At 56.7% G+C, this 57,041-nt stretch carries 55 protein-coding genes and 1 other RNA gene (1 of these 56 only partly in view); 24 read left to right on the forward strand and 32 right to left on the reverse strand.

Features of this window, described 5'->3' with window-relative positions; all coding sequences use genetic code 11:
• Positions 1 to 27 precede the first annotated feature (27 nt).
• A complete protein-coding gene (gene tolQ, locus IE151_RS13845; protein ID WP_189491302.1) occupies positions 28 to 738 on the reverse strand; it encodes a protein TolQ in 711 nt (236 codons plus the stop codon).
• A gap of 408 nt (positions 739 to 1,146) precedes the next feature.
• Here tolQ and IE151_RS13850 point away from each other — a divergent pair, with 408 nt between their 5' ends.
• Entirely contained in the window at positions 1,147 to 3,378 is a 2,232-nt protein-coding gene (locus tag IE151_RS13850; RefSeq protein ID WP_189491305.1) for a TonB-dependent receptor domain-containing protein, read from the forward strand.
• A gap of 106 nt (positions 3,379 to 3,484) precedes the next feature.
• Positions 3,485 to 4,240, forward strand: a complete 756-nt coding sequence (locus tag IE151_RS13855; protein ID WP_189491308.1) for a hypothetical protein — start codon at positions 3,485 to 3,487, stop codon at positions 4,238 to 4,240.
• A 282-nt stretch (positions 4,241 to 4,522) separates the two neighbouring features.
• Here the strand turns inward: IE151_RS13855 and ybgC are convergent, their stop codons facing one another.
• Positions 4,523 to 5,002 carry a tol-pal system-associated acyl-CoA thioesterase gene (ybgC, locus tag IE151_RS13860; RefSeq protein WP_189491311.1) on the reverse strand — a complete coding sequence of 160 codons (480 nt, stop codon included), beginning with the start codon at positions 5,000 to 5,002 and terminating at the stop codon, positions 4,523 to 4,525.
• Between ybgC and IE151_RS13865 the strand changes: the two genes are divergently transcribed.
• Entirely contained in the window at positions 4,989 to 6,329 is a 1,341-nt protein-coding gene (locus IE151_RS13865; RefSeq protein ID WP_244636756.1) for a glycoside hydrolase family 5 protein, read from the forward strand. The two genes, ybgC and IE151_RS13865, sit on opposite strands and share 14 nt — an antisense overlap.
• A 409-nt stretch (positions 6,330 to 6,738) precedes the next feature.
• Here the strand turns inward: IE151_RS13865 and ruvB are convergent, their stop codons facing one another.
• From ruvB to IE151_RS13890, 5 genes are all read right to left on the reverse strand, one after another.
• Positions 6,739 to 7,776 carry a Holliday junction branch migration DNA helicase RuvB gene (gene ruvB / locus IE151_RS13870; RefSeq protein ID WP_189491315.1) on the reverse strand — a complete coding sequence of 346 codons (1,038 nt, stop codon included), beginning with the start codon at positions 7,774 to 7,776 and terminating at the stop codon, positions 6,739 to 6,741.
• Positions 7,777 to 7,822: 46 nt separating this feature from the next.
• Positions 7,823 to 8,443 (reverse strand): Holliday junction branch migration protein RuvA, encoded by a 621-nt coding sequence (gene ruvA, locus IE151_RS13875; protein ID WP_189491318.1) that lies wholly within the window; start codon positions 8,441 to 8,443, stop codon positions 7,823 to 7,825.
• Between the two features lie 72 nt (positions 8,444 to 8,515).
• Positions 8,516 to 9,028 (reverse strand): crossover junction endodeoxyribonuclease RuvC, encoded by a 513-nt coding sequence (gene ruvC, locus IE151_RS13880; RefSeq protein WP_189491321.1) that lies wholly within the window; start codon positions 9,026 to 9,028, stop codon positions 8,516 to 8,518.
• A gap of 50 nt (positions 9,029 to 9,078) precedes the next feature.
• The gene (gene rcdA / locus IE151_RS13885) at positions 9,079 to 9,600 is read right to left on the reverse strand and encodes a protease adaptor protein RcdA (RefSeq protein ID WP_189491323.1); all 522 of its coding nucleotides are present in this window, start codon (positions 9,598 to 9,600) and stop codon (positions 9,079 to 9,081) included.
• A 355-nt stretch (positions 9,601 to 9,955) separates the two neighbouring features.
• A complete protein-coding gene (locus IE151_RS13890) occupies positions 9,956 to 11,116 on the reverse strand; it encodes an OpgC family protein (protein WP_189491325.1) in 1,161 nt (386 codons plus the stop codon).
• 313 nt (positions 11,117 to 11,429) lie between these two features.
• On the opposite strand from IE151_RS13890, the gene IE151_RS13895 reads away from it, so the two are divergent.
• The 7 genes from IE151_RS13895 to IE151_RS13925 all read left to right on the forward strand — a co-directional run bounded on the left by IE151_RS13895 (position 11,430) and on the right by IE151_RS13925 (position 17,772).
• Positions 11,430 to 12,104, forward strand: a complete 675-nt coding sequence (locus tag IE151_RS13895; RefSeq protein ID WP_189491327.1) for a thiamine phosphate synthase — start codon at positions 11,430 to 11,432, stop codon at positions 12,102 to 12,104.
• A gap of 26 nt (positions 12,105 to 12,130) precedes the next feature.
• Entirely contained in the window at positions 12,131 to 13,171 is a 1,041-nt protein-coding gene (locus IE151_RS13900) for a tetratricopeptide repeat protein (protein ID WP_189491328.1), read from the forward strand.
• A gap of 150 nt (positions 13,172 to 13,321) precedes the next feature.
• Positions 13,322 to 13,888, forward strand: coding sequence for an elongation factor P (gene efp / locus IE151_RS13905; protein WP_189491330.1), 567 nt, complete (start codon positions 13,322 to 13,324; stop codon positions 13,886 to 13,888).
• Between the two features lie 134 nt (positions 13,889 to 14,022).
• Complete coding sequence (locus IE151_RS13910; protein WP_189491333.1) at positions 14,023 to 14,823, forward strand: inositol monophosphatase family protein; 801 nt, start codon at positions 14,023 to 14,025, stop codon at positions 14,821 to 14,823.
• A 113-nt stretch (positions 14,824 to 14,936) separates the two neighbouring features.
• Positions 14,937 to 15,659 (forward strand): PAQR family membrane homeostasis protein TrhA, encoded by a 723-nt coding sequence (gene trhA / locus IE151_RS13915; RefSeq protein ID WP_189491336.1) that lies wholly within the window; start codon positions 14,937 to 14,939, stop codon positions 15,657 to 15,659.
• A gap of 74 nt (positions 15,660 to 15,733) precedes the next feature.
• Positions 15,734 to 16,741, forward strand: a complete 1,008-nt coding sequence (locus IE151_RS13920) for a flagellar motor protein MotA (RefSeq protein ID WP_189491339.1) — start codon at positions 15,734 to 15,736, stop codon at positions 16,739 to 16,741.
• Positions 16,741 to 17,772, forward strand: coding sequence for a peptidoglycan -binding protein (locus tag IE151_RS13925; protein ID WP_189491342.1), 1,032 nt, complete (start codon positions 16,741 to 16,743; stop codon positions 17,770 to 17,772). Before IE151_RS13920 ends, IE151_RS13925 begins: the two co-directional genes overlap by 1 nt.
• Before the next feature lie 43 nt (positions 17,773 to 17,815).
• On the opposite strand, the gene IE151_RS13930 is transcribed toward IE151_RS13925, so the two are convergent.
• On the reverse strand, positions 17,816 to 18,262 hold the full coding sequence (locus IE151_RS13930) for a GNAT family N-acetyltransferase (protein WP_189491345.1): 447 nt from the start codon (positions 18,260 to 18,262) through the stop codon (positions 17,816 to 17,818).
• Positions 18,263 to 18,354: 92 nt separating this feature from the next.
• Positions 18,355 to 19,188 carry an AAA family ATPase gene (locus IE151_RS13935; protein WP_189491347.1) on the reverse strand — a complete coding sequence of 278 codons (834 nt, stop codon included), beginning with the start codon at positions 19,186 to 19,188 and terminating at the stop codon, positions 18,355 to 18,357.
• A gap of 42 nt (positions 19,189 to 19,230) precedes the next feature.
• Here IE151_RS13935 and IE151_RS13940 point away from each other — a divergent pair, with 42 nt between their 5' ends.
• From IE151_RS13940 to IE151_RS13960, 5 genes are all read left to right on the forward strand, one after another.
• Positions 19,231 to 19,482 (forward strand): hypothetical protein, encoded by a 252-nt coding sequence (locus tag IE151_RS13940; RefSeq protein ID WP_189491349.1) that lies wholly within the window; start codon positions 19,231 to 19,233, stop codon positions 19,480 to 19,482.
• A gap of 119 nt (positions 19,483 to 19,601) precedes the next feature.
• Positions 19,602 to 19,762: non-coding RNA, 6S RNA (gene ssrS / locus IE151_RS13945), on the forward strand.
• Positions 19,763 to 19,781: 19 nt separating this feature from the next.
• A complete protein-coding gene (locus tag IE151_RS13950; RefSeq protein WP_189491351.1) occupies positions 19,782 to 20,378 on the forward strand; it encodes a 5-formyltetrahydrofolate cyclo-ligase in 597 nt (198 codons plus the stop codon).
• Between the two features lie 12 nt (positions 20,379 to 20,390).
• Entirely contained in the window at positions 20,391 to 21,215 is an 825-nt protein-coding gene (locus tag IE151_RS13955) for a TIGR00282 family metallophosphoesterase (protein WP_189491353.1), read from the forward strand.
• 282 nt (positions 21,216 to 21,497) lie between these two features.
• On the forward strand, positions 21,498 to 22,259 hold the full coding sequence (locus tag IE151_RS13960) for a TerC family protein (RefSeq protein ID WP_189491356.1): 762 nt from the start codon (positions 21,498 to 21,500) through the stop codon (positions 22,257 to 22,259).
• Between the two features lie 33 nt (positions 22,260 to 22,292).
• Here the strand turns inward: IE151_RS13960 and IE151_RS13965 are convergent, their stop codons facing one another.
• Positions 22,293 to 23,153 (reverse strand): MBL fold metallo-hydrolase, encoded by an 861-nt coding sequence (locus IE151_RS13965; protein WP_189491359.1) that lies wholly within the window; start codon positions 23,151 to 23,153, stop codon positions 22,293 to 22,295.
• 175 nt (positions 23,154 to 23,328) lie between these two features.
• On the opposite strand from IE151_RS13965, the gene IE151_RS13970 reads away from it, so the two are divergent.
• Positions 23,329 to 24,078, forward strand: a complete 750-nt coding sequence (locus tag IE151_RS13970) for a YebC/PmpR family DNA-binding transcriptional regulator (protein WP_189491361.1) — start codon at positions 23,329 to 23,331, stop codon at positions 24,076 to 24,078.
• Between the two features lie 137 nt (positions 24,079 to 24,215).
• On the opposite strand, the gene rpmE is transcribed toward IE151_RS13970, so the two are convergent.
• Positions 24,216 to 24,437: a 50S ribosomal protein L31 gene (rpmE, locus tag IE151_RS13975; protein ID WP_189491364.1), complete on the reverse strand. Its 222-nt coding sequence runs from the start codon at positions 24,435 to 24,437 to the stop codon at positions 24,216 to 24,218.
• Between the two features lie 239 nt (positions 24,438 to 24,676).
• Here rpmE and IE151_RS13980 point away from each other — a divergent pair, with 239 nt between their 5' ends.
• The gene (locus IE151_RS13980) at positions 24,677 to 26,470 is read left to right on the forward strand and encodes an ABC transporter transmembrane domain-containing protein (RefSeq protein WP_189491366.1); all 1,794 of its coding nucleotides are present in this window, start codon (positions 24,677 to 24,679) and stop codon (positions 26,468 to 26,470) included.
• Between the two features lie 539 nt (positions 26,471 to 27,009).
• On the opposite strand, the gene IE151_RS13985 is transcribed toward IE151_RS13980, so the two are convergent.
• Complete coding sequence (locus tag IE151_RS13985; protein ID WP_189491369.1) at positions 27,010 to 28,506, reverse strand: CoA-acylating methylmalonate-semialdehyde dehydrogenase; 1,497 nt, start codon at positions 28,504 to 28,506, stop codon at positions 27,010 to 27,012.
• 141 nt (positions 28,507 to 28,647) lie between these two features.
• On the opposite strand from IE151_RS13985, the gene IE151_RS13990 reads away from it, so the two are divergent.
• Positions 28,648 to 29,556, forward strand: a complete 909-nt coding sequence (locus IE151_RS13990) for a LysR family transcriptional regulator (RefSeq protein WP_189491372.1) — start codon at positions 28,648 to 28,650, stop codon at positions 29,554 to 29,556.
• 6 nt (positions 29,557 to 29,562) lie between these two features.
• Here IE151_RS13990 and IE151_RS13995 read toward each other — a convergent pair whose 3' ends face one another.
• Positions 29,563 to 30,042, reverse strand: coding sequence for a MarR family winged helix-turn-helix transcriptional regulator (locus IE151_RS13995; protein ID WP_189491375.1), 480 nt, complete (start codon positions 30,040 to 30,042; stop codon positions 29,563 to 29,565).
• 194 nt (positions 30,043 to 30,236) lie between these two features.
• Between IE151_RS13995 and IE151_RS14000 the strand changes: the two genes are divergently transcribed.
• The gene (locus IE151_RS14000; RefSeq protein ID WP_189491378.1) at positions 30,237 to 30,581 is read left to right on the forward strand and encodes a RidA family protein; all 345 of its coding nucleotides are present in this window, start codon (positions 30,237 to 30,239) and stop codon (positions 30,579 to 30,581) included.
• A gap of 89 nt (positions 30,582 to 30,670) precedes the next feature.
• A complete protein-coding gene (locus IE151_RS14005) occupies positions 30,671 to 31,861 on the forward strand; it encodes a vWA domain-containing protein (protein WP_189491381.1) in 1,191 nt (396 codons plus the stop codon).
• A gap of 211 nt (positions 31,862 to 32,072) precedes the next feature.
• Here IE151_RS14005 and IE151_RS14010 read toward each other — a convergent pair whose 3' ends face one another.
• On the reverse strand, positions 32,073 to 33,188 hold the full coding sequence (locus IE151_RS14010) for a saccharopine dehydrogenase family protein (RefSeq protein WP_189491382.1): 1,116 nt from the start codon (positions 33,186 to 33,188) through the stop codon (positions 32,073 to 32,075).
• Positions 33,189 to 33,310: 122 nt separating this feature from the next.
• On the opposite strand from IE151_RS14010, the gene IE151_RS14015 reads away from it, so the two are divergent.
• A complete protein-coding gene (locus tag IE151_RS14015) occupies positions 33,311 to 33,742 on the forward strand; it encodes an Lrp/AsnC family transcriptional regulator (RefSeq protein WP_189491385.1) in 432 nt (143 codons plus the stop codon).
• A 258-nt stretch (positions 33,743 to 34,000) separates the two neighbouring features.
• Here IE151_RS14015 and IE151_RS14020 read toward each other — a convergent pair whose 3' ends face one another.
• The 7 genes from IE151_RS14020 to IE151_RS14050 are packed head-to-tail and all read right to left on the reverse strand — an operon-like array spanning position 34,001 to position 41,983.
• Positions 34,001 to 35,005, reverse strand: a complete 1,005-nt coding sequence (locus tag IE151_RS14020; protein ID WP_189491388.1) for an ABC transporter ATP-binding protein — start codon at positions 35,003 to 35,005, stop codon at positions 34,001 to 34,003.
• Positions 35,002 to 35,982, reverse strand: coding sequence for an ABC transporter ATP-binding protein (locus IE151_RS14025; RefSeq protein ID WP_189491391.1), 981 nt, complete (start codon positions 35,980 to 35,982; stop codon positions 35,002 to 35,004). The genes IE151_RS14020 and IE151_RS14025 overlap by 4 nt, the downstream gene beginning before the upstream one ends.
• The gene (locus IE151_RS14030; RefSeq protein WP_189491393.1) at positions 35,979 to 36,893 is read right to left on the reverse strand and encodes an ABC transporter permease; all 915 of its coding nucleotides are present in this window, start codon (positions 36,891 to 36,893) and stop codon (positions 35,979 to 35,981) included. The genes IE151_RS14025 and IE151_RS14030 overlap by 4 nt, the downstream gene beginning before the upstream one ends.
• Positions 36,894 to 36,897: 4 nt before the next feature.
• Positions 36,898 to 37,872 carry an ABC transporter permease gene (locus tag IE151_RS14035; protein ID WP_189491394.1) on the reverse strand — a complete coding sequence of 325 codons (975 nt, stop codon included), beginning with the start codon at positions 37,870 to 37,872 and terminating at the stop codon, positions 36,898 to 36,900.
• Between the two features lie 13 nt (positions 37,873 to 37,885).
• Entirely contained in the window at positions 37,886 to 39,496 is a 1,611-nt protein-coding gene (gene ggt, locus IE151_RS14040) for a gamma-glutamyltransferase (protein WP_189491396.1), read from the reverse strand.
• Complete coding sequence (locus IE151_RS14045) at positions 39,493 to 40,347, reverse strand: alpha/beta hydrolase (RefSeq protein WP_189491398.1); 855 nt, start codon at positions 40,345 to 40,347, stop codon at positions 39,493 to 39,495. Before IE151_RS14045 ends, ggt begins: the two co-directional genes overlap by 4 nt.
• A gap of 55 nt (positions 40,348 to 40,402) precedes the next feature.
• Positions 40,403 to 41,983: an ABC transporter substrate-binding protein gene (locus IE151_RS14050; RefSeq protein ID WP_189491400.1), complete on the reverse strand. Its 1,581-nt coding sequence runs from the start codon at positions 41,981 to 41,983 to the stop codon at positions 40,403 to 40,405.
• A gap of 187 nt (positions 41,984 to 42,170) precedes the next feature.
• On the opposite strand from IE151_RS14050, the gene IE151_RS14055 reads away from it, so the two are divergent.
• Positions 42,171 to 42,935, forward strand: coding sequence for an IclR family transcriptional regulator (locus tag IE151_RS14055; protein WP_189491402.1), 765 nt, complete (start codon positions 42,171 to 42,173; stop codon positions 42,933 to 42,935).
• Between the two features lie 43 nt (positions 42,936 to 42,978).
• Here IE151_RS14055 and IE151_RS14060 read toward each other — a convergent pair whose 3' ends face one another.
• Together IE151_RS14060 and IE151_RS14065 are read right to left on the reverse strand one after the other, a co-directional pair.
• Entirely contained in the window at positions 42,979 to 43,248 is a 270-nt protein-coding gene (locus IE151_RS14060; protein ID WP_189491404.1) for a hypothetical protein, read from the reverse strand.
• A gap of 121 nt (positions 43,249 to 43,369) precedes the next feature.
• The gene (locus IE151_RS14065; protein ID WP_189491406.1) at positions 43,370 to 44,290 is read right to left on the reverse strand and encodes a LysR substrate-binding domain-containing protein; all 921 of its coding nucleotides are present in this window, start codon (positions 44,288 to 44,290) and stop codon (positions 43,370 to 43,372) included.
• A gap of 185 nt (positions 44,291 to 44,475) precedes the next feature.
• Between IE151_RS14065 and IE151_RS14070 the strand changes: the two genes are divergently transcribed.
• Both IE151_RS14070 and IE151_RS14075 read left to right on the forward strand, forming a co-directional pair.
• Entirely contained in the window at positions 44,476 to 46,521 is a 2,046-nt protein-coding gene (locus IE151_RS14070) for an oxidoreductase (RefSeq protein ID WP_189491576.1), read from the forward strand.
• Positions 46,522 to 46,552: 31 nt separating this feature from the next.
• Positions 46,553 to 48,175 (forward strand): ABC transporter substrate-binding protein, encoded by a 1,623-nt coding sequence (locus IE151_RS14075; RefSeq protein WP_189491409.1) that lies wholly within the window; start codon positions 46,553 to 46,555, stop codon positions 48,173 to 48,175.
• A gap of 122 nt (positions 48,176 to 48,297) precedes the next feature.
• On the opposite strand, the gene IE151_RS14080 is transcribed toward IE151_RS14075, so the two are convergent.
• From IE151_RS14080 to IE151_RS14120, 9 genes are all read right to left on the reverse strand, one after another.
• A complete protein-coding gene (locus tag IE151_RS14080; protein WP_189491412.1) occupies positions 48,298 to 49,029 on the reverse strand; it encodes a ribonuclease activity regulator RraA in 732 nt (243 codons plus the stop codon).
• Between the two features lie 26 nt (positions 49,030 to 49,055).
• A complete protein-coding gene (gene araD, locus IE151_RS14085; RefSeq protein WP_189491415.1) occupies positions 49,056 to 50,789 on the reverse strand; it encodes an L-arabinonate dehydratase in 1,734 nt (577 codons plus the stop codon).
• Positions 50,779 to 51,705 carry an aldose 1-epimerase gene (locus tag IE151_RS14090; RefSeq protein ID WP_189491417.1) on the reverse strand — a complete coding sequence of 309 codons (927 nt, stop codon included), beginning with the start codon at positions 51,703 to 51,705 and terminating at the stop codon, positions 50,779 to 50,781. The genes araD and IE151_RS14090 overlap by 11 nt, the downstream gene beginning before the upstream one ends.
• 3 nt (positions 51,706 to 51,708) lie before the next feature.
• Positions 51,709 to 52,584, reverse strand: coding sequence for an SMP-30/gluconolactonase/LRE family protein (locus tag IE151_RS14095; protein WP_189491420.1), 876 nt, complete (start codon positions 52,582 to 52,584; stop codon positions 51,709 to 51,711).
• Positions 52,581 to 52,913, reverse strand: a complete 333-nt coding sequence (locus IE151_RS17740) for a hypothetical protein (protein ID WP_244636759.1) — start codon at positions 52,911 to 52,913, stop codon at positions 52,581 to 52,583. Before IE151_RS17740 ends, IE151_RS14095 begins: the two co-directional genes overlap by 4 nt.
• 54 nt (positions 52,914 to 52,967) lie before the next feature.
• Positions 52,968 to 53,810, reverse strand: coding sequence for an ABC transporter permease (locus tag IE151_RS14105; RefSeq protein ID WP_189491423.1), 843 nt, complete (start codon positions 53,808 to 53,810; stop codon positions 52,968 to 52,970).
• A 2-nt stretch (positions 53,811 to 53,812) separates the two neighbouring features.
• The gene (locus tag IE151_RS14110) at positions 53,813 to 54,736 is read right to left on the reverse strand and encodes an ABC transporter permease (RefSeq protein WP_189491426.1); all 924 of its coding nucleotides are present in this window, start codon (positions 54,734 to 54,736) and stop codon (positions 53,813 to 53,815) included.
• Between the two features lie 2 nt (positions 54,737 to 54,738).
• Positions 54,739 to 55,812, reverse strand: a complete 1,074-nt coding sequence (locus tag IE151_RS14115; RefSeq protein WP_189491429.1) for an ABC transporter ATP-binding protein — start codon at positions 55,810 to 55,812, stop codon at positions 54,739 to 54,741.
• 84 nt (positions 55,813 to 55,896) lie between these two features.
• Positions 55,897 to 57,041: the 3' portion of an extracellular solute-binding protein gene (locus IE151_RS14120; protein WP_189491432.1), read on the reverse strand. It continues 37 nt past the right edge of the window; only the last 1,145 of its 1,182 coding nucleotides appear in the window; its start codon lies beyond the right edge, outside the window; it ends in the stop codon at positions 55,897 to 55,899.

Here is a 57,041-nt window from a genome sequence, read left to right on the forward strand (position 1 = left end):
GACTGACATGCCCATTCTTAACGGTCCTTAGCTTCCGCGAGCGATCTTTTCATCGATCTGTCGCGACAATATGGCGGAAAACTCATCAGCGAAGCCTTCCATGCGTGAGCCGAGCTTGGCGACGTCCGCGGAAAGCTTGTTATAGGCGATGACGGCAGGGATAGCAGCGAGAAGGCCTATCGCTGTTGCAAGAAGCGCTTCCGCAATACCCGGAGCAACAACGGCAAGGCTGGTATTTTTCGAGCCGGCAATCGCCTGAAACGAGGTCATGATGCCGATGACGGTACCGAACAGGCCGATAAAGGGACCAGCCGAACCGATCGAAGCAAGCGAGCCAAGACGGCTTTCCAGCGTTTCCACCTCGCGGTTCAGCGCCAGATCCATCGCCTTGTCTATGCGCATCTGCAAGCCCATCGGCGCACGCGCACCCTTTTCGAAACTCTTCTTCCATTCCCGCATGGCAGCAACGAAGATCGCGCCCATGCCGGTCGTCTTGCGATCCGCAAGCGAGCGATAGAGCTCTTCCAGCGACTGGCCGGACCAGAACATTTGCTCAAAACGGTTCAGCGCCGCATGCGCACGCTTGTAGGCAATGGTCTTGTCGATGATAATCGCCCAGGTCCAGACGGAAGCAGCAAGAAGACCGATCATCACCATCTTCACGATGAAGCCGGCCTGCCAGAAAAGAGACCAGAGGGTGTGTGATGTTGCGGGCTCGGCCAGCGTAAGAGTTTCCATGTGTGCAACTGTCCCTTGGATGCCCTGCGGCTTTGTCAGCAAGGCCCGATGTCTTTTTATGGCTGAAAGATCGCAGGAATGCCGTTCTCACAGCCTGCCAGCGTGCTTTCGCCAGTAAACATGGTGAAAGGAAGGCATTCGTCTTGAACCGGCGATCTTCACCATATTCTGATATTGCGAAATATGGTTAAGAAAGCGTTAGAAACGATCCTCTTCTCTTCCTCTAATCTTGTGCGACGCACCTGACGCAATGGCACTGTGCAAGTCCGCAAAAATACTTGAATACTGCGCTCACCTATTGTGAAATGATTCTGTCGCTCTCCTCAGGAGTGGCGACGCATTTGATTGATTATTTTTCAGCCTCTGGATTGAAAGGACGGATGAGTTTTTCGGCTCAGCCGTTATAAAATGATTTCATATAAGGATTTTGTCTCTGTTCGCGCAGCGCCGGTAGCGCGCTGCGCTTCCTTCGCCAGCTGCCTTGCATTCTCGACCGTACTCCCAGTTGTTTCTATCGCTGCCGAGACCTCCGAGAATGAGTCGAAACTGCTTGAGCGCATTATCGTTACCAGCGGCCATTCCGGCGACGGCTGGAAAGGCGCACCGCTCTCCGTCTATGAAACGCCGGGCAACATCGGCATCATTGGTCGCGACAATTTTGTTCGGCTTAGTTCACGCGATACGCAGGATATATTTGACGATGTCGCAGGGGTTGTGGCCGAGAGCCGACCGGATAATCCCGGTCTCAATATCTCCATTCGGGGCCTGTCGGACCAGAATCGCATCACTATGGCGCTCGACGGCGCCCGGCAGAATTTTCTACAAAACGGGCACGGGCAGGCCGCAAGCGCCTATTTCGATCCGGCCCTGATGCGCCAGATCGTTCTCGACAAGACAACCGGTGCCAATGCGCTGTCTGCCGGCTCGCTTGGCGGCTATGTAAATTTCCGCACGCTTCTATCGGAAGACCTGATCAAAGACGGCAGGACCTCCGGCGGTGAAGTGAATTTCGCAACGGGTAGCAACGCTTATCGCTCCAACGGCTCCGGTGCATTCAGCTGGCGTCTGGCCGAAAACATTGCCGTCACCGCCGCAATTTCACACAAGAAGACCGGTAGATATGAGCCAGGAAAAAAATATCCATACCAGTTTGACGAGGGCTATTTTCTCACGAAGTTTATCGGCTCCGAGAACACCTCCGGTTTGCTGAAAACCGAAATCGATATTGATAATCACCAAAAGCTGACGCTCGGCTGGGTTGGCTATAATGCAAAATTCCAGACCGGAAGCACGCAATATATCAATCGCGCAAAGGTCGCGAACCACACGTTCACGGCCAATTACACGTATGATCCCGACAGCGATCTGATCGATTTCTCGGCCAATCTCTGGACAAACCGAATGATGAAACACGATCATCGCCCGAAAAGGCGAGATGCTGATTACGGTGCCTTTGACAATCATTACGGCCTGAACACGACGGGCGGCGACATTGCCAATCGCTCGAAGGTAACGACCGGTTTCGGCGATTTCACCTTCGACTACGGCACGACCGCGTTTTTGGACGATGCGCGCACCAAGCAGATATCTTCCCAAGAAGACGACAATCCGACCGGCTCGTGGTTTGGCGGAGCCACACCCTCGGGCAAACGCGGCTATTACAGCGCGTTTTCAAAGACCGAATTCAAACCTGCGGATTACCAGTGGCTGAGCCTGACCGGCGGCCTGCGCTATGATCATTACGATCTGAAGGGAAAAACTTACGTCCCCGACTTCGAGGACCCCGAAGTGCAGGCAATGGAGCAGACGGACGTGCATAAGGACGGCGGTAAGCTCCTACCATCCGTCACACTGGGCATAACGCCGCTCGAGGGTCTGCAATTCTTTGCCGGATACGATTATTCCTATCGCCCGCCGACGACTATGGAAACCCTATTCTGGGGTTCTCATGTCGGCGGCGGCATGCTCAATATGCCCAACACGGCACTCATCCCGGAAAGCGCCAGAACTGCACAAATCGGCTTCAATATACATGCCGACGATTTGTTTCTCGGCGGAGACAGCCTGCGTTTCAAGTATGCTTATTTCAATCGTCAGGTCGACGACCTAATCGCCCGGTCGTTCAGAACCACGCCCGATATGCCGGACATGGCGTATGTACAATACGTCAATATTGGCGGCACGTCTCGTATGTTCGGCCACGAGCTGGAGATGAACTACGACGCAGGCAGCTTCTATGCAGGACTGAGCGCAACGGCCCTGCGCTATAAACTCGCCAAAAGATTTGAGATGAGCAGCTACGGAATGACCGACCTTGCGCAACAGATTCCATTTGCAATGCCTCCCAAATACAAACTGACTATCGACGCTGGTATACGACTGTTTGACGAAAAACTAACGCTTGGCGGGAAACTGCGTCATTCAGGAAAGGCAGTTCACATCGGCCCGAAAAGCCAGACTTCCAAGCTCTGGACGAAGCCCTTTACCGTCGCGGACGTCTATGGCTCCATCGCATTTGACGAAGACCGCCGCGTGGATTTCGGCATCGATAATCTCATGGACCGCTACTACGTCGATTACATGAGCCACGTCGCCTCACCCGGTCGCACTTACAAAATAAACTTCTCGACCAAGTTTTAAAAATTTCGCGACGCTTTACTGCGTCGCGATACTTGCGGTCCGTATGGATCGAACACTTACCCAGCACAGTGCCAGGCATTTCGATTTCCTCACTGAAGGTATGACAATGACTGTTTCGATCAAGCTCAATGACGTTGACTTCACCAGTTATCTCGATAGCTACAAGGCTGCTGGAAACCATGCTGCCCACGGCAAATTCAAAGACGGCACGTTTTCAGGCAGCAAATATGCGAGCACCGAGAAATATACAAACGGGTGGTTTGGCAAGAAAGCTGTTCTCGATGGCGATACTTCGAAATTCGCCTTCGTTGCCGAAGCTTCAACTGGCGATCTGGACTACAGCTTTGGGAATCACACGCTTTCCGGCTCGCTGGGCAAACTCACGATTGGAAAAGGCGTGAAAGCCGACTTTACGCTCGCACGGAAAGCTATCGAACTCGATTTCCACGGCATCCAGTCCAGCGGCAATAGCGGCCCCGTGCACAAGGTGATCTACAGCCTCAAGAAACCTGCAACCAACGGCGGCGATCTCACCGCCGAGATCGACAAGCACAATACCATCCAGTCCGGTACTACGGCTTCTGAAACCTTCCGCGGCTTTGCCAAGCACGATATATTCAAGTTCGAAAGCCGCTCGACCGGTCACGACACGATCACGGGTTTTGAGGCCAACAATGTGTCTGCCAGTCATGACGCACTGAAATTCGCGACCAGCGTTTTCGCCAACGCGCAAGCGGCGCTTGCAGCCGCCGCACAGGTTGGTCTGGACACTGTCTTCACAATCGATGCAACCAACACCCTCACCTTGAAAGGTGTTGCATTATCCGGCCTCGACGCCGGCGATTTCGCATTCTTTGCCTGACCTTCGACCGGTGCGCTCATTGGGCGCACCCGTCACCAAACCAACGCTCCATGAATTCGTAGCGCTATTGAGCGCCGCGATGCTCCCGATCCGGTATGGATGAGTATGCACCCAAAATAGTACCAGTACCGAATATGGATTTGTTGCAGAAGCGTCTTCAGGTAATTTCGAATATAATTCTTGGTCCCGCATACCATCCGGCTCGCTTTGCAAAGTAAAGATCGGCAAAGGTGGCTTTCCTGTCTTAACCATCCAAGTCTAGATCTGCGCAGCGCTGCACATCTAAGAACTGTTCGTCTCGGATGGCAGAAACAGTGGAACCCACTCTTTCGGAAATCGCTTCGGGCGGCCGCTCTCGTCGACAATGGCCGCTTCAACCTTCGCCTCTATCAACAACGTCTTGTCGCGACGGATTTCTTGATGCATCGATACGCGGGCACCGGAAACTGTCACGACCTTGGTGAAAACGGTAAGGACATCGTCGATACGCGCCGGCTGCCGGTATTCGATTTCCATCCGTCGCACGATCCAGACCAACCTGTCGCCATGCGTCCCGTCGGCAAGCTCGGTATGATGCACGCCAGTCATGCGCAGAAAGTCGGAGCGCCCGCGCTCGAGGAACTCGAGATAGCGTCCATGATAGACGACACCGGAAAAGTCCGTGTCGGCATAATAGACGCGAACGGTCTGCTGATGCCCTTCCGTCGTTATCTCGCCATTCAGGCCAATCTGCGGGTTGGCAATTTTATTGGTTGCATCCATCAAGCTGACCTTTCATCCTCGCGTCTCATCAACCATGACGGGATATGCATCCTTGGTCTCGATCTTCAAGACGCAGCAACGCAATTTTTCCCGACTGCTTGCTGCCGGCGTATTGATAGCTGCCTTGCAGGCGCCCGCCGGCGCCGCCGATATTTCGCTCTCACGCGGCCTTAACATGGACCAGTGGGTGACCTGGCCGGCGGAAGACAAATGGGGCGATGAAAGCGCACTCTTTCCCTTCCCCGAGTGGCGCAAATTCGTATCGCAAGAACGTCTTGCATCCTTACGCAAGGACGGTTTCGATTTCGTTCGAATGCCCGTCGATCCTTCGCCGTTCTTGTCACCCCGCTCGGCACATTTTCACGATCGTCTATTTGACGAGGTATTCGCGAGCGTCCAGGCTCTTCTTGCCGCCGATCTAAAGGTGATCGTGGACTTGCATTTGATCTCGCGCGCTGACAACGCTGCCGTAGGTATGGAAGGTGTTCTCTCCAACGAGGACCGGTGGACAGATTACATCGCGGTGGTCAGCGGGATGGCGGAAAAGCTTTCCGCGCTGCCGGCCAGCAGCGTTGCACTTGAACTCATGAACGAACCCGGAACAGCCTGTGATGCCGAAGGAGCCAGTAACTGGCAGCTCCGCCAGAAAAGTCTGCATGCTGCCGCGCGCGAAGCTGCTCCCGCTCTTCCCATAGTCTTGACCGGCGGCTGCGCGGGAACCGTGGAAGGTCTCGTGGCGCTCGATCCGAAGGCCTACGACGACGACAACGTGCTCTGGACCTTTCACAACTACCAGCCCTTTCTTCTGACCCATCAGGGCGCGCAGTGGGCGGGCGATCTCATTCGCTATGTGAAGGGATTATCCTACCCACCTTCCGGCCCGGGAAAAAAGGTCCTTGAGGCGCGCCTCAGGGATATCGAGCAGAGGATCTCCAAGGAAGCGCCCGTCCTGCGCCGTGCTGGTATGCGCGCATGGGTACGAGAACAGATGGCGTTGATCGACACTCCGCAGAAACTAGAGAGGACCGTTGCCGCCCCTTTCGATATGGTAGCAAATTGGGCGAAGCAAAATAACGTAAAGCCGGGCGACATCCTACTCGGGGAATTCGGGATGATCCGCCAGGAGTACCAAGGCGATTTCATCATGCCGCCGCAGGATCGTGCGGCCTATGTGAAGGATATAATCGGCCACGCGGAGAAGGCTGGCTATGCCTGGGCTATCTGGTCTTATGGCGGCGCGTTCGGGATAGTGGAATCTTTCGACGGAAAAGATGCGGAGCCGGACGTTATGAACGTGGTGCGCACATTGCCCGAAAGGTTCAGATGAAGGAATCGTCTTCAGGTCCTGCGGATTTTCGGCCGCGAGAAGCATGATATTCGCATTTGGGAGGTGAACGCAGGTCACGAATCTGCCTCCTGCTTCCCCCGGATGATAAATCTGACCCCGAGCCTTATTTCCGAGCTGTTCCGGGTCTTATTCCAGCGGAATCATCCACATCGGCGTCTCTCCAGTTCGAGAGCAAGGCTGCTTCAGCCGTTGCGGGAATCGGTCTTCCTCGATGCCGCGCTGCCAGCATTCCACTCCCTGCAACGGGCGGCGCTTCCAGCCAATGCCGCCACGACAGGCTGCTGTTTCTACCCTTTCCGACGTTCCATAGTGCTTCTAAATTGCCTGCATAATTACGGATCGCTTACCAGCTATTCGCTTGCAATGCACCGCCAAGGCGCCGTCGGACTCAGCCGTCGTCCTGAAACAGATTGACCTGCTGAGCGGCGAGATCGCTCGGCGCCTCGAGTCCGAGATGGCGCCACGCATTCACCGTCATCACACGACCGCGCGGCGTACGCTGGATGAAACCCTGCTGGATCAGGTAGGGCTCTATAATGTCCTCGATCGCGTCGCGTGGTTCGGACAGACCCGCTGCAATCGTTTCTATGCCGACGGGGCCGCCACCGAAATTGCGCGCGATCATGGAAAGGTAGCGGCGATCGAGACGATCAAGCCCTAACGCGTCGACTTCCAGACGCAGCAAGGCCTCATCTGCGATTTTCTGCGTCACGCTTTCGACCCGCGCCACGGAAGCAAAATCGCGTACGCGGCGTAGCAGACGGCCGGCGATTCGAGGCGTTCCGCGCGCACGGCGGGCAATTTCTTGTGCTCCATCATCGGCAAGCGGCATGCCAAGAATCCGCGCGCCGCGCTTCACGATCAGTTCAAGTTCGGCAACCGTGTAAAACTCCAGACGGGTCGGAATACCGAAGCGATCTCGCAGTGGGTTAGTGAGAAGACCAAGACGTGTCGTTGCCGCCACCAGCGTGAACTTCGCCAGATCGATCTTTACCGAGCGCGCTGCGGGTCCCTCGCCAATGATCAGGTCGAGCTGAAAGTCCTCCATGGCTGGATAAAGAACTTCCTCGACTGCCGGGCTGAGGCGGTGGATTTCGTCGATGAACAGAACGTCGCGCTCTTCAAGATTCGTCAATAGCGCCGCCAGATCGCCGGCCTTGGCAATCACAGGACCGGAAGTCGATCGAAAATTGACGCCGAGCTCGCGCGCCATGATCTGCGCCAGCGTGGTTTTTCCCAAACCGGGAGGTCCGACGAAAAGCACGTGATCCAGTGCTTCGCCGCGCTGCTTGGCCGCTTCTATGAAAACCTTGAGATTGGCGCGCGCGGCTTCCTGCCCGACGAAATCGTCAAGCGTCTGCGGGCGCAGGGTCGCGTCGACATCCTCGCCGCGTTTTTCGGGAGAAATCAGCCTCGAATCGCTCATGCCCTGTCCATCGCATGAAGCTCTATCTCAGGCAATCCGAGGCTACTCATCGCGACAATTCCTTGAGGGACAGGCGGATCAGCATGGACTCGTCGGCATCCTCGCCCGCGCTTGTCAAAGCCGCAGATACGGCATTGGCGGCAATATCGCGCGAATAACCGAGATTGACGAGTGCAGAAACGGCATCCGTCACCGGCGTCGCCGCCACGCCGGCACCAATGTCCTGCTTGAGGGCGAAATTGGCGGCGTCCGCGCCACCGAAGGCGGGCGCCTTGCTTTTCAGCTCGGTCACGATCCGTTCGGCTACCTTCTTGCCCACGCCTGGTGCGCGGCTGACCATGGCAATGTCACGCAAGGCAATGGCGCTGGCAAGTTCGGCAGGTGAAAGCGTCGAAAGCACGGCCAGCGCCACACGCGCGCCAACCCCCTGCACATTGTTTTGCAACAGGCGAAACCATTCCCGCTCCAGCGTCGTGGCAAAGCCATAGAGCCGGATCATATCCTCGCGCACATATGTCTCAATATGCAAGGTTGCGGCTTCGCCCGGACCGGCAAGGGAAGCCAGCGTACGGGTCGAGCAATAAGCGACATAGCCAACGCCATGTACGTCGATGATACAATGATCTTCGTCGATCTCCTCGACCGTACCCTTAAGCTTGCCGATCATTTTTCATCAACCCCGCTGCCGCAACTCGAAGATGATCCATTGCCGACGCAAGAGAACAAGTCAAGAACGAAGTCACACTCGCGCCGCGATCTTCAGCCGGGCAACCGCACTCTGGCGGTGGTGGGCGTGACAAATGGCCAGCGCCAGCGCATCCGCCGCATCGGAGCCATCAAACGTCGCTTTAGGCATTAGCACCTTGACCATCATATGTATCTGCTGCTTCTCACCATGACCGACGCCGATGACGCTCTTCTTCACGGCATTCGGCGCGTACTCCGCCACTGGCAGTCCCGCCCGTGCTGGCGCCAGCATGGCGATACCCCGCGCCTGACCAAGCTTCAGCGTTGCTGCCGCATCTTTGTTGACGAAAGTGTTTTCGACTGCCGCCTCATGTGGCATGTGCGCGTGGATGATCTGCTCGAGTCCCTCATAGAGCTGATTGAGCCGCGAGGCGAGATCGAGCTTCTCATTGGATTTCACCGTGCCTGAAGCAAGAAAGCGCAATGAGTTGCCGTGGCTCTCCACAACGCCCCACCCGGTACGTCGAAGGCCAGGATCAATGCCGATGATGCGAATCGTTTCCATGCGCGCAACCTTAGCCGCACGCGAACGAAATGGGAACAGGGCAAGAAGTGTCAGCCGCGGCCGAAGGCAGTCCGCAAAAGGTGGATCTGGTTGGAGACAGGGTTGCTGGCAATGGCGTCATTGGCCGCGAGATCGCCGTAAAGCTGTTCATCCATGGCGCGTACGCGCTGTTGCAGGCGCAGCGAATGATCAATGAGGCCGCAGAAGCTGCCCGGGAGTTCGTCCCAACAGGGCGCGTTGTCCTGAGCGGAAGCCGTGTCTAACCGAACCTTGGCCTTTTCCGCCGCAACCTGATCCCGTGTCATCTCGCCCGAATTGGCTGCGCGCTGCAAAAGCAACCAGGAAGCAATCTGCATCAGGCGCGTCGTCAGGCGCATGGATTCGGCGGCGTAAAGCGCTGAGGCATTGCGCGATAGATGCTTGGCTTCGCAGCGGCCGTCGCCGTCAAGATACTCGGCAGCCCGCTCAACGAGAGCCATACCCTCGTCATAAAGCGGCGTAAACGAATTGGAGAACACGCGACGCTCCGCGAGCTTCACCATGTTTTCGGCCTTGTGACCATATTCGTTCATTGCATTCGCCTCGATATGAAAAGGATGCGCGATCATTAGCCGCCATCGCAGACGGCTTCTTAAGATGAGGCCACGGGCCGCGCAAGGCAAGCGGAACTTTAACGAAGGGTTAACTGTGAAGAATGGGGAAAGCGTGGCGAAGGTTCCGCGACGCGAAGAGATTTATCTGGCCCCCGCTTGTCAAAAAAAGAGCCGCTAGATGAGCGGCTCGAAGGCATTAAACAGGGAGGCGTCGAACAGAGTGGCGCAAACCAAACCGTTCAAATCCAGAGACTGGATGCCCACAGTTAACCCCCATAAAGGTTAACGGGCGGTTAATCGCCCCTGCTTTTTCGACCTGAATCCAGGCGAGGCATCAACGACGGGTCATTGGAACGCTTACCGGCTTAGCGACCGGTGCAGACGGAACGACCGCAACGGATACTTTCCCAAGCGTCTTGTACCATTCAAGATAGTAGGCAAAGGCAAAGTGCAGGACAAGGCCAGCCGAGATAATCAGCGCATCGAACGCGATGCCGCCGGTATACGTCGCCTTGGCGATCTGGCCAATCATGGCCATCAGAGTTCCGGCCACAAAGATCGGCAATGAGTGCTTGCCGAGGATCGACAGCGGATGGTCCTGAGCGAGGCGCAGCAGGTTGGAAATTTTCGGCATCGCCACAATGAGATAGGCCAGCGACAGCACATGCAGGAGGCGTGGAACCGAAAGATAAGTCTTGTCGAAGCCGGTCAGAACGGCAGGCATTCCCATCGACGTATCTATCCACCAGAGCGGCGCACGCACCCAGACCAGCGCCAGCAGTGCATATCCGGCAGCGACAACGTAGAGCGCGGGGTTGAAGGCGATCGTGCCGCCACGCTTTACATGCATCATGCCGGCCATACCGATCACGAACAGGAACTGCCACGAGAGCGGATTCAGAAACCACTGACCGGCAGTCGGATAATTGATCGGGGCGACATGGTAAATGCCCGACAGCAGCCACACCGTTCCCGAAACGGCAAGCATCAAGCCTATGCTGCGCTGGCCGAGGAACAGGAAGGCCGGCATCAGCAGCAGAACGACGGCGTACATGGAGAGAATATTGTTATATCCGAGCTGATGGCCGAGCGTAACGAGGCCTACCAGCGCTTCCGGCGTATGCACGATGATCGTCTCGATATTGATCATCTTGAGCAATTCGGGACGTGCAAAGATGACCGCCGCGAGGGCAAATAGAGCAACCGAGGCCATCGTCGTCATCATATGCGTCACATAGAGCACACCCGCACGCCGCGCCGCACGCAGTGAAGTCAACAAGCGTCGGCCGGGGGTGAACTTGGATCCATAAGCCAGGCCTGCCGCAATGCCCGAGATCAGCACAAAGGCTTCTGCGGCGTCGGAAAAACCGAAATTCTTGTGTGTCATGAACTCGAAGGCGTTGCCTGGCACGTGGTTGACAAAGATCGTCAACAGCGCGATCGCCCGGAATACGTCGATGCGGGTGTCCCGCTCTTTTGCAACTATCTGGTTCATGACAGCTAAATCACTTCACTGTTTCACGGTTCCTGTCGTTTCCCACGCGCGGTTGCAGCATCTTCCCGACAACGCGAGCCTTCTCGGCCTAAAATCGTGTAAAAACAAGGCCATCAAAGGGCTTTTCCCTCACGAATTATATCGTCTTCGACATGATCCCGGCAGTTCAACTATGACGCTATCTTTGCAATTTCGCGTGAAACGCCCCTATCGCCCTTTGGGTCGAAATGCTTTATGCGGGCAAGGAAGAATTTTGCGCAGCACCGGGACCGGTGGTTCGAGCGCATCCAAAATGTGATGGAGAGATTTCAAAATGGAATCCGAAAACAGCATCGACCGCTGCCGCGTCGTTCTGATTGCACCGACCGACCTCGCAGACGATGCCGGCGTCGCCGCAGTGAAAAACGCATTGTCCGGCGGCGATGTCGCCTGCGTTATCCTTCCGGCTGGCGAGCGAGGCGAGGAAGCGTTCCAGGATTATGCGGAGAAGCTGGTGCCGGTTGTGCAGGATGCGGGCGCGGCACTCATGCTGGAATCGGAAACGCGCATCGTCTCACGCGTGAAGGCAGACGGTGTGCATCTGGGCCCCAAGGTCGCCGATCTCGCCGATGTCACGGATCGGGTGGAAGGCCGGATGATGATCGGTGCCGGTGGACGTCTGACCCGTGACGAGGCGTTGGCGCTTGGCGAATTGCGTCCCGACTATGTTTTCCTCGGCCTCTTTGGCAAGGACACGACGCCAGAGCCATACGAGCGCAATCTGACGCTTGCGAGGTGGTGGGCCGAAATGGTTGAGGTTCCGCTGGTCGTGCAAGGCGGCAACGCCGTTGCTTCCGTTGTCGCGGTTGCCGAGGCGGGGGCCGATTTCGTCGCTTTGGCTAGTGCCGTTTTCGCGGAAGGGCTGGAGCCGAAAGTGCAGGTCGCCATGGCAAATGCGCTGCTTGACGAAAAAGCGCCGCGTTTCGAGGGTTTCTCTGGCAAGAAGTGATTCTCACGCTAGCAAGAAGCGGACCGATGACGCGTAACGTCTTCCTCTCAGCTATTATTGGAGGCCTTGCTCTGCAAGGCGCCCTGCCGGCCGTCGCGCAGGATGCCGCCTCGCCCTCCAGTATCAGAGCAGAGCGCGTCGATCCTGAGCGCTTCGGAGGCAAGCGCATAGACGAAGCCTTCGGCGCTTACCAGCGAGGCTTCTACAAGACCGCCTACGAACTCGCATTGCCCCGAGCCAAAAACGACGATCCGGCAGCGCAAACGCTGGTCGCAGAAATCCTCTCGCGCGGTCTCGGCGTCAAGCGTGACGCAGCGGCGGCTGCAGACTGGTATCGGAAGGCGGCAGAAAATGCCTACCCCGAAGCGCAATTCCAATACGCCCTAGTCCTTCTCGAAGGGCGCTATGCCAATCGCGACGAACAGCAGGCGATGGCGCTTATGGAGGCGGCGGCGGAGAGCGGCAATCGCCTCGCACAATTCAATTACGCGCAGATGCTGGTTTCAGCAGACGAGGACGGCAAGAACATGGAAAAGGCGCGCAGCTATTATAAGCGCGCCGCAGATGCAGGCCTTCCCGATGCTCAATATGCCATGTCGCAGCTCGACGCCAATGGCATAGGTATCGAAAAGCCAGATGAGACAGCCGCACGTGGCTGGCTCGAGAAGGCGGCGCGCGCCGGCTTCGATTCCGCACGGGTCGAGCTCGCCACAATGATGCTCTGGGGTAAAGGTGGAGCGCGCGACGAAAAGGGCGGATTTGAGATGATGCGCCGGGCCGCGCGTTCCGGCAATGTGGCCGCGCAGAACCGTCTCGCCAAGCTCTATATTCAGGCTATTGGAAATGAGGGCGACCCTATCGAGGCGGCAAGCTGGTACATGGTTGCCCGCTCTAACGGCCTGCTCGATCCGGAAATGGAAGAGTATCTGCAAGGGCTGACGGACGAGCAGCTTGCAACGGCACGCGGGCGGGTCGGACAGGCGGCAACCCAACCTGCCTCCGCCAGCGAAGCAGCCTCGGCTGCGAAAACGACACCGGTACCGGAAATCGCACCGCCGCCGCAGTAGAGACAAGCTACTCTTGCTTGTTGCGCGATTTTGTGGTCTTGGAGGCGCCAATGACAGCGCCGCGCAATCTTCCTCGCATCGGCCAGAAAGAGCAGAGGGTCTCTGAGACCTTTCAGGCCTGCGGCAACATTTGAACATAACGGAACAACAATGGCGAAAATCAACGGCAACGAAATCCGTCCCGGCAACGTCATCGAGCATGATGGCGGCCTGTGGGTGGCGGTGAAGACCAATGCGGTGAAGCCCGGCAAGGGCGGTGCCTATAACCAGGTGGAACTGAAGAACCTGATCAATGGCACCAAGCTCAACGAACGCTTCCGCGCCGCCGAAACGGTCGAGAAGGTTCGCCTCGAGCAGAAAGATTTCTCATATCTCTACGAAGAAGGCGATGCGCTGGTCTTCATGGATCAGGAATCCTACGAGCAGCTGCAGCTCCAGAAGGAATTCGTCGGCGATCGCGCGGCCTTCCTTCAGGATGGTATGATCGTTACCGTCGAGCTGCACGAAGAGCGCCCGATCGGTATCAAGCTGCCCGATACCGTCGTTCTTGAAATCGTTGAAGCCGATCCGGTCGTGAAGGGCCAGACGGCTGCTTCGTCCTACAAGCCGGCCAAGCTCGAAAACGGTCTGCGCGTCCTCGTGCCGCCGTTCATCTCCTCGGGTGAAAAAATCGTCGTTGATACAAACGAAATCGAATACGTTCGCCGCGCGGACTGATCTCAGCTTCCTGCCTGCGGGTTCCGATCCGCAGGCATTCTGCCTCATCTGCGTCGGACACAATTTGCGTTCGACTGTTCTTTTACAAAGCGCCACGTTTGGCGCGTTCATCGGATCGACAGGAGTAACCGCTCATGGCGCGTTCAGCCATTCTCAACGTCATGGTCGCAGCCGCTGCAAAGGCCGGCCGTTCCCTCGCCCGCGATTTCGGCGAGGTGCAGAATCTGCAGGTTTCGCTGAAAGGCCCTGGCGATTACGTTTCGCAGGCCGACAAGAAGGCCGAAGACATCATCTATTCCGAACTCTCTCGTGCCCGTCCCGGCTACGGCTTCCTGATGGAAGAACGCGGAGAAGTGAAAGGCGAGGACGAGCAGCACCGCTGGATCGTCGATCCGCTCGATGGCACGACCAACTTCCTGCACGGCATTCCGCTCTTCGCGATTTCCATCGCGCTGGAACGTCAGGGTAAGATTCAGGCCGGCCTGATCTACAATCCGATTACTGACGAACTTTACACGGCCGAACGCGGCGGCGGTGCCTTCCTCAACGATCGCCGCCTGCGCGTTGCCGCCCGCTCCCGCCTCGCCGATTCCGTGATCGGAACCGGCGTACCGCATCTGGGACGCGGGCACCACGGCTTCTATCTGGTCGAACTGCGCAATGTTATGGCCGAAGTCTCCGGCATCCGCCGCATGGGTTCGGCAGCACTCGACCTAGCCTATGTCGCAGCGGGTCGAATGGATGGATATTGGGAGGATTCGCTGAACGCCTGGGATGTCGCAGCCGGCATGTTGCTGATCCGGGAAGCTGGCGGTTTTTGCTCCACCAAGGAAGGCAAGCAGGACATCTTCGAAACCGGTTCGATCGTAGCGGGTAACGAAGCCATTCATGGTGCCCTTCTCAAGACGATCAAGAAGCCCGTCAAAACGGCCTGATTTTGCTTTTATTCAGGCGCGCGAAAAAAGCTGCGCCTGAATTCTTCGTGATGGCGCAATTTGCCGCAATCTTGAAACATATTCGCAACGCAATCACCTGCATGATGAAATGTATGCAAGAAAGCGATGTCCTGTCCGTCTCACATCCCTATTCCGGCCGCTACGACCTTACGCAGGGTGAGCGCATTGCCGATATCGTCGTGCATTGCATCGGCATTGCCTTGGCACTGGCAGGTGGCGGCGCGCTTCTGGCGTTGAGCTGGTTTTCGGCGAGGCCGATAGAATTTGCAGCGGCCATAGTCTATCTTCTATCGCTTCTGGCTGTGCTAGGCATTTCCTGCACCTATAACGCGCTTTTACCGTCACCGCTAAAATGGGTTTTCAGGCGCGCAGATCATGCGGCGATCTATCTGCTGATTGCCGGCACCTATACGCCGTTCATTACCCAGCTTGACGATCCTGTGGAACGCAGTGTGATGCTCTTGTTGATCTGGGGGATGGCGATAATCGGCGTCTCGATGAAGCTCCTCTTGCCTGGTCGCTTCGACCGTCTCGCCATCGTCTTCTATCTGCTGATGGGCTGGAGCGGCATTGCCATGAACAGCTCTTTTTCGGCGGTATTGCCAACCAGCACGCTCATGCTCATCGTGGCTGGCGGCATCGTCTACTCGGCCGGCGTGATAGTCTATCTGCGCCAGGACATGAAATATCAGAGCGCGCTCTGGCATGGCTTCGTCGTGTCCGCCGCTGTTCTGCATATGGGCGCCATCATCGACTGTCTCGTAATCAGCCGCTGGACGCCACAAGTCCTGCCATTGATACCCTCCCTCGTATAGCGCTTCCAATTTCGTCACATTTCCGTTTAGAGTTCACATTAACAAAAGACCGAATTCAAAACGGGATTTATTTCATGGCGGCACTGAGGACTCCGGGCGAGGACATGCTCGTTCCAGAACGCGCATACGATCCGCATCGTCTTTCCAGCCCGCAGGTCTTTCTGGCTTCCATGGTGATCTTTCTCGCCATTTCGGGCTTTGTAGCGCTGATACTGTGGCGCCAGATTGCAACGGCCTTTGCCAGCAATCCCGGTTTGAACGGCCTGATCTTCGGCGTACTTGCCGTCGGCATTCTGCTGGTTTTCATGCAGGTGACGCGGCTCTTCCGGGAGGTGCGCTGGGTCAACTCCTTCAAAAGCGGCACGGATACCGGAGACCCGGTTCTGCTCGCCCCAATGAAGGCGATGCTGTCACGCTCTTCCGCGACTGCGCTTTCGGCCATAACCACCCGCACAATTCTCGATTCCATCGCCAATCGCCTCGATGAAAGCCGCGATATCTCGCGCTATCTAACGGGCCTTCTTGTTTTTCTCGGGCTACTCGGCACTTTCTGGGGTTTGCTTGAGACCATCGGATCTATCGGCGACGTCATCCGATCACTCTCTCCTGGCGGCGGCGATATCAGCGCGGTGCTGGAAAGCCTGAAAACCGGCCTCGCTGCGCCTCTCGACGGCATGGGCACGGCCTTCTCCTCATCGCTGTTTGGCCTTGCCGGCTCACTTATCCTCGGCTTTCTCGATCTGCAAGCCGGTCGCGCCCAGACGCGTTTCTATACCGAGCTTGAAAACTGGCTTTCTTCGGTAACCGACATGACGCCGGACACGCGCCGCGAACTCCATCCGAATGCCAGCGAAGACATCCGCCTTCTGGCCGAAAAGTTGCGCTCCGGCGAGGAACATGCGTCGAATCCCCGTGTGGCCGGTGCCATGGCCAATCTGGCGGATGGTGTTGCCGGTCTCGTCAAGACCATGCGCCAGGAGCAGCAGATGATGCGAGACTGGGTGGAAGCGCAGGCCGAGGAGCAGAAGGCGCTACGCCAGACGCTTGAAAAACTGTCGCAATCGCTAGAGAAACGCAACTGATGCCGCTCTCCCGCAACCGCCGGGCTGACCGGCGTATCGATTACTGGCCGGGTTTCGTCGATGCACTATCGACGCTTCTTCTGGCGATCATGTTCCTGCTTACCGTCTTTGTGCTCGGACAGTTTCTGCTTTCGTCCGAACTCTCGGGCCGTGATAGCGCTCTTTCACGCCTCAATCAGCAGATTGCCGAATTAACGCAACTGCTCTCGCTGGAACGCTCCAACAATGCCGATCTCAACGATACACTGGCAAATCTTCAGGCATCTTTGAGTGCTGCGGAACAGGAGCAGTCGCGGCTGCAACAGCTTCTCTCACAGGGGGCAGGCGCCGCTGGGGCTGCCAGCGAACGCATCGGCGCGCTCGAAGGGGAACTCTCCGATGAGCGCCAGGCAAGTCAACGTGCGATGTCACAGGTCGAGTTGCTCAACCAGCAGCTTGCCGCATTGCGTCGTCAGATCGCGGCGCTCGAGCAGGCGCTTGACGCTTCCGAAGCCCGTGACCGGGAATCTCGCACCCGTATTGCCGATCTGGGAAGTCGCCTCAACGTGGCGCTTGCCCGTCGCGTCCAGGAACTCAACCGTTATCGGTCTGACTTTTTCGGACGTCTGCGCGACATTCTTTCCGACCGCGAAAACATCCGCATTGTCGGTGACCGTTTCGTTTTCCAGTCGGAAGTGCTGTTCGCCTCCGGCGCAGACGTGATCAACGACGCTGGTCAGACCGAGATGCAGAAACTTGCCGGAGCCGTCCTCGAATTGCAGCGCGAAATACCCAGCGAGATTAACTGGGTTCTTCGTGTGGATGGACACACCGACAATGTGCCGCTTTCCGGAACCGGCCGATTCCGCGACAATTGGGAGCTTTCGTCTGCCCGCGCCATTGCTGTTGTGAAATTCCTGATTGCCCAGGGCGTACCAGCCGAACGGCTGGTTGCCGCCGGTTTTGGCGAATATCAGCCGCTGGAGCCCGGCGACACGTCCGAAGTGCGCGAACGCAACCGCCGTATCGAGCTCAAGCTGACGGAGAGATAGCCGCAGCGTTTTAAGCTAGGGCATCGCGCGATTGGGTGGACGATCAGAGCAGATCATACTCGATGAAGCCTGTGCGCGTCGCAACCTTGTCATACAGGCTGCGGGCGACCGCATTGTCTTCCTTGGTCATCCAGTAGACGTTCTTGATGCCAAGCTTGCCCGCTTCGTCCTGCACCGCCTTGATAAGCTTGGAGCCGACGCCCTTGCCTCGGGTCGAAGCGTCAGCGAACAAATCCTGCAAATAGCAATTATTGACGAGAGACCAGCAGGAGCGGTGATAGATATAATGTACGAGCCCTACTGCCCTTCCGTCGATGAACGCGAGAAAGCCATTCGGTTCAAACTCTCCCTCCCCTATCAGGCGCTCCCAGGTGGTTGCGTAGACTTCCTCCGACACGCTCGCCTTGTAGAAGATCAGATAATTTGTCCATAGCCGTTTCCAGTCGGCGTGATCCTTTTCCTCGAGTGGACGGATGAGAATGTCTGACATTATTCGCTCCATTTTCTTTGGAGCAAACTGGAAAAGCGACCGGGGACACAATGCGCCATGCTGGCACAACATATTGGTCCTGTTTCTTCCCTCTAACGGCGAGCCATGAATGCAAGGCGCTCGAACAGGTGAATATCCTGCTCATTCTTCACCAGCGCACCATGCAGCTTCGGCAAGGTGTTCTTGGCGTCAGTGCGCAGATCGACGGGATCAATATCATCGCTGACAAGCAACCTGATCCAGTCCAGAGCCTCAGAGGTCGAAGGCTTCTTCTTTAGTCCCGGCATGTCGCGAATTTCAAAGAAACGCGTGAGGGCAGCCCGCACCAGATCCTGCCTGATGCCTGGAAAATGTACATCGACGATAGCCTGCAGCGTCTCGATGTCGGGGAACCGGATATAGTGGAAAAAGCAGCGCCGCAGAAAAGCGTCGGGCAGTTCCTTCTCATTGTTCGAGGTGATGATGACGATCGGGCGCTGCTTTGCCTTCACTGTCTCGCCAGTTTCGTAGACGAAAAATTCCATTCGATCGAGTTCCTGCAACAGATCGTTCGGAAACTCGATATCCGCCTTGTCGATCTCGTCGATCAGGAGAACGGCTTTTTCCTCCCGGGAGAAAGCGTCCCACAGTTTGCCGCGCCGAATATAGTTGCGGATATCATTGAAGCGTGAATCGCCAAGCTGACTGTCTCGCAACCGCGACACGGCGTCATACTCGTAAAGGCCCTGCTGAGCACGCGTCGTCGATTTGACATTCCATTCGATGAAATCGAGTTTCAGCGCCTTGGCGATCTGGCGAGCGAGTTCGGTTTTACCTGTGCCCGGCTCGCCTTTGACCAGCAGCGGTCGTTCAAGCGTGATCGCGGCATTGACCGCGATCATCAGATCCTTGTCGGCAATATAGTCCTGCGTACCTTCGAAGCGCATATTCCTGGTCCCGTTTGGCGCACACCGTAATCGGTGCACGCCATGACGCAAGGCCTATCGACGCTCTGGAGCCGTAGCTTTTTGAGCCATCTGCTTTTCGGGGCTGCGCAACGGCCAGCAATATGGAACTCGATCGCCACGACTTCGTCCTTCACAACCGCCAATTCGGTCGCCTTGTTGCCGATGCGCATCGAACGACTATGCCCGGTGCAGGCGACCATTATGACCGCGCCAGTCGTCAGAAGCTTCGCGCCGAGCCCGCTTGATGCAATCGGGTTGGCCGGGCAGGTTTGAAATGTTATCGCAGCAACGCCAGCCAGCCCCTCTCCAGCGCAACAAATCCATTATGGACAGGACGAAGATTTAATGTTTCCGGCTCTGGTGAAAGGCCCCTGCAAACGCTATATTGCGTTTACGGTCTGGGCCTCTCGGCAGGAAAACCAAATTACCTCGGGGCCTTATCCATCCGAAAGGGAGCTGTCCCTGCTCCGGCCCGTGGGCTGGGGCATTACGGCGCCCACCTACTTTGTAGGTCCCGGGAATGGATATCTTCCACCGGTTGCCTGGATCGCCTTCTTCTGCTTTTGTCAGGCATGACAAATGCAAACTCTCCCCGCCCCCGGAATCCCGAGAAGAAACGCCTGCGTGAAGATGCCTTGGCGCGCCGCGACGCGCTTTCGCTCAAGTACCGGGAGAATGCGGCAAATCTGGTCGCACGAACGCTTCTCTCGGAGACGGATTTCTCCGCCTACGCAACGGTAGGTGCCTATTGGCCCATGCGTTCAGAACTCGATATCCGCCCGGCAATGGAGCTGCTTCGTGCGAAAGGACTGACAATCGCCTTGCCTGCCATCCTGGACCGCGAAACCATCGTCTTTCGACGGATGGTCAATGCTGCAACGCTGATCGACATGGGCTTTGGCACATCCGGGCCGGACGCAAGCGCGCCGGAACTCGACCCTGATCTGGTGCTGATGCCGATGGCGGCATTCGACGCACGCGGCCACCGCATCGGCTACGGAGCAGGCTATTACGATCGCGCCACCGCGAAAATCCGCGAAAAATGTAGGAAACCTTATCTTCTCGGCATTGCATTCGATTGTCAGGAAGTAGACAAGGTTCCCGACGAGCCGCATGACATGCGCCTCGATGCGATCGTGACGGAAAGCGGCCTGCGCCGTTTTGGGTGAAAGGATTTCGGCATGCGGTTTCTGTTTCTTGGCGACATGGTCGGTCGGTCCGGACGCACCGCCGTGTTCCAAAAGCTGCCGGGCCTGATCTCCGATCTGAAGCTGGATTTCGTCGTCGTAAATGGTGAAAATGCTGCTGGCGGTTTTGGCATCACCGAAGCGATTTTTCACGATACGATCGCTGCGGGAGCCGACGTGGTGACGACCGGCAATCATGTATGGGACCAGAAGGACGCGCTGCGCTTTGCAAGCCAGGAAGAGCGTTTCCTGCGGCCGGCCAATTTTCCAAATGGAACACCCGGAAGGGGGGCCGGCCTATATATGGCCAAGAATGGCGCGCGGGTGCTCGTCGCCAATATTATGGGCACCGTCTTCATGCATCCGGAACTGGGTGACCCCTTTCAGGCCGGTGAGCGAGAACTTGCTGCCTGCCCGCTGGGAGAACAGGCCGATGCAGTGATCATTGATTTCCACGCTGAGGCGACCTCCGAGAAAGTCTGTTTCGGCCATTTCGTCGATGGCCGTGCCAGCGTGGTGGTTGGCACCCATACGCATCAGCCCACCGCCGATTACCAGATCCTCTCTGGCGGCACTGGCTATATGTCGGACGCAGGCATGTGCGGTGATTATGACTCCTCTCTCGGCATGGATAAGGAAGAACCGCTCAACCGCTTTCTTTCCAAGGTGCCGAAAGGGCGTATGGAAGCTGCAAGCGGCCCTGCAACGATCTGCGGCGTCGGCGTCGAGATTTCCGATCGTACGGGCCTGGCCGAAAAGATCGCACCCTTGCGCCTTGGCCCCCGCCTTGAAGAGACGATACCATCTTTTTGGCGTTGATCCGGATTAACCATCCGCTGAAAACCGTACGCGTGAAGAGGCACTGCCCTTGCGCGTAGCGTGACTCTTTTAAGAGAATATCTGCGCGCGACCGGGAGGGCCTTGCTGCGTCCTTCGTGCTCCCACGGAACATGCGGCGCATCAAGAAAGTTATCTTGTGACCTTCAGAGCCTTTTCGCACCCCATCCGGAACGCAAAAGCGCTGAGGACTTTCATTTTGTCGCGTTTCGGATACCTCTTCATATCTGGTCCGAAACGCCTTGCAGGGGATATCTCACACCGATGGGTGGTTTTTTCGCGGAATATTTCGGCTTCATCAACGATCCCACCGCCTGGGTGGCGCTGATCACGCTGATCGCAATGGAAGTCGTTCTTGGCATCGACAACCTGATTTTCATCTCGATCCTCACCAACAAGCTTCCAAAAGAAAACCAGAAGATGGCGCGACGCCTCGGCATCGGTGCCGCGCTCATCATGCGCCTCATCCTTCTGGCGACCATTTCGTTTATCGTGCAGGCGACCACACCCGTGTTCACGCTGTTCGGCAACAGCTTCTCCTGGCGCGATCTCATTTTGATCGCCGGCGGTCTCTTCCTCGTCTGGAAGGCAACGAAGGAAATCCATCACACGGTTGATCCGATTGACAAGGAAGACAAGAGTGCCATCGGCCAGACGGTCCAGTTGACGATGGGCGCCGCAGTGTTCCAGATTCTGTTGCTCGACCTCGTATTCTCGGTCGACTCGATCATCACGGCGGTCGGCATGACCGACGAGATCGCCATCATGTATATCGCGGTGATCTTTGCCGTAACCGTGATGCTTATCGCGGCAGAGCCGCTGGCAAATTTCATCGACAAGAACCCCACCATCGTCATGCTGGCCCTGGGCTTCCTCTTGATGATCGGCATGACGCTGATTGCCGACGGCATGGGCTATCATGTGCCGAAGGGCTATATTTATTCAGCCATGGGGTTCTCGGCGCTGGTCGAAGGTCTCAACATGCTGGCGCGTCGCAAAAAGCGCGTCGATGGCAACAAGCACTGAATATAAAGGGCGGCTCGCAAAGCCGCCCTTTCCTTACGTGCCCCTCAAAATCACGATACTGGGGCGCGATGGCAATGTCCTTAGGGACACTTCCATCGTGTCGCTGTCGCGCCACTCGGGCGCGAAGTCCGGCAGCAGCGCCAAAAAGCTTTCCATCGAACGTCCGTTGCGGTGCATCGGCAAGACGATCGACGATTGTAGCCTTTTGGTAAGCTCCGACATACGGTTCTGGCTCATCGTCAACCCGCCATCAACCGGCACCATAACGACGTCGAGCCGACCGATGGCGCCATAATGCTTGTCCGTCAGCGGATGGTGCAGATGTCCCAGGTGGCCGATACAAAGCCCCGCCGTCTCGAAGATGAAGATGGAGTTTCCATCCGCCTCCATCTCGCCATAGCGGCGAATATCGGTCGGCACGTTGCGCACGTAGACATCCTTCACGGTGACTGCGTGACGCGCCGGTCCCCCTTCCGGATTCCAGCCGCGCAATACGTGGTGAATCCCAGGGTCGGGTGTATCTGTATAGTGCGTACGATGCGCCTTGTTCATGGTCGCGATCGTCGGCATGGAATTTCCCAGCCAGCCATTATAGTCCGTCGCAATCACCACCCCTTCGGGACTTTCGATCTCATAGGTCGAGTGTCCGACATAGGTGAAGCGCACGAGCTGATCTCCGGTACTGACGAACTGGGGGCGCAGCGGCCCTGCCCGTTTCAGCTGGAAGTTCGCATATGTCGCGCCAGGTATCGCCTTGGCCATGGCAAGGCACTGACTGGGAACCGGGTCGTCGGCCATCGGCGGTTGTGGCATTTGCGCCTGTGTCGGCAGGGCAAAAACAGAGATTGAAAGGACTGCCACGAGCGCGGTGCTCAAACCTGTATTGCGCATCATATCATCTCCTGTGGAGCGTGACTGCAATGGGATCAGCGTATCGTTTCAAAGTTTAGCGACAAATCACAGTTCGGTGTACAGCTTGAAATATGCGGTGCGACTGGACTGACGCCACCATTTTCAGTATATAGCCGCCAACCGATTTCCGATATTCTATACGAGATGCTGAGGCGAAATGGCCGGTCATTCCCAATTTAAAAACATCATGCACCGCAAGGGCCGCCAAGATGCGGTTCGCTCGAAAATGTTTTCCAAGCTTGGTCGCGAAATCACCGTGGCCGCCAAGGCGGGCCTGCCTGACCCTGCAATGAACCCGCGCCTTCGTCTGGCCATCCAGAATGCCAAGGCGCAGTCGATGCCCAAGGATAATATAGAACGCGCCATCAAGAAAGCCGCCGGTGGCGAAGGCGAGAATTACGATGAGGTACGCTACGAAGGTTACGGCCCGGGCGGCATTGCCGTCATCGTCGAGGCCCTGACCGACAATCGCAATCGCACCGCCTCCAATGTACGCGCAGCCTTCACCAAGGCAGGCGGGGCACTGGGTGAAACCGGTTCGGTTTCCTTCATGTGGGACCGCGTCGGCGAGATCACCTATCCGACCAAGGTTGGCGATGCCGATACCGTGATGGAAGCCGCCATCGAAGCTGGTGCCGATGACGTGCAATCAGATGAAGATGGTCACACGATCATCTGTGCCTTCGAAGATCTGGGGGAGGTTTCCAAGGCGCTCGAAGCAGCTCTTGGCGAAGCTGAATCCGTGAAAACGATCTGGAAGCCGCAAAACAGCGTACCGGTCGATGAGGAGCGCGCAACTTCCTTGATGAAGCTGATCGGCGTTCTCGAAGACGACGACGATGTGCAGAATGTCTACGCCAACTTCGAAGTCGATGAAGAAACCATGGCCAAGCTCAGCGCCGCCTGATCTTTGGTCTGTCGAAATGAAAAACCGCCTGCCTCCATCGGACAGGCGGTTTTTCTATGCAGAAAATCTCAGATAACAAAAAACCCCCGGCCATGACCGGAGGTTTTCAAAAGATCGAACTTCCATCGGGCCGGCAATTAGATGCCAAGACCTTCGTAACGCTTGTTGAACTTGGACACGCGGCCGCCCTTCGAGAGAAGCGTCTGCGAGGAACCGGTCCACGCCGGATGCGTGTTCGGATCGATGTCGAGGTTCAGCGTGTCGCCTTCCTTGCCGTAGGTGGAACGCGTAGTGAACTCCGTACCATTGGTCATGACGACCTTGATGGTGTGGTAGTCTGGGTGAATATCTTTCTTCATCGCTACAATCCTGCAATCGGGCGACGCCTGGCAAAGCCACCTGCGGCGATGTCACCCACTATCGAAAACATGAAGCCGTCCCTATAGGACTGTATGGCTCCCATGACGGTTGGGAGCGGCTATATATCATGCAGCCTTCAAGCACAAGGGCCTGCGCAGGCTGACTGGCCTGCAAAGTGGTTTTCATTGCCGCTCTATAGGACTATGACAAGGGCGCAAAGCTAAAGAAGAATGGACGAATGAGAAAAACTGGCAATCCGGGACGGGCCAAACTTGGACCGCTGATGCGGCTGAAGCCCTACCTGCTACGCTACCGCGGACGCGCGGCTACCGCCTTCTTCTTCCTGACGCTGGCCGGTCTCACCACGCTGACTCTTCCACTTGCCGTACGCCGCGTGATCGACCATGGCTTTTCGGAAGCCAATTCGACCTTCATCTCAAACTATTTCTCCGTCCTTGTGGTCATTGCGGCGATCCTCGCCCTGGCTTCCGCTGGTCGGTACTATTTTGTCATGACGCTGGGTGAACGCGTGGTCGCGGACATTCGTCGCAACGTTTTCGCGCATATCACGACGCTGTCGCCTGCCTTCTTTGATCGCGAGCAATCCGGCGAAATCGTCTCGCGCCTGACCGCGGACACGACGCAAATCCGCTCTATGGTTGGAGCGACGCTGTCGGTGGCCCTGCGCAATGTCATCCTCGGGACGGGCGCCGTGACAATGATGGTCGTGACCAGCCCGAAACTTTCGGCGCTGGTACTCGCCGCCATCCCGGTGATCATTATCCCCCTCGTTGCCTTTGGACGGTCGGTACGCAAACGGTCGCGTGAGGCACAAGACACGCTCGCCGCCAGTGCCGCCTTCGCCAGTGAGCAGATCGGCGCAATTCGCACAGTACAGGCTTTCACTCATGAGGAAAAGGCGCGATCGCGTTTTGCCGCAGCGGTGGAGGGCGCGTTTGATGCCGCGCGCGGCACCGCGGCAGCGCGCGCACTGCTGACCTTCATCGCCATATTCACCGTCTTGAGTTCGGTGGTTGCCGTCCTCTGGTTTGGATCGCGGGACGTGCTTTCGGGTGTAATCTCGGCAGGCACGCTCGGCCAGTTCGTGCTCTACTCTGTTTTTGCCGCGGGAGCACTGGGCGCCTTGTCAGAAATCTGGGGTGAACTTGCGCAAACCGCCGGAGCACTCGAGCGCATCGGCGAGCTTCTGGACGAGGAGCCCGCAATCACCGTGCGTCAGCCGGAATTGGCCCTGCCGGAAAAACCGGATGGCGCCATTGCATTGGAGGACGTATCCTTCGCCTATCCGGGCCGACCTGATCTGCCTGCGCTCCAGCACATCGCCCTCGCGATCCAGCCCGGCGAACGCGTCGCAATCGTCGGCGCGTCGGGCGCTGGCAAGAGCACATTGTTTTCGCTGCTCCTGCGTTACTACGACCCGGCCAACGGCCGCATCCTGATCGACGGCACCGATATTGCGCAGGTTGATCCACAAGGGCTTCGCCAATCCATCGCGATTGTGCCGCAGGATGTCACGGTCTTTGCCGCAACCGCACGCGAGAATATCGCATTCGGGCGACCTGAAGCATCCCAAGAGGAAATCGAAGCCGCCGCAAAGGCAGCGCATGCGCATGAATTCATCGAGAAAATGGCATATGGCTACGACACGATGATCGGCGAGCGCGGCATAACTCTTTCAGGCGGTCAGCGCCAGCGTATCGCCATTGCCCGTGCGATCCTACGCAATGCACCTATCCTGCTGCTCGATGAGGCAACCTCCGCTCTCGACGCGGAAAGTGAAATGCTCGTGCAGGATGCCCTGGATCGGCTGATGACGGGACGCACGACGCTTGTAATCGCGCACCGTCTGGCGACGGTTCTGAAGGCTGATCGGATTGTCGTCATTGACGAGGGTCGCATTGTGGAGGAAGGAACGCACGACAGTCTGGTGCGTCGCGATGGACCCTATGCACGGCTCGCTCGGCTGCAATTCGAAAGCGGCGCGCAAGCCTTCCGCGGCGCTGCGGAATAAAGACGTGCGCAAACGCCGCCCGACGTGATCGCCTGCGGTTGACGGATTTGTTTTTCTTTCCGGAAGTTTTGGGCGCGTCTTGCTCGCTCTTTTCCCGGAAACTTCCGCATTCCTTCGGCAATCCATGGCTTTCGTAGGCCAGGGGTTGCCGGGAAATTGAGGGGTTTTGGAGCATGTGGCCCGTCAACTCATCAATCTCAAATGCTTCCACATGCTCCCGACGATGATCCTTCGCTTTGCCAGGGCGAAAGACGTGCCAGATATGCAAGGCTTGTCAGACCTCACCCATCCAGTCGCCGACGTCCTCGCTCAGTGTCACGGGTGCACACGAGACCCCTCCGAGAACGCGAGAGTATTATCGGCCAACTGCCCGAGGTGTGGATGGATTGGAGCTTTTCTCCTCCCGATAAAATGACAAGTCCCTGATCGGAAAGGCACAAAAAAATACCCGGCTGAAAAACCAGGTATTTTTATCCACGCGTCGGGCTGCCAGATTATCCTCCCGCATCGGGGAGAGCAGCAGCATCTGAACTGTCGCGTCAGTTCATCGTCGGAATGACGAACTCTGCGCCATCCTTGATACCGGATGGCCAGCGCGAGGTGATGGTCTTCGTCTTTGTGTAGAAGCGGAAAGCATCCGGGCCATGCTGGTTGAGATCGCCGAAGGAGGAGGCCTTCCAACCACCGAAAGTGTAATAGGCGACAGGAACCGGGATCGGCACATTGACCCCAACCATGCCGACCTGAACGCGAGCGGCAAAGTCACGCGCCGCATCGCCATCGCGTGTGAAGATCGCGACACCATTGCCGTATTCGTGCTCATTGATGATCTTCAGCGCGTGCTCATAATTCGGCGAGCGCACAACAGAGAGAACCGGCCCGAAGATTTCTTCCCTATAGATGGCCATGTTTTCGGTGACATTGTCAAAAAGACAGCCCCCCATATAATAGCCGTTCTCGTAACCCTGCATCTTGAAACCGCGTCCGTCGACAACGAGCTTTGCCCCTTCGGCCACGCCCTTGTCGACATAGCCCTTAATCCGCTCCAGGGCCTGCGCGGTGACCACGGGACCGAAATCTGCCGCGGCATCAGTAGAAGGACCGACCTTGAGCGCCTCGACGCGCGGAATTAGGCGTTCCATAAGGCGATTTGCCGTATCTTCGCCCACCGGAACGGCGACCGAGACCGCCATGCAGCGTTCGCCTGCCGAACCATAACCCGCACCAATCAGCGCATCGACCGTCTGATCCATGTCGGCATCCGGCATGATGATCATATGGTTCTTTGCCCCGCCGAAGCACTGGGCACGTTTGCCGTATTTGGCGGCTTCCGAGTAAATGTAATGCGCAATCGGCGTCGAACCGACAAAGCCGACCGCTTTGACGTCCGGGTCCTGCAAAATGCCGTCGACCACTTCCTTGTCGCCATTGACAACATTTAGAATGCCCGCAGGCAGACCAGCCTCAAGGAAAAGCTCGGCGATGCGCAGCGGCACGCCCGGATCGCGTTCGGACGGCTTGAGGATGAAGGCATTGCCGGCAGAAATCGCCGGACCTATCTTCCAGAGCGGGATCATAGCCGGGAAGTTGAACGGCGTTATGCCGGCGACGACACCAAGTGGCTGGCGCATCGAATACACATCAATGCCCGGACCTGCACCCTCGGTATATTCGCCCTTCATGTGATGCGGCATGCCTATGCACACCTCGATAACCTCGAGGCCGCGCTGAATATCGCCCTTGGCATCGGGAATGGTCTTGCCATGTTCCCGCGCCAGCAATTCGGCAAGCGCATCATACTCCTTGTGCACCAGCTCAAGAAATTTCATCAGCACGCGGGCGCGGCGCTGGGGATTGGTGGCCGCCCAGGCTGGCTGTGCTGCCTTTGCGTTTTCGATGGCTTCGCGCAACTCCTCGCGACCAGCAAGGGCGACGCGCCCCTGCACCGTGCCGTCCATCGGCTGCATGATATCGGCATGACGGCCGCTCTTGCCCGCGACGTGCTTGCCACCGATGAAATGTCCTACTTCGCGCATGATGAATGCTCCTCCAGATTGACGTTTCGTCTTTTGTGCCCGCCATGCGCTCGAAACGCAACGTTAGAGCGGACGCAACCGATGTGCATAATTTACAGAACAAAAAGATTGCTCTACATATAGCGCAAATAGGAGGAGCCTATGAACTGGGACGACGTTCGTATTTTTCTGGCCGTTGCGCGCACCGGCCAAATTCTCGGTGCCGCCAAACGGTTGGAGCTGAACCATGCCACTGTCTCGCGCCGTATTGCGGCGCTTGAAGACGGCCTGAAGGCTAAACTCCTGCGCCGCCTGACGACGGGCTGTGAGTTGACACCGGCTGGTGAACGCTTCCTTGAAACCGCCGAGCGGATGGAGGCCGACATGATCAGCGTGCGGGCGGAAATTGCCGACGAAGGCGGTGAAATTTCAGGAACCGTTCGCGTTGGTGCGCCGGACGGTTTTGGCGTCGCGTTTCTCGCTCCCCGACTTAGCGCCATCACTGAGAAGCACCCTTCCCTGAGCGTACAACTCGTCCCTGTGCCGCGCTCCTTCTCGTTGTCTCGCCGTGAAGCCGACATCGCGATTACGGTGGAGCGTCCACATGAGGGGCGGTTGGTCGCCGCCAAGCTGATCGACTATTCTCTGGGTCTATACGCCTCGAAAGATTATCTGACCCTCCACGGCATGCCGGAAAGCAGCAAGGATCTCAACCGGCATCATCTTGTCGGCTACGTACCCGATCTCGTCATCAATCCTTCGCTTGATTACGCGGCCGACTTCTCCGAGGACTGGCAACCGCGCTTTTCCGTATCCTCTGCTTTGGGACAGGTAGAGGCTGTGCGTGCGGGGAGCGGCATCGGCATTCTGCATGCCTATATCGCGGCATCCTATGCCGAACTCATACCCGTCCCGGTCGCTCCCGCCCTGCGGCGCTCTTACTGGCTCGTCTATCACGAAACAGTACGCCCTTTGCGCCGCATCCAGCTGGTTGCGGATTTCATCGCGAAGACCGTAGAGGCAGAGCGCGAACTGTTTGCCTCGGGAAGCAGAAAGCGCGCGATCGCCTAAGGCGGATTATCGCCGATGAGACAAGGATTGGCGTGCTTGGTCAGCCAGGCATATTAACTGGCTGCATTCCTCTTCCGAAAGATTGACAAGCGCCTCATCGATCCATCCACGGTGGGTTGTTGCCATCTGCTCGAAATTTTCCCGGCCAAGCTTCGTAAGACGCACCTCCATAGCGCGGCGGTCATCCATGACAGGCACGCGTTCGACCAGTTTTTCCCGGACCAGCCGCTCGACGATGCCCGTTACATTCCCGTTCGAAACCATGAGCGCGGTGGACAGCTCGCCCATCTTCATGCCCTCTTCCGTGCGATAGAGGGCGGCCATCACGTCAAAGCGCGGCAGCGTTGTCGCATATTTCAAGCGTAGGCGCTCACGTACCTCGTTCTCGATCTTCCGGGTGAGCATCAGGAGATGGATCCAGGCGCGCAGACGTGTCCTGCTCGTATCGGCTGCCTGAAAATCGTCCTTCGAAACTGCTTTATTCATAAAACTTCCTCCTGCAATGACGGCCAGACACTGAAAACGTGAAGACTGTCATCTGCGTTAGCACGCGTCGGAATCTTCGTCTCCGGTTACAATTCCGCATTGCAGGACGGAATTCTGCCGTTTCCGATCCGGTTGTAATGCAAGCGACAAGAGGTTATTGGCGAACGGGCATCCGCACCATCGAGGAGTTTTCCATGTCCATTACCAGACTGCATCCCGGCAAGCGCATGAGCGAGATCGTCATCCACAATGACACGATCTATCTCGCCGGCCAGGTCGGCAATCCGGGCGAAGATATCACAGCCCAGACCAAGACTGTCCTTGCCGAAATCGAGAAGCTTTTGGCGGCGGCAGGAAGCTCGAAGTCGAAAATCCTGTCCGCACAGATATGGCTGTCCGACATTCGGTATTTCGACGCCATGAACGCGGTCTGGGATGCCTGGGTCGACACCGACAATCCGCCAACACGCGCAACCGGACAGGCGTTGCTTGCCGGACCGGAATATCTTGTCGAGATCATCATCGTCGCGGCGAAGTAATCACGTTGAGGGGACCGAGCGACGGTTCCCTCTTCCGCTCTGGCGTGCCAGGCGGTAGCCTTGTCCGCGCACAAGCGTGGGACGGCAAGATGTTTCTATCCTTTTTCCTTCAGCTCAAGGCAGCCGGCATACCGGTCTCTCTGCGCGAATATCTGACGCTGCTGGAGGGTATGCGGGCTGGCCTTTCCGACGACGATGTGCAAGCCTTCTATTTCCTTGCCCGTACCGCCCTGGTAAAAGATGAGCGCTTCATCGACCGCTTCGATCGGGTCTTTGCGCAGGCGTTCAAAGGCCAGGAAACACTCTCCGCATGCGACACAGCTGCATCGCGTGAAATCCCTGCCGAGTGGCTGCGAGGCCTTGCTGAAAAGCACTTGAGCGAGGAGGAAAAGAAACTCGTTGAAGCATTGGGCGGCTTCGAGAAGTTGATGCAAACGCTGCGCCAACGCCTGGAAGAACAGAAAGAGCGCCATCAAGGCGGTTCCAAGTGGATCGGCACAGCCGGGACCTCGCCCTTCGGCGCTTTCGGCTATAATCCGGAAGGCGTTCGCATCGGCCAGAACGAAAGCAGGCACCGACGCGCGGTAAAGGTCTGGGACAGGCGCGACTTCCAGAATCTCGACGATACGGTGGAAATTGGCACACGCAATATCAAGGTGGCACTCAAGCGCTTGCGCCATTGGGTAAGGGAGGGTGCACGGGACGAATTCGACCTCGAAGGCACCGTACACTCTACCGCCGAACATGGCTACCTCGACATCCGCATGCGTCCGGAGCGGCGCAACGCGGTGAAACTTCTACTTTTCTTCGACATTGGCGGCTCGATGGATGATCACGTGCGGGTGGTCGAGGAATTGTTCTCCGCCGTACGCGGCGAATTCAAGCACCTGCACTATTTCTACTTCCACAATTGCATCTATGAGAGCGTCTGGACCGATAATCGCCGCCGTCATGCCGAGCGCATCCAGACCGGTGATTTGCTGAACACATACGGGCCCGATTACAAGGTAATCATCGTCGGCGACGCTGCCATGAGTCCTTACGAGATCACGCATCCCGGCGGCTCCGTGGAGCATTGGAACGCTGAAGCGGGCGCGGTCTGGCTGGGCCGGATAATGGATCGCTGGAAGAAGACCATCTGGATCAATCCTGTGAAGCAGGATTACTGGGCGCACACCCAATCAACCCAACTGATCGAGCGGATCATCGGCGCGCGCATGTTCCCCCTAACGTTGCAAGGTTTGACTGCCGCCACGAAGGAACTATCCGGGCAGCGGTAATTATAACCGGGTGGAACTAACTCCTTTTGCTTGAGTTCTAATATCGAAATCAAAAGGAGATGGCTGTGTACAATATCGTATGGCTCGTCGGCGCTATCGTCATTATTCTGGCAATTCTTTCTTTCCTCGGATTGCGCTGATTGACATGACTTTAGAGGAATGACGCGAAGAATGGCGCGGTGTGGTTCGCGCTATTCTTCGCGTTGTCCGTTCAGGCAACGGCGGCCGGGCGCTTTGCGTCCAGCGTGCCTTCCCCCCAGTAAAGACCACCGAAGCGGTTCTTGCGGAAGTCGGACAAGAGTATCTCTTCCTGTTTGATAAAGCCCGATTGCGGAAGCTTTCCTCCCACCAGAAGATCCAGCACCGTGCAAATGCCTGCTGCCGTGGTTATCTGAATCGCGCTGAAATCTTCACCGAAGATCTCGCCATTCTTAACGTCGCTGATATGGCTTTCCTCGATCAGGCGGCCATTGCGATAACCGGTTGCCGTAACGACCACGAGTACGACGTCCTGCCCCGTCGCGGGCAACGCATGCTCAAGAATGTCTTTCATCACAGGGCGACGATTACGCAAATCGAGATCCTGTAGCAGCATCTTCATGACTGCACAGTGGCCGGGATAACGCATTGTGCGATAGTTGAGAGTGCGCACCTTTCCTTCGAAAGTCTCACAAAGCGAGCCTAGGCCGCCCGAAGTGTTGAAAGCCTCGTATTTCACGCCATCGAGCAGGATTTCCTCACGCTCTTCAAGCGCTGGAACGAGCATGCGCTTACCTTCGACGATGGCTTCGCAAGGCTCGATATATTCGTTAATGACGCCATCCGTGCTCCAGGTGAGATTATATCCCAGTGCATTGGTCGGGAACTGTGGCAAGGCACCGACGCGCAGCTTCAATGTGTCGAGGCTGTCAAAGCGTTTAGCGAGATCGCTGGTGACGATCGACACAAAACCGGGAGCTAGCCCGCACTGAGGAACGAAGGCTGATTTTGCCGTTTTCGACATCTCAATCACTTCGCGCGTTGAACGCACATCTTCGGTCAGATCGAGATAATGCACGCCAGCAGCAGCGGCAGCGCGCGCAATAAGCGTAGTCAGGAAGAAGGGTGCGGCGCTGAGCACCGCAAATTTGCCGGAAAGCATCTGCCCCAACGCGGCTTCGTTCGTCACATCGACAACCGCCGTGCGCAAAAGCGAAGTCTGTTTGATGGCCTCGATCTGGGCCGCCTCGCAATCGACCAAGGTGACGGCATAATCACCGGTGCCTGAGAGAAAACGCGCGATAGTGGTTCCGATCTTGCCTGCACCAACAACGACAATTTGTTTCATGAGCCTTGCCCCCAAACATTGAAATCCAACGAAATAATCACGCCAAATGCATCTGGTGTGCAGCGCCATTTTGCGCTAATCGACGATAAGTTTTGTGCAAATTGACGCCCTGGATCAGCAAAATGACATTAACGGAAAAGGATCGGGAGCTTCTTTCGCTTCTGAGCGAAAATGCCCGCATTCCCGTCGCGTCGCTAGCGCGGGCTCTCGGTCTCTCACGCACCACGGTTCAGGCGCGCCTCGAGCGGCTCGAGCAAACCGGCGTCATCGAAGGATATGGTCTGAAGCTTTCCAGCGCCTATAGAAATGGGCTGATTAGCGCTCATCTACTTATTACGATCGCGCCGAAATCCATCGCCCGGGTCTGCGCTGAACTGGCGGTGATCCGCGAGGTCCAGACATTGCATTCAGTGAGCGGAGAATTCGACCTGATTGCAATCCTCTCGGCGGCCTCGATCTCTGATCTCGACGCTCTTATCGATCGCGTCGGACAGCTAGACGGCGTGGAGAGAACGCAAACCGCGGTAATTCTGTCAACGCGAATAGACAGGTGAGGACGAAACAACGCGCGCAGCCCACATGGCGCGCTGGACGCGCGACATCGAAGCGACAGCAGCGTTCTGGAATATCTATTCGGCCATCGATAAGATGGCCGCACGATCTCTGGCCCACGCATGACCAGCGACGCCTATTGCGAGGCAATAGTCCGTATGCCAGATGGATCGCTGGTAGAAATTACGTCCTGAGAGCCTTCGATCCGGGTGCGAAGCCGCGCCAGACAATAGCGCGACCCCAGATCCGAAAGTGCAGAGCTAGACATCATTGAGATGGCACGCGGACAGGTGCGCGGGGGCTACTTCCCGCCTGGCAGGCATTTCCTGTTTGCAACGTTCCATGGCAAAAGGACATCGCGGATGAAAGTGACATCCCTTGGGTGGGTTGAGCGGACTTGGCAGTTCCCCTTTTACAGCTTGGAACCGCCGCTTCTCCGGCTCAATACGCGGGACTTCCGCAAGAAGAGCCTGCGTATAAGGGTGGTTGGGTCGCCTGAAAATCTCTTCAACCGATGCTTCCTCCACAATGCGCCCGAGATACATGATCGCTACCCGATCCGATATGTGCTCGACGACGCCCAGATCATGGCTCACAAAGAGATAGGTCAGATCGAGCCTGTCTCTCAACTCCATGAAAAGATTGATGACCTGCGCCTGAATGGAAACGTCGAGCGCGGCGACACTTTCGTCGCAGACCAGAAATTCAGGCTGTACCGCAAGCGCGCGCGCAATATTGACGCGCTGCCTCTGCCCACCTGAAAACTGATGCGGGAAGCGGTTCTTCATCGAAGGGTCGAAACCGGCAAGCCTAAGATATTCGTCCACATATGACGAGCGTTCGCTGCGTTTCCCGAGCCCATGGGCATAGGGAGCTTCCCAGATCAGTTCATCGACCGTCATGCGCGGATTAAGCGCCGCCATGGGGTTCTGAAAGATCATCTGCGTCTTGAGACCGAGTGTATGCTTTTGAGCCGACGAGAGCCTGTCACGATCTTCACCCTCCCAGAGAATTTGCCCTTGCGTCGGCGACGTTATGCCGGCGATCACACGCCCGAGCGTCGACTTGCCGCATCCGCTCTCGCCCACAAGGCCGACCACTTCCCCCTTCCGAATGCTGAGATTCACATCGTCCAGTGCATGCACGACAGGAGCCGGCTTTGCCAGCTTGAGTTTCAGCGCCAGTTTTGCGGCAAGATCAGGCTTCGAGCCGAACCGCTGGGAAACATTCCGGGCTTCGATCAATGGGGTATCACTTGCCATCATTGCGCCATTGCCTCTGTCACTGGGTGGAAACAGCGGAAGCGCCTTCCGCCTTCTGGTACAAGATCGGGCATCATCAGGCATTTGTCGCTTGCGCGGTCGCACCGGGTGCGGAAGCTGCATCCCTTTGGAAGCCGCGTGATCGCGGGGGTCATTCCACGAATTTGACGCAGCGGCTCACCGCGCCGGTTTTGCGATGGCACTGATGCGATCAGACCTGCTGTATAAGGATGCCGGGGATCTGTCAGGACATTCGCCACCGTTCCCGTTTCCACAAGCTTGCCCGCATACATGACGGCAATATCGTCGGCCAGACGGGAAACGATGGCCAGGTCGTGCGTGATCCAGATGACGGCAGTGTTCGCCTCTTCTGCCAGCCTTTGAAACTCCGAGATGATCTGGCTTTGGATGGTGACATCGAGCGCCGTGGTCGGCTCGTCCGCTATAATGAGATCAGGACGATGGAGCAGTGCAATGGCGATTGCCACGCGCTGGCGCATACCGCCTGAGAACTGGTGCGGATAAGAGGACAATCTTTCTTCCGGGCTGGGAATACCGACCAGACCAAGCGCATCGCGCGACCGCGTCCGTGCCTCTGCCTTCGACACATTCTCATGCGCACGTACAGCTTCAACCATCTGTGTTTCGATGGTGAGCACCGGGTTGAGCGTCATCATCGGGTCCTGGAAAACCATGGCAATGCGCTTCCCGCGCAACTGCCTCATTTCCTCCTCCGAGTTCTTGGCAATATCGACCCCATCGAAGAATACCTGGCCACCGGTGATGCGTCCCGGCTTTTCAAGAAGCCGCATGATCGAGAACCCCGTTACCGACTTTCCGGATCCGGATTCTCCCACCAACCCCAAGACACGCCCTCGCCCGACTTCGAACGACACGTCGTTGACGGCGCGAAGCCCGGGCGTCCCCTTGCCCCCGCCAAACTCGGTGATCAGGTTGCTGACCTTCAACAAGGCACTCATGATGCATTCCTCGGATTGAGCACATCGCGCACGCGGTCGCCGACAAGATTGATGGCGACGATCGTCGCCAGAAGGGCAACGCCAGGGAAGAAGCTGATCCAGTAGAGCCCGGTCAGCAGATATTGATATCCGGTTGAAATGAGCATCCCCAGTGACGGCTCTGTTACCGAAGCTCCAAGACCAAGGAAGGAGAGGGTCGCCTCAAGACCAATCGCCCGGGCCACCTGCATCGTTGCGATCACGATCACCGGAGCAAGACAGTTCGGGAGAAGGTGCCGCAGAAGGATGCGCCATCTCGGGAGACGCAACATTCGCGCGGCTTCCATATACTCCTTCTCACGCTCAACGAGCGCGGTTCCTCGCACCGTACGAGCATATGTCGCCCACTCCGCAATGATCAAGGCGATCACCACATTGATGACACCCTTGCCGAGCACGGCAAGCATCATCAGCGCCATGAGGATGGTGGGAAAAGACAGCTGCAAATCGACTAGCCGCATGACGACTGTTTCTGTACGCCCGCCCATATAAGCGGCAAACAGACCGGCACACGTACCAATCAGCGCGGCGGCAAAAGCAGAAACCACCCCCACCATCAAAGAGGTGCGAAGGCCATAAAGTATGCCGGAAAGAATATCGCGTCCCTGACTATCCGTCCCGAGATGATAAACGAGGCCCGTCATGGATTCCGAGCCCGGTGCAAGGCGCCCGTCCATAATATCAAGCTGCATCAAGTCGTAGGGATTTTGCGGAGAAATCCATGGTGCCAATATGGCCAACATGCAGATGATGATCAGCACGACCAGTCCAATGGCCGCGCCAGGGGCCGCAAAAAAGTCCCTTGCCACTTTTCCGATACGGCTCGGTTCTGCCTTGGCGGCAGGCGTATTTTCAGCGTTCAGGTCGGTCATGGGTCTATGCCTTTGAGTCGAGCCGGACACGCGGGTCCAGAATGGTGTAGCAGACGTCGATCACGAAATTGAGGATGACGAACAGCAGCACCATCATCATCAGGTAGGCCACGATGACGGGCCGGTCGAGGAGGTTGATGGAGTCGATAATCAGCTTGCCCATGCCGGGCCAGGCGAAGATACTTTCGGTGACTACGGAGAAGGCAATCAGCGAACCGAATTCCAAGCCTATGATAGTGACGACGGGAATCATCAGGTTCTTCAAAACGTGAACCCCGATAACCCGTCGTTCACGTACCCCTTTTGCGCGCGCAAACTTCACGTAGTCCTGAGGCAACACCTCCTGCACACCGGCACGGGTCAGACGCAGGATGAGCGAGGTCTTAAACAAGGCGAGATTGAAGGCTGGCAAAAGAAGGTGTCTTAGTCCCTCACTCGTCAGGAACGACCATTGCACGCCAAGGAACTCGAGTGTGGGTCCACGACCATTGGTAGGAAGCCAGCCCAGTTCAACCGAAAAGATCATGATAAGCATCAATCCGACCCAGAATGTCGGAAGCGAAAAGCCGAGGATCGATCCCGTCATGATCAAGCGCGACGAGGCGCGATTCGGATAGAGACCGGCATAAAGACCGAGAGGCAGACCAACGACGATAGCTATGCCGAGCGCCGTGATTGCCAGTTCGAGCGTCGCCGGCAGCCGTTCCAGGATTAATCCCAATGCTGGTCTGCCATAGACGAAACTATCACCAAAATTGCCGTGCAGGAGACCTTGCAGAAACAGGAAATACTGCTTCCACAATGGCTGATCGAGGCCATAATAGGCAATGACGCGCGCACGCTCGGCCTGGTTTGCATCCGGATTGATCAGAATATCCACCGGGTTGCCAATGACACTGACGCCGATGAATACGATGACCGTCATCGCGATGACGACGAACAATGCTTGCAGCAAGCGCCTGATGATGGACGTGACCATAAGCCTCTACTCCCTAGTTGACGGAGATCGCCACGCCATCGCGTTGAGGATCGGCTGCCCCGGATGAGACACCTGCCTCAATCTTGATGGCATGCACTGCGGCGAAGGCATAGGTCTGGGCGGAACGAGCAACATCATACCCCTGTTCACGCAGCTCATTCTCAACAGATCGCTTGATGCGATTGCAGATGTCCAGCCTGTTGGAAACACCCATGATGCGAGGCGCCGCAACAGCTTCCAGAACCGGCATATTGAAATCGATCATGTTCATGAGACATTGCGCCACCGACGGGGCGATATAGCTGCCTCCGGGCGCACCGATGACGACCGACGGCTTGTCGTCCGTAAAGACGATCGTCGGGGCAGCAGAACTTGGACGCCTTTTACCGGGTGCGATGGAGCCTGGCTGGCCAGGGACGGGATTGAAGCGGCTCATCGTGCCATTATACATGAAGCCGAGACCATCCGTGATCGCACCCGACGGGCTACCCAGCGTATGCGTCATTGCGACCGCATTGCCTTCCTTGTCGATGACGGAAATATGGGTCGTATCTCGCTGCGACTTGTCCAGTCGCGATACGTTTGCACGCTCCCCCGCGCGTATCGACGCGGCGTGCATGGCCGCATGCTCGCGCGTCAACAAGTTTTCGAAGGGAACATCCACATAGGCCGGATCGCCCATATGGGCATCCTTGTCGATGGTCATGCGCTTCATGGCTTCAAAAAGGATTCGGACATGTTCGGCGCTGCCATGCCTCATGGCGGGTACATCGAACTCTTCCATGATATGCAGCAATTCCAGCATCGGAAAGCCTGATCCCGGGGCAGGCGACGAAGCAATCCGGTGCCCACGATATTCGCCCCAGATCGGCTGTGCTTTCGAAAGCTCGAATCGCGCAAGATCATCCTTGCTAATCAAGCCGCCATTGGCCTGGAAATCTGCTGCGATTTCGTCGGCAAGGTCGCCGTAATAGAAGATATCCGAGCCGCCGCTTCTCGCGATGCGTTCAAGGGTGGCCGCCATGTCTTTGTTGATGAGCAATTCCCCGACATTTCGGATCGAGCCGTCCGGGTGGAAATAAACCTCCCTCCCCGTCTTCGAGAAACGAAGCTTGTCGATCGTATTGGCAAAGCCGTCGGTAGACTGGTCCTTTGTCCAGTACCAGTGCATGTGGTTCCTGATCAGGAAGCCTTCGCGCGCATAACGTATCGCAGGCGCGATCAAATCTGCCCAGTCAAAAGTACCGTAATCGCGCAAGGCGGTTTCGTAGCCTTTCAGCGAACCCGGCGTGCAGACGGCCCCGTACCCGATATCGGAGACATTGCCTTCCAGCACATAACCGAAACCGTCGCGGCTTTGATGCTTGATCTTGTCAACCCACATGTCCGGAGTCGCCTTGAACGACGCGCGGGCATAGAACTCGAGAACCTCGTGTATCCCCTTTTTCGGCATATAGACGTGCATTGAGCCGAAACCGCCAATACCAGCCATCTGGGGATCGACGACTCCTTGCACGAAGGCGCACGCCAGCGCCGCATCAACGGCATTTCCGCCACGTTCCAGAACTTCGGCTCCAGCCTCAACCGCCTCAGGCTGCGGAGCGACAATAGTGGCATTCTTCATTTTGAGCGACGCTCCTGCAGGACTTTGGAGAGGAAGGACTTAACGTGACCGAGAACCTTGATGCGGTCATGGGATACGCCTGGAACCCGGTCGAACGTGACTTTGACACCTGCCTCGCGAAAAGACTTCGCTAGGGCTTCCAGACGTGCAGGCCGATTTATTCCAGCGTCATTTGCCCCCTCCATATAATATCGCCCGCCAGGCTTGTGAGTGATCTCCCAGGTCTCAAGGTCGGCATCGCCGACGACCATGTGCACCGGAACCTTGGCGAGTTCATCAGGTTGAAACGCTTTGCCGAAACGCTGTTCGAGATCACGAACTCCGACCCACCAATCGCGCGTGGGATCGAGCAATGTCACGGATCCTGGAGCACCGATTGACGCTGCCCAAAGTTTTTCTGGATGAAGAATGGCGAAACGATGCGTGAAATGGCCGCCGCCGGAGAAACCGAACATGGCGAAAAGCGACCAGTCCTGGTGGTATTTTTGCGCCATCTCCTCGACCATCGAGAGCACAACCTGGTCGTAACGAATGTCGCCTTCTTGAAGGAATTTATATCCTGATCGAGCGCCGTCACCAAGAACGTTCACAGGGAAGATCGGACATAGGATCGCACAATCATTATAGAGACCGAATTCTGCGAACCCGTCGCGGAAATCGATCGCCGACGTCCTCCCGGTTCCGTGAACGGCAACGAGCAGATCCAACTTGCGCCCATCAGCGGCGGTTGGTGGCACGTACAGCACCATGTGCAGTCTGGGGTCGACGCTTGATGCGAATATGGCGGTCTGGCCGTAATCATAGACGGCCTGCGCCCGAGCGATGGCCTCGCCCGAACCGAGTTCCTGCATAATTCTCTCCTGGAAGTCAGAGGGGCTGCATCAATGCAGCCCCGAATGCCGCAATTTAGTTGGAGCTTGCGGGCTTTACCTCATAAGCGAGGGTATATTTGTCACCGCGTGGAGTGTAGGTGACGCTTTTCTTGGCACCGAGAACGACGTTCTCGTAGTGCAACGGCAATATCCAGAGATTGTTGAATGTCTGCGTCGAAAGCTCCTGCAACAGAGGCAACCTTTCGGCTTCGTCCAGCGTGGAGCTTGCCTTGGCCAGAATTTCATCAATCTTCGGATCGGAAACGCCGCCACCATTGTAGCGCCCCGTGCCTTTTTCCTCGTCACGCGAAGCGACAACGGCAACGGCAGGATTGGTGGTCTCGCCAGTGTTCACACCCCATGAGCCGAGATAGGTGCTGTAAGTGCCTTTCGAGTAGTTTTCGGAATACATCGACCATGGCATTACCTCGACACGCGTCTTAATGCCGATACGCGTGAACATCTGGCCAACAGCCTGCAATACTTCGGCGTCCTTAACATAGCGCCCCGAAGGTCCGTGAAGCGTCAGGCTGAAACCGTCCGGATAACCCGCTTCAGCGAGAAGTGCCTTCGCTGCTTCTGGATCATAAGCGACGTTTTCAACCTGATCAGAATGGCCTGCATAGCCTTCCGCAACAAACTGATCTGCAACGGTACCGTTCTTCTGCATGACGCGATCGACGATAGCCGGGCGATTGATCGACATCAGCAGCGCTTTGCGCACTTTCATATCTTTGAGAGGATTTTTCTCAAGCGCAGAGCCATCAGCCGCCTTTACGAACGGAGATACATCCCGGCCAACGTCAACCCCCATGTAAACGAGGCGCGACGATTGACCATTGATGATCTGAAGCTTGTCATTTCCTTCGACGCGGGACATGCCATCTGCCGGCAGTGCTTCGATGATATCGATCTCATTCGAAAGCAGGGAAGCCAACCGCGCGCCGTCATCAGGCAGGAAGCGCAGGGTAACGTTTGACCAGTGAGACGCCCCGGGGAAATAATTATCGTTGCGCTTCAATGTGAGATTGCTGCCCGGGGAATATGAGTCGAATGAATACGCCCCCGTACCGACGGCACACTTACCACTGTCAAATTCCTGAACGGATGCATCCTTGCAGTCCGCGCTGATAATGCGAATGCGGCTGAGCGAATTCAGTATCAGTGGGTCGGGCGTTCTGGTTTCGACAACGACCGTGTAGGGATCCTTCGCCGTTACGTTTGCGATGTTTCGGGTATAGGACGCGAAACCCTGGCTGGGCTTGTCTCGAGCTCGCAGGAGAGACGCAACCACGTCATCTGCATTGAAATCGCTGCCATCGTGAAACTTGACGCCTTCTCTGAGTTTGAATTCCCAATGGGTTGCATCGACATTCTTCCATTCCGTCGCCAATTCCGGTGCGCTACCGGAAGTCGCGGTCAGGTTTATCAGGCTGTCCCAGATGTGACGCGAGGTCGCGCTCTGAACCGCCGAACTGTCTTCATGCGGATCGAGCGTCGTCGGCGTGGTCGACATGCCTATAACGAGGGGTGTGTCCTGCGCCAATGATGAGGCTGGAACCGCAATCGTGGCAAGCAGCAGAACTGCTACACGCTGTAGAATTTTATTTCCCATTCTCCACTCCCATTTGGAATTTTCTCGATCTCTGTCGAGTTTTTAAGATCGAATTAATCTCCGCTTTCATCAGACGGTATGTCTCGTCCATTACCTCTGTCAAACAAAAATCTGAAATGTTACACTAGACGTAACTCTCCAAAGAACGTAATTTCCGTATAATATCCAGAGGAGGAACGATACGATCGTGCGGACAGTTGAGGACAATAAAAAAGATATAATTCAATCAGTTGATGTATGCATTGATGTCTTGCTGAACGTGGCAAAACATCCCGATATCCGGCTATCTGAAATCGCGCGAGATATAAACGAGACCAAACCAAGAATCTTACGTATGTTACGCACACTGGAACACCGGGGATTGGTCAGGAAAAGCGCTAAGGGCACTTACCGTCTCGGCAACACGGCCATTGTTCTGGGCACGGCGGCTTCCACACAGGTGGACCTGGTGCGCGTTGCCAACCCGATTCTTGAGGAGGTGGGGCGCAAAACCAACGAAACGACGCAGTTGCGCATCATCGATAATGGCGAATCGCTCTGTATCGCCAAATTTGAGCCAATGCGTGATTTGCGCGTACAAGCCACGATCGGTCGACGACGGCCTATTTCAGCCGGATCATACAAGGTGTTACTCGCTTTCCTGAAACCGCAGATACGCCAGCAATTGATCCCGGAGGTGCTGCCCAGATTCACAAGTCGAACAATTACCGACCGCACAAAGCTGCTCGCTGAACTGGACAACATTCGCAAAAATGGGGTTTGCGTAAGCTATGGCGAGGTGAGCGAGCAACTCGTCTCTGTGTCTGTACCCGTACAGGCGTTCGATGGATCCGTCATCGCAGCCATCAACGTGGCAGCACCCGCCTTCCGCACCCAGCCCAGCGATGTCAGACGATACACTGCCCTTCTGAAAGATGCCGCGGCAAAGATTTCCGCTGGCTTGGGCTGGTAGCTACTTTGCCACGGGATGCGCGGACAAAGCCCATGCGGTGTCTTTATTCCACGGAGATACCCGCCTGCCGCATCTTGATCCTGAATTCGTCCAGCGTACCTTTGTATTCCCAAGTCTGCACGGTGTTGTGAGGGCATTCAATAAAAATATAATTCTCTGTCACAGATAAAATCCGTGATATCTTTATCATCTTCTCCACAAATTCACTGCTCGGGAGGTCGTCGATAATGGGCCGTCTGGCCTCGTCATATCCATGATATACTTTGGATGCACGGATTTCCGCAGTTACATAAGCCATGGCTTCTTCTCCCATATTATGATTTCATGCGCTTTGCACTGCGCCTTGCTCAATTCTTCATACAGTCTCGCCTCTTAAAGCTGAAACTGAAACTGTTCGATATAGCGGTTTCGCACCAGTGCGGATTGATCACAGACTAAACGCTCAGCTTCTTCAAATCAGAAGACATCTCATACTGAAACCAGTCGCAAATATCCCGGGTTCCCTGGGGAACAGTTCTGTTCTTGGGGATGATCAGACGATGGGTTCGGCCGGTGATCTTCCGCTTATTCGAGGAAAGGACAAGCGTCCTGTCGTTCAGCGCGCTTGCGATAACGCTGATCCATCCCAGGGCAACGCCCTTACCCTGTGTGGCCGCCTGCAAAATGACTGCGTAGTCCGAGAACTGGTTCCATGTTCCTATCTCCGCCGTCTCCAGAATTGTCTTACCAAGGAAAGGCTTCCACTGGTCTCGTTTGTGATCCGTCAGATGCAGAAAGACTTGTTGTGAAAGATTGTCCGTCTCGTCAATCGATCCATGACGCGCCAGATATTGGGGACTGCAAACCGGAACAATGATCTCTGGCGCGAAGTCCCAAATCTCATAGCGCGGATCGTCATCCTCAACGATGCGGGTGGCAATATCGACATCGCCGGTAACCTCTCGCATGACTCCAGAAACAAGCTCGAAGCGAAGATCTATGTTTGGAAACGCCTCATTGAAATCACCCAGTCTGGGGATGAGCCAATGCGTCGCGAAAGAGCTCGACATCGACATCGTCACAGAACGTTTTCCGGCGTTTTTGCGAATGCTTTTGATGGTCTCGCTAACGGCCGTCATACTTTCCTGCACGGAGTTGAAAAGCCGCTGCCCTTCACGCGTAACGGTCAGTCCCTTTGAATGGCGTTCGAAAAGCCTGAATCCAAGCTCTTCCTCCAACTGCGCGATGCTGCGACTGACGGACGGCTGCGTCACGTTGAACTCGACCGCTGCTGCCGTGAAGCTGCCGTGACGTGCCGCTGCCTCGAAGACAAGAAGTGCACGCGGGGAAGGAATGGAGCGCGAGAGGTTTGCCATACGCTGAGCCTATAACAAGCGTGCGTTTTTTGAAGCTACAAAATAATCTATGTTCAGCCGAGTATGGTCTCAGGCAAGCTCCTTTCCGGACCTGCACCCGAACAGACGGCACTGATCTATAAGACCTGCGAATGACGGAAAGGACGCGCCCAACTATTCACAGTGGAGCATTTTCCGTGAACGTCATGCCCATGACCGATCGCCCGCAAGCCACCGCCAGCCGTGATCCCTTGCTACAGCCCTTTCAACTGAAGCATCTAACGCTGAAGAACCGCGTCATCAGCACCAGCCATGCTTCGATGATGGATGATGGCGGCATGCCACTCGAACGCTACCAGCGTTATCACGAGGAGAAGGCCAAGGGCGGCATAGCCATGACGATGATAGGCGGTTCGGCCATGTCTTCGCGCGATTCCAGTTGGGGTGGAGGGCAACTCGATCTCAGTTCGGACACCATTGTCCCGCACCTGACCGCCATGGCCGAGCGTATTCACAAACACGGCTGCGCGATCATGTCGCAAGTCTCGCACCTCGGTCGCCGTGCCACCGCCTATTCCAGCACTTGGCTGCCCGTCGTGGCGCCCTCCCGCATCCGTGAGACGCGCAATCGCAACTTTCCTCGAGAAATGGACGAGTACGATATCCGGCGCATTGTCGCGGATTACGCCGACGCAGCGCGACGCTGTCGCGACGCGGGCCTGGATGGGGTGGAGACCGTCACCGGCGGCCACCTCATCGGCCAGTTTCTTTCTCCGCTGACCAATACCCGTACCGATGATTTCGGCGGCTCGATCCGCAACAGGGCTCGCTTCGGACTGATGGTGCACGAGGCGATCCGCAAGGCGGTGGGTGATGATTTCATTGTCGGCATACGCCTCCTCATGGACGAAGGCGGCAATGGAGGTCTTAGCGCAGAAGACTGTGCCGAAATCGCACGCATCTTCGAGGCAGAGGGGCATCTGGATTTCTTCAATAGCATCTACGGGCGCATGGATTCCGATCTCCTGCTATCTGAACACAATATGCCAGGCCTCTTCCAGAAGAGCGCGCCATTTCTGAAAGAGGTCGAAGCGTTCCGAGGAGAGGTCAAGCTTCCGTTGATCCACGCAGCAGCCGTTCGCGATGTAGCCACGGCGCGTCATGCCATTCGCGAGAATATTGTTGATCTGATCGGAATGACCCGAGCCCATATTGCCGATCCGCAGATCGTCAACAAGATCATACGCGGCGAGGAAGAACGTATCCGCCCCTGTGTCGGAGCCTCCTATTGCCTCTATAAAAAGGTGCATTGCGTTCACAATCCGTCAAGTGGTCGCGAAACCGTCCTGCCGCACGAAATCGCCAAAGCGAAAGTCGCTCGAAAGATTGTCATCGTCGGCGGTGGCCCAGGCGGACTGGAGGCCGCACGGGTATGCGCGGAACGCGGTCACCAGGTTATCCTATTTGAAGCGGCATCGGAATTGGGCGGACAGATCCGCATAGCTACCGCCGCACATGAGCGTCGGGACCTCCTCGGCATCGTGGATTGGCGGGTCGAGGAATTGCAGCGTCTGGGTGTCGATATTCGTCTCAACAACTATGCCGACGAGAACGATATCATGACTGAAAATCCCAACGCCATCATCGTCGCGACCGGAGGCATTCCCGACACGGATTTCATCGAAGGCGGAGAGCTTTGCACCAGCGTCTGGGATGTTCTGACTGCGTCCGTCCCTGCTGCCGACGAGATCTTGATCTATGATGGAACGGGCCGCCAAGCTGCTGCTTCCTGCGCCCTGGAACTGATCGCCAGGGGCAAGAAGATTCGCTACGCGATGCTCGATGAAATGCTGGCATTCGAGATGTCATATACGGACAAGTCGGGCTTTCGCAAAAAATTTGCCGAACTTGCCATTCCACGCACCGTAGATGTCCGGCTTATCAAAGTGGAGCGAGACGGCAGCGCGTTGCTGGCCAGCTTCCAAAACGAACTTACCGGGGAAATTACAACGCAACATGCTTCCCAGATCGTCATAGACAACGGCACGGTTCCTATGGACGAGATCTTTTCGGCTTTGCGGGATCGCTCCGCCAATCGTGGCGAATCCAACTTCGATCTCCGCTTCGAGCAGGACGAGGACGCGCTCCGGGCGGAAGGCAGTTTCGAAATTCACCGCATTGGCGATGCGGTTGCCAGCCGCGACATCTATTCAGCGATACAGGACGCGTTTCGCCTCTGCTCCAATCTCTGAGACGATAAGTAAAAAATGGGAGAACAAGGACATGTCGAAAATCGAAATTGGTTATGAAAAGCTGAGTGCATCCGAAAAAGCAAAGCTCGATCGCGATCTGCGTTCAGGTGCCTCACGTCGCGATGTCATGAAGATGCTTCTTGCCGCCGGCATGGCGACGACACTGGCAGGCTATATCGCCACGGATGCGACCAAGGCATTTGCGCAGACGCCGAAAAAGGGTGGCAAAATCCGTGTCGCCACCTATGCCAGCAGCACCGCCGACACGCTCGATCCAGCCCGTGCGATCTTCAATATCGACTACATCCGCGTCAACAGCATCTATAACGGCTTGACCCGTCTGGACGACACGCTGACACCGCAGATGGAATTAGCGGAAGCGCTTGAAACAGACGATGCAAAGCGTTGGATCATCAAGCTGCGCAAGAACGTGACTTTCCACGACGGTTCGGCTTTCGGCGCAGACGACGTCGTCTTCACGCTCAATCGTCACAAAGACCCTGCGACCGCCTCGAGCGCCAAGGCAATCGCCGCTCAGATCGCGAGCGTTACAAAAACGGGAGACTATGAAGTCGCAGTCGAGCTGACTGGTGCAAATGCCGATTTTCCTGCCCTGATGGGAACGCCCGCTTTCCTGATTGTCAAAAATGCCACCGATAATTTTAACAAGGGCATTGGAACCGGAGCCTTCAAGATCATCGAGTTCAGCCCCGGTACGCGCTCGGTAATGAGCGCCAACGAAAACTACTGGAAAGAAGGTAGCGGCCCTTACGTCGAGCAAATCGAAATTTTTGCGATTCAGGAGGAAACGGCACGCGTCAATGCGCTTCTTGCAGGAGACGTAGACATTATCGCCAACGTCAATCCACGTGCAGCCACGCAGGTGACCGACGCGGGCCACCAGCTCCTTCGCACGGTGGCAGGTCAATATACCAACCTGATCATCCGCCTCGATCAGGAGCCCGGGACCAATATCAAGTTCGTGCAGGCGATGAAGCATCTGGTCAATCGCGATCTCGTCAAGCAGGCGGTGTTCCGTGGCTTTGCCCAGATCGGCAACGATCAACCCATCCCCCCGTCCAACCGCTTCTATCGCAAGGACCTGGCGCCGACCGCTTACGACCCTGAAAAGGCGAAAGGATTGCTTACCGAAGCCGGCCTGATCGGCAAGACGATTCCCATCGTCGCCTCTCCTGCCGCCCAGCAATCGGTAGAGATCGCCATGGTGCTGCAGCAGGCCGCAAGCCAGATCGGCCTCAATCTCGACGTCCAGCGTGTTCCGGCTGACGGCTATTGGTCGAATTATTGGTTGAAAGCGCCAATCTGCTTCGGCAACATCAATCCGCGCCCCACCCCCGACGCGATGTTCTCACAGTTCTACAAGTCGGATGCAGCCTGGAATGAGAGCCAGTTCAAGAACGAAAAGTTCGACGCTATGCTGACTGAGGCGCGCGGCATTACCGATGATGCAAAGCGTATGGAAATCTACAGTGAGCTGCAGGGCATGGTCAGTGCCGAGGCAGGTACGATCATCCCGACATTCTATGATGGACTTGATGCCTACAATTCCAAATTGAAGGGCATCCATCCGCTGCCAAGCGGCAATCTGATGGGCAATTCTTTTGCCGAATACGTCTGGCTTGAAGAGGCTTGATGGAACTGAAGGCCGGGCGCCCCTGCGGCACCCGGCCTTTGTTACCTGATACGCGAGCAGCCGCCTCTGGCCGAATTACTCGGTGAGACGTCTACAATTCCAGATGAGACGAAATGGCACCTTCAACGTGGCAAAGCCGCTCTCTCTTTCCAACTCCTGTAGAGCGCGATCGCTGCGTCATTCGTCGGAGGATAGAGGCCGATCACTTGCTGACCTTCCAGCACCTGCTCAAGCACGAAGGCCTCATAGTTTTCCATTTCCACGCATTCCTCGGCGATCTCCTCAACCAGGTACCGCGGAATGACCATGACACCATCTCCATCGCCGAGCATTAGATCGCCCGGAAAGACAGCAACATCCCCGCAGGAGATCGGAACGTTCAGATCCAGCGCCTCGTGAAGCGTCAGGTTCGTGGGCGCGGACGGTTTCTGGAAATAGGCCGGCATATCAAGCGCAGCAATACCCTCTGCATCACGGAAGCCACCATCGGTAACAATGCCTGCGCATCCTCTGACCGAAAGGCGCGTAACCAGAATGGAGCCGGCAGAGGCTGCTCGTGCGTCCTTGCGGCTGTCCATGACCAGAACATGATCCGGCGGACACTGTTCTACCGCGACTCGCTGCGGATGGTCGGCATTGTGAAAAGCCGTGATCGGGTTGCGGTCTTCCCGCGCCGGAATATAACGCAGGGTAAAGGCCTGCCCAACCATGTTTCGTCCCTTCCACTGCACAGGAACGACGTTCTGGATGAACTGATTTCGCAAACCTCGCTTATAGAGCGCTGTCGCCACGGAAGCTGTGGAGATGCGCTGATATTTCGAGCGGGTTTCATCGGTAAGAACGGTCGCGGTCATGGTTCCTCGCAAGGTTATCAGAAGGATCAATTTATGGCAGGCTCGTCGACCGGCCGACCAAACTCCGTACGCAGAAAATCGAAATCACACCCCTTGTCGGCCTGCTCAACATGTTTGGAGAAAACATAGCCATATCCGCGCTCGTAACGCGGAGCGGGTTCCTGCCACATTGCCCTGCGCCGGCTTAGTTCCTCGTCATCGACGAGCATGTTCAGAGCGCGTGCGGGTATGTCGAGTTCCACGATATCGCCCGTGCGAAGCAGGGCGAGCGGTCCTCCGACATAGGCCTCTGGAGCCACATGCAGGACGCAGGCTCCAAAGGAAGTGCCGGACATGCGCGCATCGGAAATACGTACCATATCCCGCAAGCCCAGCTTGAGAAGTGCCTTGGGCATCGGGATCATGCCCCACTCGGGCATCCCTGGCCCCCCTTGAGGACCGGCATTGCGCAGGACCAGAACCGTCTCGGGCGTAAGTGGATAGTCTGGATCGTCGATGATCGTCTTGAGTTCAGCATAGCTGTCGGCAACCAAAGCCGGGCCGCGGTGCCGGTGGAAAGCGGGATCGCAGGCAGCTGGCTTTACCACGGCGCCATCAGGACAGAGATTGCCCTTCAGAACTGCAAGCGACCCTTCATGATAGACCGGATTGGACAGTGGGCGAATAACATCGTCATTCCATATCTTGGCCAGGTCGAGACCATCGGTCAGCGGCTTGCCGCTCACCGTTATTGCACCTTCATCCAGCTTGTCACCGAGCTGCTTCATCAAGGCGCGCAGTCCCCCCGCGTAATAGAAATCTTCCATCAGATACGTAGAGCCGGATGGACGAATATTGGCGATGACGGGTGTCGTGCGCCCCACTTGATCAAGGTCGTCCAGCTCAAGAGGAACACCTGCGCGCCGCGCCATGGCGATGAGATGGATGATGGCATTGGTCGAACAACCTGTTGCCATTGCAACGGTAACGGCGTTGCGTACTGCGGCAGGAGTTATGATCTTTGCGGGAGTCAGATCTTCCCAGACCATCTCGACGGCGCGCCGGCCGCACTGTGTAGACATCCGCTTATGACTTGCATCTGCTGCGGGGATTGACGATGCACCTGGCAGGGTGAGCCCCATGGCTTCTGCAATGGCTGTCATGGTGCTGGCGGTGCCCATAGTCATGCAGTGCCCATAAGAGCGCGCAATGCCACCCTCAATGCCTTGCCATTCCTCCTTGGAGATGGTGCCGGCGCGACGTTCGTCCCAGTATTTGAACCCGTCCGTACCGGAGCCGAGATACTTCCCAGCGTAATTGCCGCGCAACATTGGCCCCGCCGGAAGGAAAATGAACGGAATGCCCATACTGATTGCGCCCATGACGAGGCCGGGCGTGGTTTTATCGCATCCGCCCATCAACACGGCGCCGTCGATCGGGTGGCTGCGCAACAGTTCTTCAGTCTCCATCGCCAGCATATTGCGGTAGAGCATCGTCGTCGGCTTGACGAAGTTCTCCGAGAGCGACAATGCAGGCAGCTCCATAGGAAAGCCTCCCGCCTGCAAGATGCCGCGCTTCACCCACTCGACGCGATCCTTGAAATGCATGTGGCACGGCTGCGCGTCCGACCATGTATTGATGACCGCGATGATGGGCTTTCCCTCCCAGTCGGCAGGATCATAGCCCATCTGCATGGTGCGCGATCGATGGCCAAACGAGCGTTGATCGTCGGGCACCATCCACCGTGCAGATCGCAGGTCTTGATAGTTCTTACGCTTCATTCTTGTCTGCCTCGCATTTTCGTAGAAAGCTTGCGCTGATGTGCATTGTCCCTGCCAGGCTTTGACCGGGAAACAGCACACGCATCATCGCTCCAGAACCAAGCCCTGGGCGGTTGATGGCGTCAGGAAGATGGCTGACCGGCTCTACACAGACGACATCGCGACCGACAGGGACGTACACATGCAAATGGCAAAAATCCCCGCCAGCCTCGATATCCACCCTCGTTTCCATCTCAGGCAGGAAAATCGTCGCGCGGCCTTCATGCCAATTCATGAAACAGCCATCGAAACCTGCATGATCTGCAATGCGCTCTTCCGGCCCTGCAAAACGGCCTTGCGGCTTGAGCTCGCCCCTGGGAAGGCCGCGCTCATCCTTCTCGAACGTTCCTTCGGCTGAGAAAGTGAGGCTGGAGCGAGCCGTACTTGTAAACCAAGGATGTAGCCCGACACCAAAAGGCAGGGGCTTACTGCCTGAATTCTGGACGGAAATTTCTATCTGAACGCCGCCTTCGCCTAGCGAGATCGACTGCGCGGCGCGATAAACGTAAGGGCTTGCAGCGTGATCGAAGAGCTGCTCGAGAACGATCTCAGCGTCGCTCAGGCGAAGAACCGTCCAGGGATGATCGCGACCGTGGCCATGGATGGCTACATGTTCCTCAGCTCGATTGACAGGCATAGCATGAATGTGTCCGGCGAACATAAAGCGCCCGTCGGCAATGCGATTGGTGAAGGGCAGCATCGGAAAGCAGCCGGCTTTGAAGGGAGGCGCACCAGATTTGGCGGGCTCCAGCACATTGACCTTCGCGCCTTCCGGGCACTCCCAGTCCAGTGCGGTGATCCACCCTCCTTGGGAAGGGTTGATCGCAAGGCTGTAGCCACCACCCTTCAGAAGAAACTCCGCACTCGATGCCAACATTGATCAGCCCTCCCGCATCCGCGCGACTGGCACGCCCCTTGCCTTAGACTTGGCTAAAAAAACGCCGCCCGATTGCGGCGCCGCAGCCAATGTTTCGGAAGAGAGAAAACGGTGCGAGGTGATGGCAATATGATCAAGATCCGGTCCACAGAAGCAGGGCATTGTAGGCGCAGGAACCGGCGCCTGCAGTTTTTCGACGATGCGGCCGTCGAAACTGAACCTGTTGATGACGCCCGCAGACACCCCCGCGCTCCAGTAATAGTTCTCGACATCGCATGCACCGCCATCTGGACGGCCGGCGAGATCGTCCAGATGCGCGATGCAGGTACGGTTCGACATCGCTCCTGATGAGGGTTCGAAATCATAACGATCCAACCATTCGCCGCGCGAATCCGAATGGAACATGGTCTTAGCATCGAGCGACCACGCCAAGCCGTTGGAGGTCATCAACCCGCTTTGCATTCTCACCGCAGTCCCGGAGCTATCTATACGGTAGAGAACACTGGTTTCGAAGCCCTTGCGGCTATCCATGCTGCCGACCCAGAAGGCGCCATCGGGTCCGACCTTACCATCATTGAGACGCGATTCTTCCGGTCCATCATAGCTGTCCCAAAGAACCCGTCGCTCTGTCGTCTCAGGATCGAAGAGAATGACCTGTCGCGCCAAGGCGACAACCAGACTACCGGATTCGCAAAGACCCAGGGATGCGACATCCTGTTCGAAATTCCATCGGCGACGCACTCCGCGATCGAGATCAATTTCCAGGATCTCACGACCAGTTATGCTGCAGACGAAAAGCACCGAGCGGTGAGCATCCCAGACCGGCGATTCGAGAATCTCCGCCCGCAGATCGGCGATACATGTGAATGGTCCTATCATGTCGCCCTCGTGCTAGGACGAACGGCGTCGGGGTGGTCGCCACACCAGGAAATTTCGAGCATGACATAATCAGTAGCGTCGGTTTTCAGCACATCGAGAAACTGTGAGCGCGTCGCCAGCGTCTCGCTGGCGCAGACGGGAATACCGGGCTCCAGCGGGTCAAGTCCGACGCGCCGTGGTGCCAAATCGCTATGAATATAGGCGGCGACCGCGTTTGCCCCGCAGAACGCTTCACCCAGCCCGACGATCCTGTCGTGGGTGCGAGCCCGCACCCACGGAATATTGTTAAGATACGGAAGCTGGATAGTTTCGACTTCAGTGATTTTCATGGCGAACCAGAGGGAAAAGAGGAACGAGGCGGGCAAGCCCGCCTCAATGAAGATCTAGTGCGTTTGAGCCCGGCGACCGCGCGCCACGATTTGCGTCGGGTTGACGAAGCGCAACGCAACCAGCAGCCAGATCAATGATGTCACCATGTAGATCACGGCCATCGCATCAATCGCCTGGACCGAGCGTACGCCGGCGGCAAATACCGAGTAGTAGAGCGCGACGACCAGCGTCTGACTGGTCGGCCCGGCCGTGAGGAAGGTCAGTTCGAACATCGCAACCGTCCGCACCAGAACCAGAAGCATCGCCGCGAGAATACCGGGAAGGAGCATCGGTAGAAGCACGTGATAGAAAAGTTTGAAGGTCCCCGCCCCGAAAACGCGTGCTGCGGCCTCGATCTTCGGGTCGATCTGCTCGATAAACGGAATCATGACCAGAATGACAAACGGAACCGTCGGCACGAGATTAGCCATGACGACGCCCCAGAATGTTCCCCCGACACCCGCCTTGTAGAGCACGGTTGCAAGCGGAATGCCGAACGTGATCGGTGGCACCAGCAAGGGCAGAAGGAAAATCAGAAGCACGAGTTTCTTGCCCGGGAAATCGCGACGGGCAAAGGCATAGGCTGCTGTCACGCCAAGGAAGCCCGAAAGAACCACCACCGTCAGCACGATCTGAAAAGTGACGAGCAGGACGTGATCAAGTTGAAACTCAGCCCAGGCAGCCCCATACCAGTTGGTGGTGAAACCATCTGGAAGCCACGTGCCGAGCCAGCGTGTCCCGAAGGACGAAACAACCACAGCCATGATGACTGCGAGGACATTGAGGACAAAGAAACCTGTGACGAGCCAGACGGCGGCGATCCAGAGTTTCGACAGAGGAGATGTATCGCGGATCATGATCAACCTTTCCCGCCAGCGGTCGAGCCGCGGTAGAAGAGCGAACGCACGCCAAGCAGGGCAGTGACGACCAACAACTGAACGACAGCCATGATCATGGCGATCGCCGAAGCCATGGAGTCATCATATTGCTCAAAGGCCGCCTGTGCCGCCGCGATGGAAATGACGCGGGTAGGACCAGACGGTGCGCCAAGCAGAACGGCAGAAGGAAAGACCGCAAAAGCCTGCACGAAAGTCAGACACGCGGCAACGACAAGGCCAGGAACGAGCAGCGGCAACATGACATGCCGGAATCGTTGCCAGCTATTTGCACCATGGGTCGCTGCCGCACGCTCCAGTGCGGGATCAATCCCCGTTACGTAGGATAAGGTCAGAAGAAACGTAAAGGGAAACACTGTAATGATGAGCGATGCGAGCACGCCCCAATAATTATTGACGAGACGAACGGGCGCATCAATCAAGCCGATGGTTATCAAGGTTCGATTGAACCAGCCCTGCGGCCCAAGGTAATTGAGCAACCCCTCCGCCACCAGAACCGTACCCAACGTAACAGGCAGAACCAAAATCGTCGTCAGCAGACGCTGCCTTTGCATCAGTCGCACACGCATGGCGATCGGCAGCGCAAACAAGATGCTCAGGATCGTCACCGGCACTGCCAGCCAGAGCGTCGCTCCTATCGTCTTGTACAGGTAAGGATCGGAGAAGAAGCGCGTATAATTCGCGAAAGCGCTATCGCCCTCCAATGGATTGAAGGACAGAACCAGGCCATAAAGGAAGGGGTAGACAAAAACGCCCAGCACGAAAAGCAGTGCAGGCAGAATCATCAACGTCACGCCGTCAATACCTCGATTGGCAAGGCGCTGCCGCAGCGACGGCCGCAAGGTCTTTTGGCGCACAATCGTTGCAGTCTGTGTGATCTCCGCCATGGTCATCCGTGCCCCGCGAAGACAAGCGCTCGTTCGGACGCGATCTGCAAGGCAATTTCAGAGCCGAGCGTGACGTTTCGCGAGCCATGGAAGATAAGCTCCATACCTTCCGTCGTGCGCGCAGTGCCCACATATTCACGACCGCGGTACTCAATCGTCTCGACCGTCGCGTGGATCGCGTTGGGGCCTGAAGACCCTTCGATTACATCGTCCCCTCGCGCGGCAAGCAGGGCCTCGTCCCCGGGTGACAGCGGCGATGTGGCAGTGCCAGTGAGTTCAGTCCCATTAACGGAAATTGTGACCTGGCCGTCGCGCGCTCGGACAACTTTGCCCGCAACCTTGTTGCGGAAGCCCATAAATTCCGCAACATCCAGATAATGTGGGCTTTCATAAAGCTCACGCGGTGTCCCGACCTGACGAATAGAACCGTCCCGCAGAACCACGATGCGATCTGCAAGCGAAAGCGCCTCATCCTGATCATGCGTGACATAGATCGTCGTCGCGCCGAGTTGATTATGGATACGCCGTATCTCAGCCCGCATCTCGAGACGTAGCTTGGCGTCAAGATTGGACAGAGGCTCATCCATCAGGACCAGTGGCGGCTCAATGACAATAGCGCGAGCAATTGCAACGCGTTGCTGCTGTCCGCCGGACAAATGACCAGGTAGCTTGTCCCCCTGCCCCTGCAAACGAACAAGTGCCAAGGCTGCATTCGATCGCCGCTCGATCTCCTCCTTGGGAAGCCCGCGCATCTTCAGCCCAAAGCCGACATTCTGCCGCACGGTCATATGTGGAAAGAGCGCGTAGTTTTGAAAGACCATGCCGAAGCCGCGATCTTCAGGCTTCAACTGATCGATCCGCTGGTTATCGATATAGATACCGCCGCCGGTCGTTCCCAAAAGCCCGGCAATGCAGTTCAACGCCGTCGATTTTCCGCAACCCGAAGGTCCCAGCAAGGCGACAAACTCTCCTTTATTAATGACAAGGTCGATCTCGTTGAGCGCATTGAAATTGCCGAAGGCACGGCTCACGCGGTCAAGGCGAAGTTCACTGAATGATGTCGAAGCCAGTGACATGCCGATGCTCCATCTGAATATCGAAGATATGGCTGGCGAGATCGCGGCAGCACGTTGCCGCGATCTCGTTCGGGTTAGATGCCGTCAGCTGGCCGCGACGTCTTCATCCCAGCGTCGGAATGCCGTCACCAAAGCCTCCGGCTCCAGCGGCAATTCAATGGGATTATTGGCGATCCAATCTTCATATTCGGGACGCCCGAACTCCTTGATGACATCCTGGCTCTCCTGGGGAGCCATCTCGAGCGTCACGTCCTTCACCGCAGGCCCTGGATAGAAATAGCCTTTGTCATAAGAATAGGCCTGCTGCTGCGGTTGCAGCGCATATTTGATGAACTCGAGCAGGACGGCAATCTTTTCTTCGGAAACGCCTTTCGGAATTGCGAAATAGTGGGCGTCGCAAACCCAGTGGAAACCGTCAAGTTTGGCAACAGCCGCTTCCTTCTGCACGACACCGAGCGCACGTGGATTAATATCCCAACCCGTTGTAGTCACAGTCATATCGCGAGTGCCTTCACCCAGCTCTTTCATCAGGGCGCCAGTACCGGCCGGGTAATATTCGATGTTCTTGTGAAGCTCCTTTAGATACTCCCACGTCTTGTCCCAGCCCTTCGCCGGATCTTTCGGATCAGTGTCTTTCAAAAGATAAGGCAGGCCCATCAGGAAAGTGCGCCCAGGGCCGGAATTCGCCGGGCGGGCATAGATGAACTTGTTCTTGTTCTCTTTCGTCCAGTCGAGAAGCTCCTGCGCAGTCGTTGGCACCTTCTGAACCTTGTCCGGCATATATTCAAGAAGAGGCCCGGACGGGTAGTAGGAAACGACGACGCCCTTGCCTTTCGACTGCTCTTGCATGCGCCAGGCAGGATCAAGATAGAGTTCCTGGAGATTGGGCAGGCCGTTTTCGGGCAGTGCGATAATATCCGTCCAGATGTCATCGGCAAGACCAGCGGACAGGGCATCCGGACCGATGATGACTAGATCTATGTCGATCCGATTGGCGCGTTGCTGCGCACGGACTTTGCCCGGAAGTTCTGGTGCGGGCGCCTTGTTGAAAGTGAAGCGCGACACGAGATCGCTCTTATCCTTGGCAAAATTCTCGAAAATCGGTTGTGTCAGTGCCAAATTGCCGGCAGCGTCAATGACGTTGAGGGCGACGGGTGCCGAAGGCAGCTTTGCCGATTGTGCCAGAAGCTGGCTCGGCAAAACGATCCCGGTCGCGGCTATGCCGGTAC

This window comes from Limoniibacter endophyticus (genome assembly GCF_014652835.1).
GTDB lineage: Bacteria > Pseudomonadota > Alphaproteobacteria > Rhizobiales > Rhizobiaceae > Limoniibacter > Limoniibacter endophyticus.

Bases quoted from the DNA above. Each gene is read 5' to 3' on its own strand.
- tolQ (WP_189491302.1), bottom strand. From the start codon at position 738: ATGGAAACTCTTACGCTGGCCGAGCCCGCAACATCACACACCCTCTGG.
- IE151_RS13850 (WP_189491305.1), top strand. From the start codon at position 1,147: ATGATTTCATATAAGGATTTTGTCTCTGTTCGCGCAGCGCCGGTAGCG.
- IE151_RS13855 (WP_189491308.1), top strand. From the start codon at position 3,485: ATGACTGTTTCGATCAAGCTCAATGACGTTGACTTCACCAGTTATCTC.
- ybgC (WP_189491311.1), bottom strand. From the start codon at position 5,002: ATGGATGCAACCAATAAAATTGCCAACCCGCAGATTGGCCTGAATGGC.
- ruvB (WP_189491315.1), bottom strand. From the start codon at position 7,776: ATGAGCGATTCGAGGCTGATTTCTCCCGAAAAACGCGGCGAGGATGTC.
- ruvA (WP_189491318.1), bottom strand. From the start codon at position 8,443: ATGATCGGCAAGCTTAAGGGTACGGTCGAGGAGATCGACGAAGATCAT.
- ruvC (WP_189491321.1), bottom strand. From the start codon at position 9,028: ATGGAAACGATTCGCATCATCGGCATTGATCCTGGCCTTCGACGTACC.
- rcdA (WP_189491323.1), bottom strand. From the start codon at position 9,600: ATGAACGAATATGGTCACAAGGCCGAAAACATGGTGAAGCTCGCGGAG.
- IE151_RS13890 (WP_189491325.1), bottom strand. From the start codon at position 11,116: ATGAACCAGATAGTTGCAAAAGAGCGGGACACCCGCATCGACGTATTC.
- IE151_RS13895 (WP_189491327.1), top strand. From the start codon at position 11,430: ATGGAATCCGAAAACAGCATCGACCGCTGCCGCGTCGTTCTGATTGCA.
- IE151_RS13900 (WP_189491328.1), top strand. From the start codon at position 12,131: ATGACGCGTAACGTCTTCCTCTCAGCTATTATTGGAGGCCTTGCTCTG.
- efp (WP_189491330.1), top strand. From the start codon at position 13,322: ATGGCGAAAATCAACGGCAACGAAATCCGTCCCGGCAACGTCATCGAG.
- IE151_RS13910 (WP_189491333.1), top strand. From the start codon at position 14,023: ATGGCGCGTTCAGCCATTCTCAACGTCATGGTCGCAGCCGCTGCAAAG.
- trhA (WP_189491336.1), top strand. From the start codon at position 14,937: ATGCAAGAAAGCGATGTCCTGTCCGTCTCACATCCCTATTCCGGCCGC.
- IE151_RS13920 (WP_189491339.1), top strand. From the start codon at position 15,734: ATGGCGGCACTGAGGACTCCGGGCGAGGACATGCTCGTTCCAGAACGC.
- IE151_RS13925 (WP_189491342.1), top strand. From the start codon at position 16,741: ATGCCGCTCTCCCGCAACCGCCGGGCTGACCGGCGTATCGATTACTGG.
- IE151_RS13930 (WP_189491345.1), bottom strand. From the start codon at position 18,262: ATGTCAGACATTCTCATCCGTCCACTCGAGGAAAAGGATCACGCCGAC.
- IE151_RS13935 (WP_189491347.1), bottom strand. From the start codon at position 19,188: ATGCGCTTCGAAGGTACGCAGGACTATATTGCCGACAAGGATCTGATG.
- IE151_RS13940 (WP_189491349.1), top strand. From the start codon at position 19,231: ATGACGCAAGGCCTATCGACGCTCTGGAGCCGTAGCTTTTTGAGCCAT.
- IE151_RS13950 (WP_189491351.1), top strand. From the start codon at position 19,782: ATGACAAATGCAAACTCTCCCCGCCCCCGGAATCCCGAGAAGAAACGC.
- IE151_RS13955 (WP_189491353.1), top strand. From the start codon at position 20,391: ATGCGGTTTCTGTTTCTTGGCGACATGGTCGGTCGGTCCGGACGCACC.
- IE151_RS13960 (WP_189491356.1), top strand. From the start codon at position 21,498: ATGGGTGGTTTTTTCGCGGAATATTTCGGCTTCATCAACGATCCCACC.
- IE151_RS13965 (WP_189491359.1), bottom strand. From the start codon at position 23,153: ATGATGCGCAATACAGGTTTGAGCACCGCGCTCGTGGCAGTCCTTTCA.
- IE151_RS13970 (WP_189491361.1), top strand. From the start codon at position 23,329: ATGGCCGGTCATTCCCAATTTAAAAACATCATGCACCGCAAGGGCCGC.
- rpmE (WP_189491364.1), bottom strand. From the start codon at position 24,437: ATGAAGAAAGATATTCACCCAGACTACCACACCATCAAGGTCGTCATG.
- IE151_RS13980 (WP_189491366.1), top strand. From the start codon at position 24,677: ATGAGAAAAACTGGCAATCCGGGACGGGCCAAACTTGGACCGCTGATG.
- IE151_RS13985 (WP_189491369.1), bottom strand. From the start codon at position 28,506: ATGCGCGAAGTAGGACATTTCATCGGTGGCAAGCACGTCGCGGGCAAG.
- IE151_RS13990 (WP_189491372.1), top strand. From the start codon at position 28,648: ATGAACTGGGACGACGTTCGTATTTTTCTGGCCGTTGCGCGCACCGGC.
- IE151_RS13995 (WP_189491375.1), bottom strand. From the start codon at position 30,042: ATGAATAAAGCAGTTTCGAAGGACGATTTTCAGGCAGCCGATACGAGC.
- IE151_RS14000 (WP_189491378.1), top strand. From the start codon at position 30,237: ATGTCCATTACCAGACTGCATCCCGGCAAGCGCATGAGCGAGATCGTC.
- IE151_RS14005 (WP_189491381.1), top strand. From the start codon at position 30,671: ATGTTTCTATCCTTTTTCCTTCAGCTCAAGGCAGCCGGCATACCGGTC.
- IE151_RS14010 (WP_189491382.1), bottom strand. From the start codon at position 33,188: ATGAAACAAATTGTCGTTGTTGGTGCAGGCAAGATCGGAACCACTATC.
- IE151_RS14015 (WP_189491385.1), top strand. From the start codon at position 33,311: ATGACATTAACGGAAAAGGATCGGGAGCTTCTTTCGCTTCTGAGCGAA.
- IE151_RS14020 (WP_189491388.1), bottom strand. From the start codon at position 35,005: ATGATGGCAAGTGATACCCCATTGATCGAAGCCCGGAATGTTTCCCAG.
- IE151_RS14025 (WP_189491391.1), bottom strand. From the start codon at position 35,982: ATGAGTGCCTTGTTGAAGGTCAGCAACCTGATCACCGAGTTTGGCGGG.
- IE151_RS14030 (WP_189491393.1), bottom strand. From the start codon at position 36,893: ATGACCGACCTGAACGCTGAAAATACGCCTGCCGCCAAGGCAGAACCG.
- IE151_RS14035 (WP_189491394.1), bottom strand. From the start codon at position 37,872: ATGGTCACGTCCATCATCAGGCGCTTGCTGCAAGCATTGTTCGTCGTC.
- ggt (WP_189491396.1), bottom strand. From the start codon at position 39,496: ATGAAGAATGCCACTATTGTCGCTCCGCAGCCTGAGGCGGTTGAGGCT.
- IE151_RS14045 (WP_189491398.1), bottom strand. From the start codon at position 40,347: ATGCAGGAACTCGGTTCGGGCGAGGCCATCGCTCGGGCGCAGGCCGTC.
- IE151_RS14050 (WP_189491400.1), bottom strand. From the start codon at position 41,983: ATGGGAAATAAAATTCTACAGCGTGTAGCAGTTCTGCTGCTTGCCACG.
- IE151_RS14060 (WP_189491404.1), bottom strand. From the start codon at position 43,248: ATGGGAGAAGAAGCCATGGCTTATGTAACTGCGGAAATCCGTGCATCC.
- IE151_RS14065 (WP_189491406.1), bottom strand. From the start codon at position 44,290: ATGGCAAACCTCTCGCGCTCCATTCCTTCCCCGCGTGCACTTCTTGTC.
- IE151_RS14070 (WP_189491576.1), top strand. From the start codon at position 44,476: ATGCCCATGACCGATCGCCCGCAAGCCACCGCCAGCCGTGATCCCTTG.
- IE151_RS14075 (WP_189491409.1), top strand. From the start codon at position 46,553: ATGTCGAAAATCGAAATTGGTTATGAAAAGCTGAGTGCATCCGAAAAA.
- IE151_RS14080 (WP_189491412.1), bottom strand. From the start codon at position 49,029: ATGACCGCGACCGTTCTTACCGATGAAACCCGCTCGAAATATCAGCGC.
- araD (WP_189491415.1), bottom strand. From the start codon at position 50,789: ATGAAGCGTAAGAACTATCAAGACCTGCGATCTGCACGGTGGATGGTG.
- IE151_RS14090 (WP_189491417.1), bottom strand. From the start codon at position 51,705: ATGTTGGCATCGAGTGCGGAGTTTCTTCTGAAGGGTGGTGGCTACAGC.
- IE151_RS14095 (WP_189491420.1), bottom strand. From the start codon at position 52,584: ATGATAGGACCATTCACATGTATCGCCGATCTGCGGGCGGAGATTCTC.
- IE151_RS17740 (WP_244636759.1), bottom strand. From the start codon at position 52,913: ATGAAAATCACTGAAGTCGAAACTATCCAGCTTCCGTATCTTAACAAT.
- IE151_RS14105 (WP_189491423.1), bottom strand. From the start codon at position 53,810: ATGATCCGCGATACATCTCCTCTGTCGAAACTCTGGATCGCCGCCGTC.
- IE151_RS14110 (WP_189491426.1), bottom strand. From the start codon at position 54,736: ATGGCGGAGATCACACAGACTGCAACGATTGTGCGCCAAAAGACCTTG.
- IE151_RS14115 (WP_189491429.1), bottom strand. From the start codon at position 55,812: ATGTCACTGGCTTCGACATCATTCAGTGAACTTCGCCTTGACCGCGTG.